Raw genomic sequence first — 57,671 nt, forward strand, 5'->3', positions numbered from 1 at the left:
TTTCTCGAATTCCGTTTGTTCTTCTTTTCTCATGGTTCTGTCTGAATAAAATTAATGATTAAATTTATTTCAGACAGAGTTCAGTTTACACTCTCATGCCTACTTACGAAAATCATTTAATGTTTTCCTAATAGGTTTAATTCTTTCTGTACTAGGCTTTATTATTTGCCATGTTTTTTTTGGTGCTATTTTTCAATAAATGTGAATTAGAGTAATTAATAGGTTTTCTAACTATTAATTAATTTTAGCGTTGATTCTTATTTCAAAACCCCTGAGAAAAGGAAAAAGACCTTACCGATAAGCACCAAATGATCACCTCTTAAAAGGAACGTTTTTTAACACTTAGTAGAAATATGTTCGTCCCAAATACTTACCCCGAAACTTTGCGCGTGGATCCTGTTTCGATTTTATAGCATTCCGGTAGATAAGCGTTAAGTAAAATCGAAATAGGGCGCATTCTGCTTATTCAGAACTAATTCTGTTTCGCTATTTCCAGTTTAGCTCACGCCGAATACTCTCCAATTCCGTTTCATCCATTTCCACTTTAAAATAGGGTTTGCCAAAGGTGGGTTCTACTTTGGCGATACTGTCCAGAACCTTCGAAAAAATGCGTCTGTCCTTGCTCCTGGCCTTAATAAGGTCATGGTATTCATCGAACGAAACTTTTCCCTCTTCCCTATCCCATTCCTCTTTGGTCATCATTAGGTTCTTTTTGTCCATAAGCAAGGGTTGCTCCTTTTTCTTTAACGCGGTTCCTTCGAACAGGCTTTTGAGCATATAATGGGTGGGTCTTAGCTGTTCCCGTTCCATGGTCTGTAACAGTTCTTCCAAATAATCGAACCGCCCCATCATGTAGTTTTGAAACCGGATAAAGCTGATCATCACCTGGCTCTTTGGTGATATCCGCGCATTTTCAAAGAAATCGATCATCGTATCAATGGTTTCCGAATGTGATCTGGAAACAATCTTGGAGTATGCCCGAAATCGATCGGCGGTGATACGATTGATGCTTATGGCCGAGAAAGTATTATTTCGTTTGGTTTTTGTTTCCATTACAGTAACTTTTTATAACGTTTATAGGCCTTTCAGGAATTTTTTCATAGAATTTGCGACAATGGAAAATCCTCAATAATTCACAATTATTTTCAACCTTTTGAATTTCAATGCTTTAAATTATTTATGCAGGTTCTTTAAAAACCGGTTACTGTAAATTATCTCAACGTTTTCGGGGACTGCAAGTCCGTTTGACGCAAATTTAGCCGATGATATGAAACAAAACTATTGTCAATATATTGATAATCAATGCTTTATATATCGGAACGTGGCTTTAGCCCGTTACCCTCTTGCTATCCCTTTTCTTCGTTTTACTTCGTGCAGGAATACCTCGTACCGTTTTATATGAAAAGGCTGAAATTCAAAGCTAATCCCGTACACCCATTCCGCATCATTTTCTTCTACTTGGCCCATCCAATTTTAATAGGTTGAACATTTTAATGAACCTATCGGCCAGTTGCTTGCCATACCGTTGTTCGATTTGACTTAGGTTAAAATTCGTTGTAATGTGCGTCTTGGTGCCAAGACTTTCAAAATTGCGATAACGGTTCAGTAGAATACGAACGAATACTTCCTCCTTCCCATATTGAAAAATATTGTTTCCTTCCATTTCTGCTCCTAAATCATCAAATAGAAAAACCCCTCTGGAATAATATTTAATGACTTCCTCTTTGTTCTTTTCCAGATTGAACTTGGCCACCACTTCTTGGGTAGAAATAGAAGGGAACCATAATTCACGCACCTGATAGTGTTTGGCCATATTTTGGATGATTTGAAAACTGGAGGTCTTCCCGGTCCCGTACGAACCGAACACCAATAGCCCTTTTCTCAAGGAGATGTTTTCCAAAAGTTCAAAGGCCTTGTCCCGGTTCCAATATTTGCAGAAGTGTTGCAAGAAACTTTTGTTTGAACCATCCACCTCAAAGTCTAGATTGGTATTGGCATAAAATTCTTGGGCAATTTTGAAAAAAACTTTATTGAAAACATCAGGCTCGCATAGCGGACCCTTTATTTCTTTTTCCTTTTTCAACAGCCCTGATATTTTCTTTTTCATAGGTTCTATTCTAATATTGAACTTCTATTTTCAATATTTTCTTTTAAAGAAGTAATTGATTTTATTTCTTGTTTTGTTACTTGTTTTATATGATGGTCATTTTTGACGTTGCTGACACGATAGAACTGTCCATGCTGCCTGGACACTTTTGTCGTATCTGCTTTGCACGTTCGAAAGCTGAACTCCAATGTGCTTTTAAGGAACCGCCTTCTTCCGTCAAAAGAGACCTCGGCTATCCAGCCGACTGTCTTTAGTTCGCTAATGTATCGGGAGACCTGTCGTTCGGAGATTTTCAGAAATGAGGAAATGTACTTGTTGGACATGAAGCATTCTTTTCCGTCTTCCGTAAAGCTGTGGATTTCCAGAAATAGGATCTTGGCATACCAATTCACCTCGGTATTCAAATAGATCCGTTTAGGAATCCATATACCCTGAAAATTTCTATCGCTGGCTTTCATAGTGCTTTCTTATGGGTTACCCTGATGGTGTCTTTTCAAATGGGCATTCGCTTTTTCTTCGAGTTCCGCTTCGCCATAGGAAGGATTTTGAAGCAGCCATTCCTCTATTTTCTCCCGTTCAAAGAACAGGGAACCATTGGTCGGCTTTGAAAAGGGGATCAACCTCGCCGATGTGAGCTTATAGATTTTAGAAAGGCTCCAACCGGTATACATCTGTAAGTTGGTGACATTAAATACCCTTTTCTTGACCAGGGCGGCTTCATCGAGATGGTCAATCTTTTCAAGGAGCAATTGTACCAGGGAAGAATTTTGTTTGTCCATAAGGCTTTCAAATTAAGTTTTCATACTTTTTCCATGATCAGTACATGGAACTATTTGAAAGCAATTTGGGTACGTTAACGCAGCAAATCAAGTAAGGGAAAGGCTTCCGCTGTTTTTCTTTACTTTCCTTTTCATATTATGATCGACCAATAAATACAAGGTGGTTTTCTATATCGATTTTCAGGTCCATACGCCTTTTGGGATTGCAGTTTTTCCAACCCGAATGTGCCTTTTGAAGTTGTTTTACCGACCATTCGTTGTCCTTCGATTTAAAATTTTGGGTGATATATGTGCATAGACGTAAAAGATTTTCCCCATAGTACCCTTCTAAGTTCTCGTCGGAGATATGGTTCAGAAACTCGAAAAAAAGGCGAAAGTTGGGTAGTTTCCTATCGGTCAAAGGAAGCCAAGTCAATTTCTCGGAGATTTGTTTTCCTGACAGGAGACTGAAGAAGTCCTCCCGGTTCGTTTTTAAGTAGTCCTGAAAAAGGTCTGAATTGTCATAATCTATCTTATGGACAAGCTGATCGAATCGTAAAGGTGCCCTATACCTCCTATCATCCTCCCTCGCGCCTGTTCTTTCTTTTTGAACCGAATAGGGGCTTTTATAGTTCAGGAGCTGCGAAACGTAGATTTTCGACAATACCAAAAACACTATGGTAAAAACCAGTAACAAGAAAAAACCAAAATAATTGAGGTAGGGTATTCCCTGAGCGGACAGGAACGGCCACAATAACCAAAGTACCAATAGATATAATACCAACCCTAAGACCAGTACGATCCACCAGTGCGGAACTTTCTTCGTTTTCCATGCCCTACCTTTTCGATGCATATCGAAAACCGCTTTGTCGATGCGCCGGAAAAGCGAAATAATCGTATTTTTAGTAGAAGATTTCATAACCGCATGAGAGCCGTTTATGAAGATAAGAAGATATATGCAAAAAATATTTGTTTCACCCTTTTTTCACCCCTGCCAAAAAAGAAAGGCCCCGCATTTCTGCGAAGCCTTTGCCTGTGCTAGCTCCTCCTCTTGGGCTCGAACCAAGGACCCTCTGATTAACAGTCAGATGCTCTAACCAACTGAGCTAAGGAGGAATTTATGTAATCTCTAAGGCTAATGCCGCTTATTTCCGCCAAAAGCGGCGTAAGCGGGTGCAAATATAAGCACTTTTTGAAATATCGCAAACAAAATAAAACGGGATTTTTCGGTCTCTAGAGAAATCTTTTGATAATATTCCAAATATCGTTTCCAAAGATAACTGCCATTAAGCCCATTACGATAATGAATCCTGCGATTTGACCACGTTCAAGAACTTTTTCACTCGGTGGTCTACCTGAAATCATTTCATAAAGCAAGAACATAACATGACCCCCATCAAGTGCTGGAATTGGCAATAGGTTCGCAAACGCCAGCCAGACCGAGAACATCGCCAAAAAACTCCAAAAGAAACTCCAATTCCATTTGGCCGGCATCATTTCTACGATACCTATAGGGCCTTTGACCGCTTTATAGCCCTTGGTCTTTGTGTTAAAGATAATTTTAAATTGCTTCACCTGATTGGTAAGCACATCTATCGTTTCGTTGAATCCGGCGGGTATTGCGGCGGGCAAACTATATTCATCGGTTACGGACAGGTCATCCCTACTCATAAAAACGCCTATAACGCCTTCTTCCGGCACCGTAAGATTTAACTTTTGCAATTTCCCATCCCGCATAAGGCCCAGTTGAATAGGGGTATTGGCGGACGAAGTTATTTTACTGATGAACTCATTGTTAAAGGTATTTGACTCACCATCGACCGAAACAATTTCGTCACCTGCAAGAACACCTGCCTTCTCGGCGGGGGAATCCGGTAAAACACTATCTATAACCGTTTTTTGACGGTACCCCAGAAAACTTTTTCCTTGACTGGACAGCACATCGGCAAGAGCCTCTTCTTTTATGGGAAACGTAATTTCCTGTCCATTCCGGTTTACGGTCAATTGATCTCCCAATAAGATATCGATTTGGGCATCCGTAAACTTTTTAGATTTCTTCCCGTCTATGGCCACTATTTGATCTCCGGTTTTTAATCCTATTTTTTCACCAATGGAGTCTACGACAATACCGTACTTCAAATTATTGGCAGGTATGTAGGTATCTCCGTTAACGGCTAGCAATCCCGTATAAATAATCCAAGCCAGTAAAAAATTGACCGTCACGCCACCGAGCATCACGATTAAACGTTGCCAGGCCGGTTTACTTCGAAACTCCCAGGGTTCCGGATCTTTTTTCATTTGCTCGGTATCCATACTTTCGTCGATCATACCGGCAATTTTCACATAACCGCCAAGGGGTAGCCAACCGATGCCCCATTCCGTTTCACCTATTTTCTTTTTGAATAATGAAAACTTCCAATCAAAGAACAAATAAAACTTTTCCACCTTGATCTTAAAATATCTCGCCGGTAGATAATGCCCGAACTCATGCAGAACAACGAGTATCGAAATAATGAGAACAAATGTGAGTATCTTGATTACTAAATCCATTTTAATTTTTAAAATTTGAACGCACAAAAGTACGCTTTTAGCACCGCTTAGAAAAAGAAACTATATTACGGCCATCCGTTTTTAAGAAACATTTGGCAGCAACGGTTTTGATCACTCTTGAACGCCTCCCCTTACTAACGTATCTTTGTCAAAAAGCGTATGCGTTCATTTTTCGCCAAATACCGGCTTTTCGGAATTGTGTTCTTCTGTCTTTGTGCAGTAATCATATATCTTTTCTACGAGGCCTTACAGCCACAGAAATTGTTGACCATCTACCAGCCTGCCATGGTGAATCCCGAATTGGTGGATAGTGCCATGCAGTACAAGCGTAAATACCATACCGTGGCCGACTTTTCGTTGATCAATCAGAATGGCGAGACCATTACACAAGAAACATACAAGGATAAAATCTACATCGCCGACTTTTTCTTCACTACTTGCCCTACTATCTGCCCGATCATGACCAGCCATATGTCCGATATTCAAGACCGGATCAAGAACGATGACGATGTTATGCTACTGTCCCATTCCGTCACGCCGCAAATCGATTCCGTTGCCCAACTTAAAAAGTATGCGCTTGAAAAGGGGGTGGATGATTCGAAATGGAATCTGGTCACCGGTGATAAAAAACAGATTTACGAACTGGCGAGAAAATCATATTTAGCCGTTAAGGAGGATGGTGATGGTGGCCCCTACGACATGATTCATACCGAAAACTTTATTTTGGTAGATAAGCAACGGCGCATCCGAGGATTTTATGACGGTACTAAAAAGGAGGATGTCGAGAAGTTGATGGGCGATTTGGAGATTTTGGAAAACTCGTATCGCAAAGGGAAGGAGTAGATGCTAGCTGTAGGCAGTATTTTTCCAGTTTCAAATTTGAAAATAAAACCAAGCCGCGCTGAACCTTGACTCACCGACCGACTTCGGGCAACTTGGTAAAAAGGTCAAAATACCGATTCGGTGTTTGTTGTTAAAAAAGTATGCGTTCAACGGAAAAAACCAACGAACAAGTTAAAGACCTCAGAGCGATGGAAGTGTTCTATTTTTCATGGCTACCTGCAACTGCTAGCCGCAACTTTTCAATATATCGCCGAATTTTTCTTTTTCCCGCGAAACATCCCATTAATTCAACATTTTTCCCTTAAATTTGTCTTACTTATAATCAATCTAAATAAAGATTGTGAAACGAGAATAATGACGGTAGCACAGTTGAAAAGAGGGCAAAAGGGCATAATCAGGGAGTTTACCGATGACATCCTTCCCATAAAATTATTGGAACTGGGCTGCTTGCCCGGCAACGCTATCGAACTCGTACAGATTGCCCCCTTCAACGATCCTATCTATATCAACGTCAATGGTTGCCATATCGCCATACGTCGCGAAACGGCACTGCTCATCGAACTTGACATTGTTGAAGACACCCGCGCACTATGAGCAAGCAGATCAACGTAGCCCTCATTGGCAACCCCAACACCGGCAAGACCTCCGTTTTCAACCAACTGACGGGCCTGAAGCAGAAGGTCGGCAATTACCCCGGCATTACCGTTGAAAAAAAAGAAGGGATTTGTAAATTGCCCAGAGGCGTAAAGGCTCATATCCTTGATCTTCCCGGTACGTATAGCCTGAATACGACCTCGTTGGACGAAAGTGTTGCCGTCGAACTCCTTCTGAACAAAAACGATAAAGACCATCCCGATGTGGCTGTCGTGATTTCGGATGTCGAGAACCTGAAGCGCAACCTTTTGCTGTTCACTCAGGTAAAAGATCTGAATATACCCGCAATTCTGGTCATAAATATGGCGGATCGGATGTCGCGTAGGGGTATTTCTTTGGATGTCGAACTGCTAGAGCAAAAACTCAATACCAAAATCGCCATCGTCAGCACTCGCAAAGGCACTGGCATCGATACGTTAAAAACCTTAATTGCTGAATATAAGACGCTTTCCGCTGCGAAAAATGTGGATGTTACCGTAATAGCACCCGAATATTTTAGAAATTTAAAAAAAACATTTCCCAAACAAGACCTCTACAAATTATGGCTGGTCATCACCCAAGACGTCAACTTTATGCCCATCGAAAAAAAGTTGATAGAGGACAGCTCGTCTTTGGGAACCAAATCAAAATCGGAGCTTAAACGCCTACAACAGAAAGAAACAATTCTTCGCTACCAGTTTATCAATGGTATTCTCAAAGAAACCTACAAAGTAGACCCGGCAGCAGCAAAAGGCTTTAGGGCTTCGGTAGACAAAATACTGATGCATAAGGTCTTCGGTTATTTAATTTTTTTGCTCATCTTGTTGACCATATTCCAGGCCATCTATTCTTGGAGCGAATATCCGATGGACATGATCGACGAGTTTTTTGCGTCGGCCAGCCAATGGGTAAAAAATACATTGCCCGGAGGCGTATTTACCGATCTTCTGGCAGAGGGAATCTTGGCTGGCATCGGCGGCATTGTCATCTTTATCCCCCAAATCGCCTTTCTTTTCCTGTTTATTTCCCTTTTAGAGGAAACCGGATACATGAGCCGGGTCGTCTTTTTAATGGATCGGTTGATGCGCCCTTTCGGACTTAGCGGCAAAAGCGTGGTACCTTTGATGTCGGGTACCGCCTGTGCCATACCCGCCGTCATGGCCACCCGGACTATAGAAAACTGGAAGGAGCGTCTCATTACCATTTTGGTCATCCCTTTTACCACGTGTTCCGCCCGCTTGCCCATATACCTCATCATCATTGCGCTCGTAATTCCCGAAGGCACTTTGCTAGGACTTAGCTTTAAGGCACTGACCCTGATGTTACTTTATCTGATCGGTTTCGCCGCCTCGGTGCTATCCGCCATGTTGTTAAACAAGATCCTAAAGATGAAAGGGCGTTCCTTTTTCGTTGTGGAAATGCCGAACTATAAGCTCCCACTCTTCAAAAATGTCGCCTACACGGTTTGGGAAAAGACCAAAAGCTTTGTTTTCGGAGCAGGGAAAATTATCTTGGCCATATCCATCGTACTCTGGTTTATGGGATCCAATGGCTATTCCGACAATTTCAAAAATGCGGATAGCATTGTTGCCGAGCGTGTTCAAGAGGATGGATTTTCAGCCTTTAATCAATCGAATATCGCCGATGAACTATCGGCCTATCAAGAGATCTTGAAAGATAGTTTAGGCACTGGTTCTCACGAAGCCGCTCCTATCATTATAGAAGATGCCTTACAGCAAAAGGAGGATGCATTAAAACAAAAGGCCCTCAATCAGGAAATATCCAGCTATAAACTTGAAAATTCGTATATCGGCAAAATGGGCAAGGCCATCGAACCCATCGTAAAACCCTTGGGATACGATTGGAAAATTGGCATCGCCGTCTTGACCTCCTTTGCCGCACGAGAAGTTTTTGTCGGCACCTTGGCCACAATCTACAGCGTAGGCAGCGACGAAGAGGAGACCATCCAAAACCGGATGGCCGCGGAAACGAACCCCAAAACGGGGGAGCCCCTGTTCAACTTGGCCTCCGGGATTTCGCTATTACTTTTCTATGCCTTCGCTATGCAGTGCATGAGTACCCTTGCCATCGTAAAGCGCGAAACCAACAGCTGGAAATGGCCCCTGATGCAATTGGTTTTTATGAGTGCTTTTGCGTATATTGTTGCTTTGGTGGCGTATCAGGTTTTGAAATAAAACTGGGCCGTGGCGCTCGTGGTAGTCATTACCTCCCCCGATAAAAACCGGGATTACCGTTGAGTCGATATGACCCAGAATCAAAATACGGGGTACTAAATACAAAGTAGGAGGTTTAAACAAATATTGGAAAATCAGACTTTTAGACACTTTGCCTTTAATAGTAACAAATCTAAACCTGTGACGTAAAATAAAAAAAAATGGATTTTCTTCAAAACATACTGGTTTATATGGTTCTTGCTGCGGCAGTCGGCTATTTGGTCAAGAAGTTTCTGTTGCCAAAATCTCTATTTGCTTCGGGGAAAAGAGGTAGTAAGGCTTGTGGCGAGGATGGCTGTGGATGTCATTAATTAGTTGCTACTAGCATGCTCGGTTACCTGAAAAATTGCCTTGCGCAAATCTGATTTGTTCGATTTGTAATTTTAAAGACTATGTCCCCAATAGGAAGCTTCTTCCCAAATTTTCAGCTTGGTCTAAATTATTCTCTTCGATTCCGTTAATAAAAAAATAATTCCATACTAAAAAAATCAAAAACAGGAGGCGTTGTTCAATTGCTATTGCTTTTTTTGAGGAATCAACCCCAATAGTTTATGCCACGCACCATCAATCCCATTGTTTTTCTGCTTTTCATTAGCATTGCGGTGCAATCCCAAAACCTAAGTTCGACCATCATCGATTCCGTGACCAAAAAACCCGTTCCCTATGCTACCGTGCAACTGAACAACAGGGGCATGATTACCAACGAAGAGGGGCGGTTCAAATTTTCCTTTGACTCAACTATTAGGAAAATCGATACCCTTTATATTTCCAGCATCGGCTATGAATCCATCGGAAAACCGATTGGTGAGTTTACCGATAGCATTATCGTTTTACGGCCCAAGGCCATAGAACTGAGAGAGGTCATTGTTTCCAATAAAGCATACACGCCAAGGGAAATCATCGAATTGGTCGAGGATAATATCGCTAAAAACTACTATACGGATTTCACTAAAAAAAGGATTTTTCTACGGGAAACCTATCAAAACGAGGTTTTAAAGACGGACTACGAACTGAAGGAATCGAGCATTGCGGCCTTCAACGATAACTTTTTGGATAGCGTAATCAGATCCTTACCAAAGCAAAATACGTATTATACCGAAATGCTGGGCGACCTTTACGGCAACGACGATGCCGACAATCAAAAACTGGATCTGATCAAGGCCTCGGAAATGTACGATAAGGACAAAAATCTCGACGTGGAAAAATTGGAGGAAAAGTTCAATCAAATCGTAAAAGAGAATATTAAATCCGATTCCTATTTCAAAATAAAATCCGGATGGTTTTTTGGTACTAAAATAGATGCCGACGAGATGGGAGACCTTTTCAAAGACGATATAGATTCTACCGATGTGGCCGCCCTCAACAAAAGATCAGAAGAAGAAAAGAAGCAAAAGGAAAACCGCCGAAAGTCCTTTTCGGGCTATAAGAGAAAAACGCTGGGCAACCTGATTGAAAACCTTCCGATTTTCGATGATACCGATTACAACGTCATTTTTAAGCCCGGAAGGTATGATCTCACCCTCGAGAGTTTCACCTATCTCGGTGATCAAGCGGTATATGTGATTGATTTTATCCCCGATGGTTCTCCCGAATACAAGGGAAAACTCTATATCAATGCCGACGATTTCGCCCTAATACGAATGGATTTCGAAAACACCGAACCTTTACGGGATTTCAAATTGCTCGGGGTTTCCATCAATGAATATCTAGCTAAAGGCAGCATTCTATTCGCCAAGGGCAGCGACCAAAAGTACCATTTGCGGTACTACGACATTATCAAAGGGGTTCGGGCAGGCGTCAAAAGGCCTTTAAAAATCATTGAAAAGAACAAAAACGTAAAAGGCCGGAGAAAGCAGAACGAACTGTCACTAAAAGTAGACGCCGCATTTGGCAATGTAAACCATTACGAACTGGTCGTCTTTAACGAAGAACTTATTAATGAGGAACAGTTCGAATATTTTAAGGAAAATAACGACATACTGCCGACCTACATGCCTAACTACGATCCAGAATTTTGGAAAGGATATAACATTATCGAGCCCAATCAGGCAATCAAAGCGTTTACTTCAGAGGCGGAGTTGGTAAATTGAACGGCATATAGGTCAGGTCAATGTTTTGTGGGATGCGTTATCACGAATGAGAACTTGCCCTAAAAATAAGCAGCATCAGAAATATCGTCCAATAAATTGGTACAGTAAAAGACCCCATCCCATTACCAAAAGCAAACCACCCAACGGTGTGACAGGTCCCAAAAAATTCCACTTCCTTCCTTTGGAAGCGCTTATTGTAAGGCCATATATACTGAACGAAAAAAGGAAGGTGCCGATTAGAAAACAGTACACCATATATTTCTGTTGGGAAGTATCCAAATTGAAGTTGAAGCCGACCATTATAAGAAGAATCGCATGGTACATCTGATATTTGACCCCGGTTTCGAAGCTTTTCAATTGTTCTTCCGAGAAAGATTTTTTAAGGGCATGTGCGCCGAAGGCGCCGAAAATTACGGCTAATATGCCGAATAGTGCGCCGACAGACTGGGCGATTAGAACCATAGTGTTGTGTTTAAATCAAAGATAAGGTTTCCGCTTAATTTTTGGGAATTTAGAAAAAGTCAGGTCTCATATTTGCGGAGATCTTAATAACAAGTCATAGACGGTTGGCACGTTAATCTATTTAATGGGTACCGTTATCGCCTGGTCCGAAGTCAGTTCGAAAGCACATTCTTCAAAACTTGGCGGCCCAAAAGTTTTCATCTTTCCTTTTGAAAATCCCAAGGGTTCTTTTGGAATTCCAAGCATGTTCGTATCAAGCTCATCATTGTCGTTCTCATCGTGAAAGACAGCAAGAGCATATGTACCTTCCGGCAGGTCTTTAATTACGACCTCCGTAGTTCCCTTTTTGCTGGGTGCACTATCGGCCTTGAAAACCTTATCGAATTTTAGGAAATTGTTCGCATTCTCATATACGGCTACGCTAATTTTTCCGTCAGTCGATTTAACGTTCTCTACAGTAACCGTAAGTTTGAATTGTGCCATTGTGAATAAGGGGATTAAAAGAAAAAGGGGGAATAGTCTCATAGCCATGGTGTTTCTTGAAACTCACAGAATACCCAAGAATTCAAAAAAACATACCACAATCAATTGGAGGTCTTAGGAATTTTATCTGTCAAGAACTGGTACGTGTTTTGAGTTTCGATCGAATCCTTAAAATTAAAGTATAATTTTAGGGAATCTTGATACGTTACGGCAATTTTTTGATTCGAAAAATTATCGACGAACACGTAAACCTTCTTATCGGTTAACGAATCTTTGAATTCCCTGTAGATTCCCTTCCCCTTTTCTTGGGCCGAAAAGCCGTTAAGGCGTTCCATCGGTGGAATCTTTTCTACGAACTTGACGCTATCCAATTCGGAATACTTCAGCTTTTTATAGTAAAATCCGGAGAGGATTTTCATTTCAATGGTGTCGGTAGAAGTCCAGTTTTTGTAATGCATTACAAACACCAATGAACAAAGGATGACAGTCACCACCGCCAAGATATTCCATAGCCAATGCTGCTTTTTCAATTTAAACTTTTTATCATTCCCACTTCCACTGCGCTGAACACAGGCTTTGGTGGAAATTTGTTCATTATCTGTTAGTACCTGAAAGAAGCGTAAGGTTCTTTCAGGTCTTACTAATGAAACTGGTCAGATGCGATAATATTGTTTCACTTTAGATATTTTTATGCCTTACCCTTTTAAAAGATGCAATTCTTATAACGCTAGTTAACCAGATATCATTTTTGTTAATTGTAAAAATCAGCGTCATCCGCATGGCATTGACAAATTATTTCGAGATCGCCTTCAAGTACGAAAAGAGCCACGACATCTACCGCGGCTCTTTTCAAAAATGTATCAATGACTATAATCAGACCTAATCGAACCGGTCGAGGTTCATCACCTTGTTCCAGGCCGAGACAAAATCCTTAACGAATTTTTCTTTGGCGTCATTGGTAGCGTAGGCCTCGGCGACCGCCCTCAGTTCGGAGTTAGAACCGAAAATTAGGTCGACCCGGGTACCTGCCCATTTGACCTCGTTCGTTTTGCGGTCACGGCCGGCAAATACCTGTTCCGAATCGGAGGTTTTTTCCCATTTCGTACCTAAATCAAGCACATTAATTAAATAATCGTTGGTCAATGCCCCTTTGTTTTGGGTAAAGACACCATGTTGCGATTGTTTATGATTGGCGTCAAGCGCGCGCAGACCACCTACCAAGACCGTCATTTCAGGTATGGTCAAAGTCAGCAACTGCGCCCGGTCAATCAGCATCTCTTCTGCAGAAATGTCGTGTTTGGTCTTGTCAAAATTACGGAAGCCGTCCGCTTTGGGTTCCAATACCTCGAAAGCTTCTACGTCGGTCTGCTCTTGCGACGCATCCGTACGACCTGGCCTGAAAGGAACCGTAATGTCATGATCCGCGTTCTCGGCTCCTTTTTCAACGCCTGAACATCCTCCTAAAACAATAAGATCGGCGAGTGAAATTTTCTTGTCCCCAGACTGATTGCTGTTAAATTCATTTTGGATTCGTCCAAGAGTATCCAAAACATTGGCCAACCGCTCCGGCTCGTTCGCCTCCCAATCCTTTTGGGGGGCAAGACGGATACGGGCACCATTGGCACCGCCGCGTTTATCGGAATCACGATAAGTAGATGCAGAGGCCCAAGCGGTGAATACCAAATCGGCTACTGAAAGGCCGGAAGCCAGTATATTGGCTTTCAGTGATCGGATATCTTCATCATTAATCAGTTCGTGGTCAACGTGAGGCACTGGATCTTGCCAAATCAATTCTTCCTGAGGAACTTCAGGCCCCAAATAACGGCTAACGGGTCCCATATCACGGTGGGTAAGCTTATACCAAGCCTTTGAGTAGGCTTCCGCGAACTCTTCGGGATTTTCATAAAAATGCCTTGATATTTTTTCATATTCAGGGTCCATTTTCAATGAAAGATCCGTAGTGAGCATAAAGGGGGCATGTTTTTTGTTCGCGTCGTGGGCATCAGGTACCGTGCCGGCACCTGCATCATCTTTAGGCTTCCATTGATGTGCCCCGGCTGGACTTGTGGTCAGTTCCCATTCGAAACCGAAAAGGTTTTCCCAAAAATTGTGGCTCCATTTGGTGGGCGTCTGCGACCAGGCACCTTCAAGGCCGCTAGTGATAGTGTCACCAGCATTACCCGTTCCAAAAGAATTCTTCCATCCAAGCCCCATCTCCTCGATTTCGGCACCGGCAGGTTCGGCACCCACATATTCTCCGGGATCCGCTGCGCCATGGGTTTTTCCAAATGTGTGTCCTCCGGCAATCAAGGCGACCGTCTCATAATCGTTCATGGCCATCCTCCCAAAAGTTTCACGGGTATCGCGGGCCGCAGCCACAGGATCGGGTATTCCGTTCGGCCCCTCCGGATTTACATAAATCAATCCCATATGCGAGGCAGCTAAAGGCTGTTCGAGTTGCCGGTCGCCCGAAAAGCGTTTGTCGTTTTCCATCCATTCGGTTTCCGAACCCCAGTAGATATCATCTTCGGACTGCCAGACATCGATTCGGCCACCGGCAAAACCATACATTTTCAGACCCATAGATTCATGGGCGCAATTACCGGCAAGTACAATCAGGTCGCTCCATGAAATCTTTTTCCCATATTTCTGTTTTATGGGCCATAGCAACAAACGCGCCTTGTCGAGACTGGCATTATCGGGCCAGCTATTTAGGGGTGCAAAGCGCTGGGAACCGGAACTAGCACCACCACGCCCATCGGAAATACGATAGGTACCTGCACTGTGCCATGCCATACGAATGAAAAACGGACCGTAATGCCCGTAATCGGCGGGCCACCAATCTTGGGAATCGGTCATCAATTCATACAAATCTTGCTTTACGGCCTCCAAATCAAGTGATTTGAATTCCTCGGCATAGTTGAAGTCTTTGTCCATCGGATTGGACTGCGGCGCGTGCTGACGAAGAATATTCAGTTTCAACTGGTTCGGCCACCAATCACGGTTGCTCGGGCCTCCGCCGGCCACATGGTGATTCTCCCCCCCGAGGAAAGGGCATTTGGCAGTAGATTCGTTTACGTCCCAAACCTTACCGTTTTCCGATGTGTTTTTGTTATCAGTACTCATAATATCTTGATTTTAGCGTTTCCTATAGGCAATAACCCATTGTATTTACTCGTTTAAAAGTAATCAAAACAAGGTGAACCACATAGACTGTCCATATTAAAATGTTATTAAATGATAGGAATTTTCTATTCACATTTCCTTTATTTCAATCGTTAAAAAAATCAATAAAAGTTCCGAAAGTTTTTTTAAGTAATTTCCTGCTCTATGCACTTAAACGTATTTGTAATCCCCCAAACCGAAATCTATCTTGGAAATAGCATCGATTAACTTTTTGATCAAGGATTCCCCAACAGCGGTCGCCATCCTAGATTTGGATATGTGCTTTATCAGTTATTCCGAAATCTGGCAGCGCGAATTCGCACCTAATTTCGATTCGATTGTCGGCAAATCCTATTACGATATCCTATCAGATACCCCCGAAGCCCTTCGAAAAATTTATAACGATTGCTTGAACGGAGCATCCAATAGCAATATCGGAAGGAAATTCATAGCTGCTAACGGGGCCATTACATGGCTCAATTGGAGAATAGACAGCTGGAAAGACGACAATGGCCAAATAAACGGATTGATCGTCACGTTAGCGGACATCACCGAGACCAAGCGCAGGGAAGAACTATTAATCAAGGCCCAAAAAGTCTCGTGTACCGGGGCCTATGAGGTAGATCTTTTTTCAGACAGGGTCTATTGGACTGAAATCACCAGGGAAATTCACGAAGTATCCAAAAATTACATACCGAGCCTTGAAGGAATTATCAATTTCTACAAAAAGGGAGAACATCGTGACAAGATAACCCGTCTGGTAAGTGATGCCATAAGCGAAGGCACTCCATGGGATACCGAACTTATTATTATTACGGCAAAAGGAAACGAGGTTTGGATAAGGGCCAAGGGCGAGGTCGAAATCGTGGACAACAAACCGGTGCGCATCTATGGTACTATTCAAGATATCGACGAAAAAAAGAGAATTGCACTAAACTATAAAGCGGTCACCGATAAATTAACGGCCGCTACAGTGGGCGCCAACTTTGGAATTTTCAATTTCGACATTGTCAATAACGTATTGAATTGGGACGAAAGCATGTATCGCATCTACGGTGTCGATAAAAATGATTTTACGGGCGAATATGAAGCTTGGCGATCCGGTCTGCATCCCGATGATATAGAACGTTGTGATATCGAAGTGGAAATGGCCATTTCCGGGGAGAAAAACTTTGATAGTGAATTTAGGATTGTCTGGCCCAATGGAGAAATACGGCATATACGCGGAATCATCGTCATGGTGCGCGATGCCGATGATAAAGCCATTGCAATGACAGGCACCAACTGGGACGTTACCGAACTGAAGGTCGCCCAATTCAAGCTAAGAAAAAGTGAGGAGTTCTTCCAAACGGCCTTCGAAAGCTCCAATATCGGGATGGCCATGGTAGGCCTTGACGGCAAATGGATAAAAGTTAACCAAAGTATCTGCAACAGCCTGGGCTACTCGCAGAATGATCTATTGCAGATGACTTTTCAGGATATTACCCACCCTGAAGATCTTCAAAAGGATTTGAAGTTATTGAACGAATTGTTTGAAGGTAAAAGTGAAGGCTATCAAATCGAAAAACGGTATTACCACAAAAATGGAAATATTGTCTATGTGATTCTGGCGGTTACTGCGGTACGAGAAATCGATGGCCAACTATCCCATTTCATCTCCCAGATAATGGATATCTCTCCACGGATAAACGCTGAAAAGAGGCTGAACCGTTTGGTAGACGTTACCACGGAGCAAAACAAAAGTTTACTGAATTTCGCCCATATTGTCTCGCACAACCTACGATCACATTCCAGTAACCTATCGATGTTATCTGGTTTCTTGAGTACGGAGGAAAATGAAATGGAGCGAAAGAACTTGTTGAACATGCTGTGTGACGCTTCCGAAAGCCTTAACGAAACTGTTTTACATTTGAACGAAGTTGTGCAGGTAAAGGTTGATGCGCTCGACAAGATGAAAGGGGTGAACCTTAACAAGATCATTAGGGACGTCAAAAAAAATGTAGCCCTTTTGCTACAGGATAAAAATGCAGTATGTCATATAAATATTGACAGAAATTTAAAAATCAGGGGGATACCCGCTTATCTGGATAGTATTTTTCTGAATCTATTTACCAATAGTATCAAGTATAGCTCGCCTGAAAGAACCCCTGTCATAAACATCGTTTCAGAACGCATCGAAAACAAGATCTTGCTTTCATTTTCTGACAACGGCCTGGGCATCGACCTAAATCGGCATGGCGATAAACTTTTTGGCATGTACAAGACATTCCACAGGAACAATGATGCCAAAGGAATAGGATTGTTTATTACCAAAAACCAGATCGAGGCCATGAACGGCAGCATCGAAGTGGAGAGTACCGTAAATGTAGGCACCACGTTCAAACTTTGTTTCGAGATTGGATTTCTTTGAAATATGGATCTAAAATTGCTAAAAAAATGAGATGAAGAAAATTAAAACAGCCTGTATCATTGACGATGACCCAATTTTCATCTACGGTACAAAGCGCCTTATGGCAGAGGTCGACTTTTGCGAAACCGTTCTGGTATTCCAGAATGGACAAGACGCCATTGACGGCCTAAATAAAATTACGGCTAATGGCGAAATACTTCCATGTGTTATTCTTTTAGACCTGAACATGCCGATAATGAACGGATGGGAATTTTTGGAGGAGTTCGTGAAAATCCCCAACCACAATCGGGAAAAGGTTATAATTCATATCATCAGCTCTTCGGTCGACCCCCGAGATCTGGGCCGGATAAAAAACTATGAAGTGGTCAACAACTATATCCTTAAACCCATTTCCAAGGAAGATTTGGAAAGTGCCCTTGAAAATAGTTTCTAAAATCATTGCTTATTATCTAACCTTTTATGGAAAATCATAACCGAACCTGTATTATCGATGACGATGCCATTGCTATTTTTGGCCTTAAAAGAGCCCTGAAAAGTATTGGTTTTACGCCCGACCTATCGGTTTTCGAAAACGGACTAGAAGCCCTTGAAAAATTCGAGAAGCTCTTGGAGAATGGTTCTGAACTACCATCCTTAATTTTCATAGACCTGAACATGCCCGTAATGGACGGATGGGATTTTATGGAGGAATTCACCAAGCTGATACCCTCCCAAAAGGATATGCCTGAGATTTACATCATGACCTCTTCCATGGATTTTAAGGATGTAGAAAAAGCCAAAACCTATGGTCTTGAAGACAATTATTTAATCAAACCGATATCTAAGGAAGTTTTGGAGGGGATTGTCGGTTCACTATTGCCGTACGGCTCTTGCCTTGAGATTAAGGGGGAAGCCAATAATCTATAATCACCGAATTAAAAGAACTGTGTCTCTTGAAAAGTATGACCTACCCCTGTAATGACACATTCTTTAATCCCGCTTGCCCGGTGTAAAATCTTGTGGTGCAATCTGGGGCGCCTTGATAGTTCCTGAATCCCCCGAATCGTTGTTAATGGTCCATTCGATAAAAGTAAAGTTCGGATTTCCTTCGGTGATGCCTGTGTTTCGTATGGCCCTTCCATCTTCGAATTCGTGATTGGTGCCGGTGCCATCTTCACCAATAACCCCAAATACATCAACTACTGTTCCGAACGGGTCGACAAGTTCGAGATTGTCATCACCGTTGGAGTCCGCGGGACTATTTTTGCCGACGGCCAAGTCGGGTGCAAAGCCATAGACTGTTTCAAACTCGGTGGCATTGGGCGAAATAACGAGCGTACTTTCGGCGCCGATCGTAAAATCGGAGAGGTCTGTCGCCGAGCTGATTTCGGTGTTGGCATTCGTGTAGCGATGCAACGTCCATCCTTTCAGATTCAAGGGTTCTTTGGCCGAATTGTACAACTCGACGAAACGCGCCGCTAAGTTGTTGTCGGGATCCGCCAATTCGGATATGAAAATTTGGTTCGATGAAAATTCATCGATCAAATCGGCGCAGGGTTCGTTGCTGAAATCCATATCCTCCAAACTACGAATAGCCAGCCGGTAGTTGTCATTTTCACGTAATAATACCCCAGTAATACTCCCATTGCCCTCGGGAAGAATTTCAGCTTGAAAGTCTGAAAATCCGCTGTTAAGCAAGACGATCTCGTTATCGTTACAGTCGGTCAACATACGCTCGGTCTCTCTCCCCTCCGTGGCAAAAGATTTGCCCAGTTCGGCTTCCGATAATTCAAAACCATCAAGGCGTACCAGGGTATTCGTGCGATTTTTTGGGATATCCGGAAGGGATATAAGGCTAGGCTCAATAGCCTCTTTTTCATCACAGTCCACGAAAATATGAGCATCGACAACTATAGAAGGCAATCTGCCAACCGATACATTTCCAAAGGAAGTGAAAACACCACCGATCTTGAATACATCTTTGCTTTTTCCCAGGTACAGGCCCTTCAACTTAATAAAGATTTTGCTACCCACCGGATAGAACAGGTGCGAATCGCGCAGGTCGATCTCTATCTCAAACCCTTCGGAAGGATTGCTGGGACTATCCTGAAAATAAAGTACACTGAAAAAATTACCAGCTTCATCGGATGAGCTTACATAACCTTCAATAATCAGATCTTGTTGAATTTGGAAGGTTTGGTCTGTGTAAAGTTTTTTGACTTCGGCATAGGTGGTGTTGGCCTCCAAATCTGTAGAGCAGTCGGTGGGCAGTGCGTCGAAGTTTCGGGATTTGGTGCAAGCCAAAATCGATATTAATCCCATAAGGATAAAAATCGATGCCCTAACTAATGCCGTGAAATTCGTTTTTCTATTCATTTTTTTAGTTTGTTCCGCAAGGTCGCAGAGAGCCTTTCAAAAACTATAGGCAAAATTCAAAAAATACGTCCGCCCATAGCCATACCAATATTTTGGTGCGAAAGAGGGCGTTCCGCTGAGATTATCCTGTTTTAGCTGTCCGTAATTACCGTTTCTGCTTTGCTCGTAGCCACCGGTTCGGAACACGTTATCGAACAGGTTGTTGACACTGGCGAAAATACTGATGTACTTGCCGTTTTTGAGCCACGATTTTCCTCCTACCAGATTTAGCAAGTAAAAATTATCCAAGGGCTGCTGTCCCAATAGCCGGTTTACATTTTCTTCCGTTGCCTCGGGAAAATTTTGCCCGGTCTCAGGGTCGAGATAGAAACTTCGCGTTCTTGTGATGGCCGAAATACCGGCGTAGTTATCGGCCAAATAATTGGCGGTCATACTTACCCACCAATATTTCGGGTCCCGATATTCGATACCAACGGCATAGGCCTGTTGCGGGCCCTGCGACAATCTTAAATCTTTGATATTGGCGATACCGAGATCGCTATTACCCTCCAAATTGATCAGATCTTCTTCGCGACCGGCGGTATCGAAGTTGATGGTGAGGTTGGGATTACTGGCGTATAGAAATTTGCCCACTGCGGCTACCCCGGTCAGCTTTACCGAGGATGAAACTTGATATTCTAGCCCCAGCTCGGTGCCCATATGCAGTTTATCGAGATCAGTAAGGACTTCCTGTACAAAATCGGAACCTACACCGGTATCGACAAAGAAAAAATTGATATCGGTAGTGTTTTGAAAACGGGTATAAAAGCCGGTCAGTCTTCCGGTCAAATTGGGTAGTCGAAGGTAATAGCTCAGATCAACGGTCGATACAATCTCGCTTTTAATATCGGGAACGACCCGATTGTTTTCCCTTGAATTGATAAATACGTTCTGCAAAACTGGCGCACGCGTCAAATAGCCGCCTTGAAGGCTCACCCCATGCCGGCCGGTCAGGTTATAGGTGAATCCGGATTTGATTCCATAATCCGAGAATTTGACATTCTCGCTTTCCCCTAGAGAGCTATCGGGAAACCTTTCGTTTTGAAACAGTCCTTCGCGTTGATAGTTGGTCGTGGAATAATTTCCTGCAAAAAAGGCGTTCCACTTGGTATGGGTATACCTGAATTGGGCGAAGCCGTCGGTCTGTGCGGCCTGTATCCTATAGTTATAATTAAAAATAGCATCCTCATATTTCTGGACTTCGCCAATGAGATCGTTCAGTGTGTCGGAGAACGGGTCGATATCCTCATAAAAATCCGCCCCTAGTAGATCATTGATTTCCGCATAATTAGTAGAGGTCAATTTTTTGTAGGTCAATCCAAAATCAGCCTGTAAGCGGTCGTTGATAATCCAGTTAGCAATCGTATTTCCGGTAAATTGCGTATCATCGGCAATATCATCGTATAAAACATAGGCCGCCTTTTCACGGGCATTCGCAGTGTAGACCTTTTGCCAGTCGAGTTGCGGGTTTCCTAAAAAGCCCTCTTTGGTGGTGTTGGCACTTATAAAATTAGCCCCGATCGGGCTGTTGATGTAAAAACTGGGAAGGTATCGATAGTACGTAGGGTCGGGATTCGGTGCGTTATAATAGCCCAATCGGCTACGCGCATTCGTGCCGAATTGATAGGAAACACCGGTATTCAAGTTGAGATTGTCGGATTCGTAAAAGTGATTTAGCATGAGTATAGGCTCGGCAATCTTGCGCTCCCTTGAATTGCGGATTTTCCCATCCTGTTCGCCCCAGTAGGGATTATAGCGTTTGCCGGCCAGTTCAAAGACTTCCTCTGTAATTGCCGAAGAACGACCACGGCGGTTCGACGCCAGCATTCCTGTAAAATTTAAACTATTACTTTCATTGAACTGGTATTCCAAAGCCCCAAAAACCGAGTAGGCATCGTATAGCGTGCCGTCGATATACCCCTGTTTCGCCCATCTTCGGGAAGCCGAAACGCTGTAGGCGAGTCCGTTCTTCTGTACTTTGGAAGTATAGGTCGCCATCAAACGTCCGGCGTAGGTGCGGTTCGAAGCGGAGGCCGATAAACGTGTGCCGGGCCTCATACCCGAAGGTCTTGTATCAATATTGGTATTCCCCAGAATTCCTCCGAACGTATGATCGGAAGGGGCCAGGCCGTTGCTGAACTGTTGGTTTCGCGTTACGTCGTTCAAGCCGCCCCAGTTGTTCCATTGCGGTCTGCCGTCGTAAAATTTGTTCATGGAGATACCGTTGACAAGTACCTCTCCGTTTTGTGAATCATAGCCACGTACGCGAAAGAAAGCCTGTCCGAAATCAAAGGCCGCACGATTCAGGAATACGTCGCGGGTAGCTTGCAACAGGGCGGAAGAATTCGAATTGATTTCATCGTCCAGAAGTTCGGATTCGGTAAGGCTGATAAGATTGTCGGTTTGTTCTACGGATATATCCTTATCCAGATATAAGGTGCCCAAATCGAGATTTTGATTTTCGATAACTACAGGAATCCGTTTGGTCACAAAATCGGAAGCGGTAAAGTTCAAGATGTAATCTCCCTTGGAAGAAATGGCAACTTCGAATTGACCATTGCCATCCGTTGTGCTTGAACCTGAATGCGCTTCGATGGCGACCAGTACCCCGGAAATAGGCTCTTTGGTTCGCATATCTAAAACCGTTCCGGAAACTGAAAATTTTTCCTGCGCACATACGGCAGAAGGAAAGACAAAAATCAATACAAAATAAGTCAAAAATCGCATCGGATCTAGTTTTGCGTATAGCGGATTTTGACAAGTTATCGAGTAACATATCCTTTGAACAAAAAAATCCTTTGAAGCGGTTCTTTATTCGTTAATTGGAATTTTAACATCTATGATACGATGAAGATCAATCTAATAATACCCTTTATAATTCTTTCTTTTTTCGCTACGGCCCAAGAAGAAAAACAGTACAAAATAAGGACCGTCGCGTTCTATAACCTCGAAAACCTCTTCGACACCGAGAACGACACCCTCACTTTTGACGATGACCGCACGCCCGAAGGAAAAGACAACTGGACCCTTGAGCGCTACAACAAGAAGCTGGACAACCTTTCAAAAGTTTTATCCGAAATCGGTTCGGATATCACGAAAACCTCTCCAGATATTATTGGTATTAGCGAAGTCGAAAATTTAAAGGTCATCGAAGACTTGGTCAATCATCCCAACCTGTTATCCAAAAATTATGGAATCGTCCATTTCGATTCGCCCGATAGGCGCGGTATCGATGTGGCTCTGCTCTATAAAAGGGCGGTCTTCATGCCCACTTCTTTTGATAGCAGGAGATTATTGCTGAACAACGACGAAGGAGAACGGAAATACACCCGTGACCAGTTGGTCGTCGGCGGACTTTTAGACGATGAGCAGTACTACTTTATGGTCAACCACTGGCCTTCGCGAAGTGGAGGCGAAGCACGGAGCAGACCCAATCGCATGGCCGCCGCCAAACTGAGCCGACGGATTATTGATTCCGTTCAAAAATTGGATGCCACGGCCAAAATTGTCGGGATGGGCGATTTTAACGATGACCCGATCAACGACAGTTTTAAAAAAATATTGAGGACCAATGCCGACCCCGATGATAGGCCAGCTTATGAAAATCAATTGGAAGAGGTTGCCCTGGTGAACCCCATGGAAGAATTGTTCCGCAAAGGTATAGGCTCCCTCGCCTATCGGGATAAGTGGAATCTTTTTGATCAGATCTACTTCACCGAAAACTTGGAACATGCCGAAAATAAGACCTATCGCTTTTGGAAGGCCGGAGTTTTCAATGCGCCCTATCTTATCTCAAAAAAGGGGCCGTATAAAGGATATCCGTTTCGTACCTATGCAGGCGGGAGTTATGCCGGTGGGTATTCGGATCACTTTCCGGTTTATGTTTATTTGATCAGGGAAGCCTCTTACGTCGAGGTTAAAAAGTAGCAGTCATTGCGAGCCGTGTCTGTCTACGGCAGACTACGGCGCAGCAATCTGTTGAGTTTCCTAGAAGGTTCAACAGATTGCCGCGTCGTTTCGTCTACGGCTTCACTCCTCGCAATTACGTCTCAATTCAACTCCTTAAGTTTAATATTCCGCCACTTCACTTTTATTCCACCACCGGCATGAATCTGAAGGGCAATCGAGCCTTCCCCCTCTCCAATCTTTTCATCGGCGAGAGTTACCATTTCGGTACCATTAAGCCATGTCGTTACGGTATCGCCATCGACCCGAATCTTCATTTTGTTCCATTTACCCATTTTTAAGGCCTTGTCTTTTGCAGGGTCGGGCTTGATGAGCCATTCGCGGCCGTACGATTCATAAATGCCACCGGTATCATGTCCCGGAGGAGCTACTTCGATTTGCCAACCGCTGATTTTTGTGCCATCGATGTTAGAGCGGATAAAGACTCCGCTATTGCCATCGGCTTCTTGTTTGAACTCCAAGGTAAGCTCGAAATTCTTATAGTGCTCGTCGGTTCCCAGGTAGCCGTATTGGGCGTCGGGGCCGCTTTCGCAGATTAAAAGTCCGTCTTCGACGTACCATTTTTCGGTGCCGTAGACCGTCCACCCGTCAAGATTTTTGCCGTTGAAGAGGTCTTTTTTTTGGGCGAAGCTAAAAGTTGTTACAAGGACAGCAGCTAGAACTAGTAGTTTTTTCATTTTTTGGATTTTAGTTTAAGTGTTCTTTAAATTTCAGGCACTCCCCCGCCTGAGGCACCTGTACATTTTTCGTGTTCCTTTGATCGCTATTCGGATCCTAGGCAGGGGAGAACTTTTGGATTTGATATTTTGATGGTTTTCAACATATTCCGGCCTTCAATTCGATTTGGTTCAGTGACCCCGTCGGAATGACAAATAATTATGAATTTAGTTTATCCACTGCCCCCATGGAATACGGCTCAAAATCAATACTAAGCCAAGGCCGTAAAAAATGGTGATGCTTTTAAACTTTTTCCTCCCCTCCATAAACTTCTTATGCCGTGACCAACCTATGGTGATAAGTATAATAGCGATGATGTTGATAAACGGATGCTCTACAGCCAATAACCTGGCCGGGGCATTTAACCCGCCCATACCAAAACTCTGTATCGCCTGCAATCCGCTAGGCGACATGAAATAAAGCAACAGCCCTACCAAAAGCTGAATATGTGACAATATCAGGGCAAAAAGACTGATGCGCAGGTCTTTTTCCATGGTGAACATCTTGTTGTTGATCCACCCCATAATGGCGTTGGCTACGGCCAGAAAAAGTATGGCCAATACCACGTAAGCCAAGTAAGAATGAAGTGATTGTATCCATTGGTAGCCTAATCCGCTTTCGGTCATTTGAATTACGTTTAAAAATTTTTTAAATGTACTGAATTTTCGGGGACAAAAAAACCCTGACTGTTCCGTCAGGGTTGGTTTATTAAAATTCGTATCGGATTTAGAAATTAAATCTCACGCTGGCATTCCAAGTCCTACCAAAACCGAAGTATACACGGTTGCTTACGTTAATACCGTCGTAGGTCTCATCGCCGGCCTCCACAAAATCATTCGTGTCGGATTCAGCGATATAGGTTGTATCGAAAAGGTTGTTAACATTGATCCGAAAGCTTAGCAAATTCTCGCCTAAAGGAAGCCCGTAAGATACGCCTGCATCGGCCAGACCGAAAGAAGGCAGCTTCAGGGCACCGTTCTCGTTAACATCGGTCGCATCGAAATCGGCATAGAGATTATCGGCAAAGCGATAGCCAGCATCGAAACTGAGGTTTTCTATAATGCCGATATCAGTACCGATGTAGGCCGTAAATTGCGCGGCATCGCCGACCTTGACACCGTCCAAGGGCAGGATTTCTTGCTGTGGCTGACCATCTATAATTATCGGTTCTTGGTTGTTATCAAAAAACGTGGCACTCACATCACCTTGATATTTCCAATTACCGATGGACATCATCCCCGTAAAGGCGATTCTATCGCTGACCTGTAGTCTAGCATCGAATTCCGCGCCTGTATGCACCTGCGTAATTCCCAGCAAATTAGCAGTGCCGCGTATCTCTTGCGGGGTGCCTGCGTTAAAAGTTGCTCCCGTATTAGCGAACCTATCTTTCCAGCTGGTTCTGTACAGGTTTACATTGGCCCTGAAGTTAGAACTTCTATAGCCGTAACCCAATTCGGCTCCAACGATTTTCTCGTTCGTCAAGTTCGGATTCAAATTATTGCCAAAGTTAATATATACCGCATCGAACAGAGGTTGTTTGGAATAATAGCCCGCATTCGCAAAAATATTGTGGTTGGCATTAATATTCCAGTTGACACCCCCTTTTACATTACCACCCAAGATATTTTCAAAATCTGTTTTTTCGGGGGGCGTTTCCTCAAAAAATTCTTCCCTAGCGAAACCCTGATTTGATAAAGCGCCCTGAACGAAAGCGGTAATATCTTCGGTAAAGTTGTATTCCACCTGCGCAAAAACACCTAGCCAATTGACGAGTCCGGTATTGTAATAATCGATCTTTTCTTCGTCATCGATATTACCGAATACCCACCAAGGCTGGTTCCCCGGGTAAGTTTCCAAAAACAAATTGGAAGCGCCTTCTCCCAACGGATTATTTTGGTCATCGGTTTGTTGATATACATCGCCTCCCAATCTATCATTTACTCTTCTGTAGTGATATCCTTTATATGTTCTTAAATCAAGCCCAAAATCAATTGTCAATTTTTCGCTGATACGATTATTAAAGTTCGCCAGCAAGCCATACCAGTTGTGAGAATTTAAAGATGACCTTCTAGTAATTCCATTCGTGTTGTTCGCGTTAGGATTCCTATCACTATTGTTAACATATTGACCATCTATTTGCTCTCTTGGATTGCCATCATTGAAATCAGCTACCGCCGTTCCGCTATTGTAGGTAGCAATATCGTCTACGCGTACTAAACCGTCGGCGGTTCGCGGCAAGGCAAATTGCCGTCTCCCTCCAATCTCACCGATCTCACCCAATGAGCCACCCCGTCCGAAAGATGCATAAGTTGATGTTTCTAAAGTAGTTTTATCGCTAATATCCCAGGACCAGTTTAAACTGATTACCGGTTTATGATAAAAATTGCCTGAAAATGTATACTCCTCCCCATTAAGATATCCCCAACTCTCATTGTATCTTCTATTCGGTTCACCATCGCCATTACCATATCTAATTTGATCACTTATCGAAGTAGCGCGACCTCTTTGATTATGCCATTGCGGAGCACCGGTAACCGTAAATTCCAAACTATGTTTTCCGGTAGAATAGCCTAAAGCCACAAAGAAATTATAGCCTTCGAATTCAGTACCATCGGCGTACATGCTGCCTCCGGTTCTACTAAATAATAGAGATGTTGAAAAACCATTGTCCAATCGACCTGTTGAATAGGAAGCTAACGTCTTTACATAACCGTCATTACCTACAGTGCCCCCAATGGTACCCCCTTCTGCGTTCGCAGCACTTTGTGTGACCACGTTGATGGTTCCCCCCACGGAAGAAACGGCAAGTTTCGAAGATCCGAGGCCCCGTTGTACCTGAATGGCAGAAGTGACATCCGCAAGACCGGCCCAGTTGCTCCAGTATACCTGTCCGTTTTCCATATCGTTAACGGGTATTCCGTTAATCATTACGGCGGAGTTGTCTGTGTCGAAACCCCGAATATTGATTCGGGAATCACCGAAGCCGCCCCCGGATTTCGTGGCGTAAATGGAGGGCGTGGTATTCAAAATTTCAGGAAATTCCTGTGACCCCAATTTTTCCTGTATTTCTGCCGCCTTTATCGTAGAAACGGCAACAGGTGTTTTTCGGTCTTTGGCAATATCCTGCACTCCGGTAACGATCACTTCATCTAAACTTTCCGCATCTTCGAGCAAGGTAATCCGCCCAATATTCCCCGGTCCGTTAAAATTCACTTCCTTTCGTATGTATCCTATATACGATACCACTAATGTTCCGGATGCTTCGGAAACCTCAATGGAAAAATTACCGTCAAAATCGGTCGAAACTCCATTTGTTGTTCCTTTCACAACAATATTAGCGCCGGCCAAAGGTTGATCCATTTGTTGATCGATAACCGTACCCGTAATCGTTCCCTGCGAAAAAGCAACGGCCGCAATCAAAAATACAGCCATTGCGAAGTAGAATTTTTTCATTTTCTTGAGTGTTTGTTAATTTTCTTTTACGCTGCAAAAGTGCCGTATTTTTAGCAATCGCACATTAAGCGAACGTTAAATAAGTTCTGCAAAATTAACAGGAAATTGGGGTTACTCACGCCTATAAGACAAGAATTTATCGGCAGGTTATGAAGAAGTATGAAATTATAGTTTCAATTCTTAAAAGACTGTAAGAAATTTAATTGAGAGGAGCTTAAATTAAGTATTTCGGAGACGCTTACCCATACATAAGCGGGTTTATTTGTCGAGCGAAGCCAAATCTTCCGGCAGCATCTCTTTTTCGATCGGCATTTCTGGATACTCCATACAATCCAATTGATCTTTGATCGGAGTGATATATGTAAAATAATCGGGCTGTAAGGTCTCGGCCAAAGGTTCGGCTTTTGGAAGGTCTTCTTTCAAAGGATCTACCTGACGTCCGTTTCTCCAAAATCGGTAACAAACGTGGGGGCCGCTGGTATTACCGGTCATACCGACCCATCCGATAACGTCACCCTGTCGAACGTATTCGCCTCTTTTTACCTTCTGCTTTTTCATATGCAGGTACTGGGTGGAATATGTGGCGTTATGGCGGATTTTTACATATCTGCCATTGCCTCCCTTTCGGGTCGATTCGGTTACGGTACCATCGGCAGTGGCCATTATAGGGGTGCCTACCGGTGCCGCATAATCCGTTCCTTTGTGCGGTCGTATCCGATTGCCATAATAACGAATCCTTCGTTTTAGATTATATCTCGAGGACAACCTTCCGAATTCAACGGGCATTCTTAAGAAAGTTCTTCTCAGGTTGTTGGCATTTTCGTCAAAATAATCGACTATGCTTTTGAGGGAATCGTTTTCATAGGCGAACGCATATATCGGTTTTCCGTTATGTTCGAAATAGGCGGCTTCGATAGGTTCGGATCCCGCATAGATGGAATCGTTAATAAATTTCTCTTTGTACAGCACCTTAAATCTATCTCCTTTTTGAAGCCTTGAAAAATCTATGGTCCAAGCGTAGACATTGGCCATATTATGGGTAACCATATAATCTATTCCCTGCTGCAATAATGCATCCGATAAACTTGTTTCTATAATACCGGAAAGTTCTTTCTCTACAAATTTTACTTTTTTCCGTTCTTTGTATGCCCTTACACTGTCCCGCAAATCTACCACCGTATAGTTTATCGCGTCGTTCTCGTAAATAAAGATCTGTGCGGTCTCGGCGGTATCCTTTGATTTTAGGATGAGATAGGGATTGCCCACTCGAATTTTCCTTACATCGAATGTATCGCGGTATTCCTGTGAAATTTTGTAGATTTTCGGATAGTCCACTTTGTGCTGTAACATCAGCTCCCCGAAGCTATCGCCTCTTCTGACCGTGTCTTGCTGTACCGTAAATTCATCAAGGTCGAACCCGAATTGTTTGACTACAGGCTTTTTAATGGGCACAATGGAAGCAATTTCCTTTTTTGATTCCCGTAAGCCCGACTCGGCATCCCTATTCTCCTTGCAGGAAAAAGATAGCGCCAGTATTAAAATGATGCCCCAGTATTTTTGCATTGTAACTCCTTTATTTTTTATTTGGATTAAAGATATGGTCTACCCATTGTTTTCCCCAATCATTTAACTCTTGTTTAGAATATAGTGCCGGAAAAAATATGATTTTCTGAAAATCGGGCGGTAGGAATTCTTTCCAATTCGTACCCCCTGTAGCCTCAATTTCGCCCTTGTCGTTGGCCAGATGTCGATGGGCGGCCCCCATATGCATCAAAGGCCAGTTGATGTTCGCATTGGTATCCAATATCTTTAACGCTTCAATAAGTGCTTTATTATCTTTTTTCTCCGGGGAAAGGCCCAAATATTTGTGATAGACCGTATTGTTGTGCACCTGTTTGGATATACGTATCAATCTTGGGGTATACCGATACTCGAATTGTTTCAACGTAAGGGTTTTTTCTCCGGTAGCCAAATCGGTCGCTCCTTTTTTCCAATATATCGCTTCGTAAAGCTCTTCAATGCTGCTTTTTGGGGAAAATTGGTCTCGTTTACTGTGGTGCACCAAATTCTCCATTGGGGTAGCGTAGATTTCGATCATGCGAAACTGTGCGGACTGAAAGCCGCTGGCCGGCAGCAGTGCCATTCGGTATTGCAAAAACTGTTCGCGCTCCATTCCCTTGATCATAATACCAAAGGACGAAATCATGGCCTCGTAATAGCTATTGATACGTTTTGCCTTTTGGATGAAAAAATCGAGGTTTTGTGAACGGTCGTCGACGAGTTGTTTCTGTTCGTGAAGAATGAGCTTAAAATACAGCTCGGTAATCTGGTGGTACATGATGAAAATTTCTTCATCTGGAAAGTAGGTACGCGGCTGCTGTAGGCTCAAGAGGGTATCGAGATTTATATAATCCCAATACGTAAGATAGCGTTGGTACAGCAATCCATCGAGATAAGAGCTAAGATCTTGTCCAGAGTCTTTGTATTTATCCTCAAGTCTAAGAATCTGCCCGTCGATCCGCTGTTTATCCTTCATTGTATGGCTTCAAAGCACAAATTTACTGGAAACGAAACTTTTTGCCAAGGTCAGTCTGAGAAATAGGATGATTTTGTTCACAACCCTAATTTAATTTGTAAAGGTGGATTCCGTAGTGTCTATAATAGGATTACTTCAATCCATTATAATCTTGAACTGGTTTTTTAGTCCATTGTAAGCTTCAAGATCTACTTTTATCGAACCTACCGCCAAATCAGCCTGTATTCTTACAGGGATGCGATTATCATCGGTAGAAACCCACAACGCAAGGCTTTCTTGCTCTTTAAATATCCTGCCGGACTGTACCAAGGGCCTAAATTTATAACACTCGACCTTACCAAACTTTGTCTTTAGTACTTCTGTGCCGATATACTTAAGCTTAAAGTCGAAAATGCCGTCATCATCAAATAACATCTTCAGATTGACCGCTTCGCCCTCTACCAAATCTTTAGGGTCATAGTTGTTTCTCAAATAATAAAAAGCGGACAGAAGGTCTTGAATGCTGTCTTGTAGATTAAAACTATAGGTTTTCTTATTTTTTTTATCGTTCAGTACCGCAGTATCCTTTTGATGGTCAAAATTTATCTCGTAATCTTTGGTGTATCCGCCCTCATCAATTTTACGCACGAACCTGTAGGGTTTCATATCTTCCATCCCAAAATAACTTTCATACGTATCGTCTACCTTAAAGAATAGGCTCGCAAAACCTGTGGTCGCGCCTTTTCCGACCACATGATATACGGGCACACCCTTAATAGTATTGGATTTCACATGTAATGTGGCGTAGCTTGCATTTAACAGCCCGTAATGCATACGAAATTTAAGCCACTCGCCCGGTTGAAAAGTAGATTCCCTTTTCGGGTGTTTCTTGTTTTTAGCATGGGGAGTACTTACCTCGGAATTCAGCGCCACGTCACTCGAACCGCTTTGTTGGGCATTGGTCAGCAATCCGAACGATAGAAACATTAGTATCAGAACATTCTTCATAGCTTTCAAATTAAAATAAAATTACAAAATGCCTTACTTAATATACGTTGGCTAACTATAACTTAAACAAAATTTATTCCAAAGTATTGTCCGCTATTCAAGATTAACTTCAATTCGAGAGATCCAGCCCTCCGGTGGGAGTAGGCGAGACGCTGCTCGACCAAAAAAAAAGCCCTGACAAAATTGCCAGGGCTTTTCCTAAATAACCAACCAAACTTTAAATTATGAAAAACCAATACTTAAAGTTGTAAGGGAACCACCCCTTACACTGACAAATATACGCCACATTTTCAGATGGAAAATCGTTTTAACTTACTTTAACTCGCGCCTTAACAAATCTTTAGGCATAGCAGCTCGATTTAACAGGTTCATTATATAATTGGAACTTAAAATATTTAAACATTTCCTATCTTTCATTTTACAATGATGACTTTAGGAAAAGAAACACAGCAACCAAAAAAGTGTTTTTATAGATGCCACATTTGGGCTGTTGCATTAAAATATTGAGATAGGCCCATTTGCAAAATTTGTGGACCGCATTAATTTTTAAAATGCCGATATACAGATAATTTTAAAAATTGAAACTTTTAGGGTTGTCTAAAAACGTTCAAGCCATTTCAAATCGTCAAATGATAAAATCTTCTGTACACACAATAGTCATCATTGAAGTGGGAGATTGAAAGCTTTTTAACGCAACAGCAGTAATGCTACATTTAGTGTACGTTTAGAAACAATATAAACTGAAAATCAAAAGTTTAAGGTTCTGGCTATAGATTAAATAAGTTGTATATCGGGATACGGAACCTGTTCAATTTGACGCCAAGGTTCTTAAATTACTGCTTTTGAGAACGGATAGTTTCTAAACAAGCTATTAAGTTTGGACCCTAATATCATTATAAGCCGTTTCAATCAGTGCTGCTCCATACTGCCGCTCCAATCGCCGGATACCGAAATGTGCCTGTGCCATATTCTGAAAATGGCGAATAAACGCCAAGTTAATCGCTCCGCCTCCTACCGCACCGACCACGGGTACCGCCTGTGCTACGAATTTTTCGGAAACCTGAATACTAAACCGGGAAGCCACAACGGCAAGCACCCGGAGCATCGGCTGGGAAGCCCCGACTAGAAGGCCTTCCACCAATTTGCTCGTTGAACCCTTTACGGCGGCGTTCAGGGCAAGACGGCTAGCAAAATATCCCGTATCCAAACTGTCGTCGTGTTTGGTCTTCCCGCCTAGGGCGAATACCTGAAGACAGGCGAGTTGGGTGTCGAGGGTATTTAAATCTTCACCCTCGCTACGGGCGATATCCATAATCGAGCGCATCATCAATTTGGTGGTCAGGCCGAGATCTATGGCAAAGGCGCCAGCGCCGAAAGCACCACCGAGAATTCCCGATGAAGTGACCATCGCCTTGTATGCATTGTTCAAAGGGGCTATTTCAACCTTATCCGATTTCATTGAAATCAGATTGGTTTCCACTACTTTTTGCAATACTTTGAAACTGATCTGTTGCAGCCATTTTTGTTGTTTTTCCGGCAATAGTTTTACCCGGCCATCGATAAAACTTCCCATTTTGTTCAGGCCTTCCATGGCCCAACCGATGTCTTCCATTTTTTGTTTGGCGGTACGGAGGATATCAAGATCTTTCGTATTGAGGGTTTTTGTTGACGTCATATTATTTTTTTCAGTCTATAAAAAGAGCAACTGGCAAAACTTAGAAGGCCGTATTAGCATTTTCTAATCCCTAAAATAAGCAATTCCAAACAGTGTCGTATTATCATGTCGAAGTTTCCATCCGAAAATCTTTTTTGTTACATTTAACCATATACCGGTTATACTGGAAAAAACGAACCGATTTCCCATAACCTTGAATATTTTCACATACAATTATGCACAAAATAAATCTATACCTATTTTTTATCCTATCTATAGTCCAACTTTCCGCACAAACAAATAAAGACAGTACATTACGCGTCGGGTTTGCCGGATCCGAGCCTTTTGTAATGGTTAGTGATGAGGCTCAGGGTATCGCTCCCGATATTTGGAAGGAAATTGCCTTTAACGCTGAGCTGGACTATGAATTTAGCCCCTTCGCGTCAATCAACGATGGCATCGCAGCGATACAATCCGGCGAGCTAGACGCCTTAATAGGCCCGATAACCATAAATTCACAACGGGCGCAGAACATATCGTTTTCGCAACCGTTTTTCGATACCGAAATGGGCATACTGGCCCCGGTCATGGAACAGACATTATGGGACCGTATCAAACCCTTGTTCAGTACAAATTTTTTGATTGCCGTTATAAGTTTTTTACTGCTGTTGACCTTTGTGGGCCTTATTTTTTGGTTAGTCGAAGGACGAAAATATCCCGAGGAATATGGAAACAAACCTTCTAAAGGTATAGGTTCCGGCATTTGGCTGGCCTTGGTGACCATGACCACGGTCGGGTATGGTGACATGGCTCCCAAGACCCCCGCCGGAAGGGTGGTCATAGGCTCATGGATGATTATTTCCCTGATTATGGCGACCTCCTTTATCGCCGGTATTGCCACTACCCTATCCCTAACGGGGCGAAGTGAAAAAACGATTACCGAACTGGGCCAGCTCGAAGGCAAGAAGGTAGCGGTTCCCAACTATAAAAAAATGCTGGATAACTTCAAGGCGGTGGGCGGTACGCCGATAACCGTCAACAATGTCGAAGAGGGATATAAGCTATTGACCGATGACGGTGTAGACGCGCTGGTTTACGACATTGTACCCTTGGAATACATCGCGAACAAGGCACCGCAAGCAGATTTCAAGTTGAGCAAAAGAAATATCAATCCGCAACATTATGGCTTTGTTTTCCCTTTGAAAAGTGAATTGCGCCATACCGTAAACCTGGAGATATTGAAGCTGAAGGAATCAGGCGATATAGATCAGATAATTACCGGTTACGTTCAATAAAAACGCAACTCACTTTTCATTAAATTTACTATCCTCCGAATAGAGCAGAAGATTATGAATACGAACCTGATACTCATTTCAATACTGCTGTTTGTGTATTTGCTCTAAGTTAATCCATATTGGCTAACTTTGACACCTGTAATCTGCCCCGTAGCAATGTCTATGGCAAAACCTGAAATTTCTTTGTACGACTATATCAAAGCCCTGCACCTGATTTTCGTCATCACCTGGTTCGCCGGCCTGTTCTACATTCCCCGTCTTTTTATTTACCACATAGAGGCCTCCAAAAAACCATCGCCGGAAAAAGAAATACTGACCAACCAGTTGCAAATGATGACCAAAAGGCTGTGGTACATTATCACTTGGCCTTCCGCTGTTTTGGCCATCCTCTTCGCTGTTTGGCTGTTGGTGCTTATGCCGGGTTGGCTTCAGCAACCATGGATGCATATTAAACTCGGATTCGTCTTGCTACTTATAGCTTATCATCTTAAAAACCATCAGATTTTCAAACAATTACAGCGAAACGAAGTCAAATATACCTCGAACTTTATGCGTATCTGGAACGAGGGAGCCACGCTTATCCTATTTGCAATCGTATTTTTAGTCATCCTTAAAACTTCATTCAATTGGATTTTTGGGGTCATCGGAATCCTAGTCTTGGGAATTCTTTTGATGTTGGGGATTAAGCTTTACAAACGGATCAGGAACAGAAATCCGGAAGCTTGACAAGAACAAGTTCAAGCGCAAGAATCAAATTCAAGTTCAAAGAATACACTTAGATACTCCTACTAAAACTGAGGTTTTGTATCTCTAGATATGGATAGCTTTCCGATTATCAAATGTGATACGCCAATAGAAACAATTTCAAAATCCTACCATGTTTTTAGAAAAGATGAATGATTTTGAGTGTGGCTTTAAACAGATAAATAGATTCCATTATTTCTTTTTGAACCTGCGTTAGACGCTTGAACTTGAACCTGAACTTTTTTTGGTTCAATATTTGTTACTTTAGTAGTAAATTCCAACCCCTTGTTCAAAAAACTTTCCCTAAGATCGCGCATATTCGTGTCCATGATCTTGTTGGTGGTCATCTCATCGGTACTGATTGCGGGCGTAGCCATATTTCAGTCCCGCGAACAGGTACAGGACTATCACCATGAACGATTGGAACGCAAGGAAGAACAGGTGCGGCAAAGCGTCGAATATGCCTTACAAAGCACTACATACCCGGTTACCACCGAAAATTTGGGATTGATTTTCTCACAGCAGATCTATCAGATCGCGAACGTTCAAGACCAACGGCTAAACATTTATGATCTTGAGGGACAGCTAATCAAAAGCTCACGGGCCAAGTTTGAAACCGATTCGATTTCCAACTGTTTGGATTACTATATCCTCAAAAGATTGGAATCCAGTCCCAACAAACGCTATGTGGAAGAAAAAGCCTTGGCCGGCGATAACTATCGCGCATCCTACACCTACATCAAAGACCGGCGATTTAAACCTATCGGTATTTTGAACCTACCGTATTACGAAGACGATTCGTTCAATAACATGGAACTTCGGGAACTGCTTATGCGTCTGGCCGCCGTGTACTTTTTGATGTTATTGATCGCCATCGGATTGGCCTATTTTATATCGACCTACATCACGCGTTCGCTACAGACAATATCTGACAGGCTCGATCAGACCGATCTGACCAAAACCAATCAAAAAATAATGATTGTAAATCCCAGTGAGGAAATAAAAAAACTGGTCGACTCGTACAATGCCATGATCGACGAACTTGAACACAGTGCGGTCAAACTCGCCCGTAGCGAACGCGAACAGGCCTGGCGAGAAATGGCGAAACAGGTGGCCCATGAAATCAAGAATCCACTGACTCCCATGCGGTTGAGCGTACAGAGTTTCGAACATAAATTCGATCCAAAAGATCCGGACATCCAAAAAAAAGTGGCCGAATATTCCAAGACCCTGATCCAACAAATCGATACCATGAGCAGTATCGCTTCCGCCTTTTCCAATTTTGCCGAAATGCCTGCCCAACAGAACGAAACTCTCGACGTGGTAGATGTTGTTAAGCTATCATTGGACATCTTCAATGAAGATTATATCCATTTTATTTCCGAGGAAAAAGAACTTATCGCCAAGGTCGATCGCACCCAACTTATCCGCGTGGTGACGAATTTGGTGAAAAATGCTATTCAAGCCGTACCTGAAGTGGAATCGCCGCGTATTTTGGTCTCTGTTGCCGCCGATGGCGATTTTGTCAAAATCTGCGTGGCGGACAACGGTATCGGTATTGAGGACAGTTATCGTGAAAAGATTTTCGAACCCAAGTTTACAACTAAATCGAGTGGTATGGGCCTTGGTCTGGGCATGGTGAAAACCATTGTGGAAACCTACAAGGGGAGTATCGATTTTACCTCGAAACCTGGGAAAGGCACGGTGTTTTCAGTGCGGTTTCTGCGGGAAAACGTAAATTGAGTTCTTGTCGAAAAATCTATAAGGTTGCGTTCGCTGAACGGGAATAGTTATTGAATTATCAATTCGATAGGTTAATCATTATCTTTGAAAATAGTCTGATTTCAAAAAAGAATACTATCAGCCCCTAAAATTGCCAATATGAGTTACAACAACATCCTAGTAGAAGAAACTAGACCCATCGGCACCATCACCATCAACCGCCCCGACAAGCTCAACGCATTGAACCGCGAAACAATCCAAGAATTACACAAAGCGTTTAAAGCCTTGGAATCTCAAAAAGAAATTAAGGTCATCGTCTTGACCGGCAGTGGTGAAAAAGCCTTTGTTGCCGGGGCCGATATCTCGGAATTTGCGGATTTTTCAGAGGAAGAAGGCGGGAAACTTGCTGCAAAAGGACAGAAACTATTGTTCGATTTTGTTGAGAACCTATCCAAACCGGTAATTGCCGCCGTCAACGGCTTTGCTTTGGGCGGTGGATTGGAACTGGCTATGGCCTGCCATTTTCGGGTAGCCAGCGATAATGCGCGAATGGGGCTTCCTGAAGTTTCGTTGGGCGTAATCCCTGGATACGGAGGTACCCAGCGTTTACCGCAGCTTATCGGAAAGGGCCGGGCGATGGAACTGATCATGACCGCTGGGATGATTGATGCGGCCAGTGCCTTGGATTACGGCTTGGTGAACCATGTTGTTTCCCCAGAAAATCTGCTATCCTTCTGCAAAGACCTGGCAAATAAGATATCGAAAAACTCCCCTGTGGCCATCAGCCATGCAATAAAAGCGATAAATGCGGGTTTTAAGAATACGGATGGATATGCCGAGGAGATCAAAGCTTTTGGACAATGTTTTGGTACCGCCGATTTTAAGGAAGGTACTACAGCATTCCTGAACAAGCGCAAAGCCGATTTTCCGGGGAAATAGCGAACGAAAAATTCGTCCAATAGATAAGTCCGCCCGCTGACAGATTCTGAATCCCAAATCAGGTTCTTGAAAATAGGCCTTACAAAAATCCTACTTATGAAAACTTCAAAGAGCCTTGCCGCCCTTCTCCTATTGACCGCGCTGAAACTTTGCTCGGCTCAGGATATCCCCGTGGAATATAGCCTAAGTGAAAATTATTCCGATAGGTATAAATATTCCACCCTGCTGACCAGCGATAGCTCCGCTGCAGGTGAGACGGTGTTCGTACGCACCTATTACGGAGGATATCCCCTGAGTCCAAAAGGGCATTTTATAGAAATCTACGATGCCGACCTCAACTTGGTTGGGGACTATAATTACAAATATGCCGGAGATCACATGGTCGATGGTTTTGTAAAAAATGGACAACTTTATCTGCTCGAACTTGCCTATAATGTCGGGCAAGAGGCCTATCAATATGTGGTACACCAAAGTCCGCTTGCCGACTTTAATTTTACGGAACGATTGCTCCTTTCGGTTCCTTCGAAAGAAGTAAGCAATCCCCTTGCCGTCAGCAAATACAATCAAAAATTTGGAAACGGATTTTCAACGGCGGTCCATTTCAACGATGAGCGTTCTGCCTTCGCCATTACGGTACATCACCGCGAAGGTAGGGACGAAAAATATCATTTGTATCTCTATGGAACGGACTTAAAACAGCAGCTGGATTACGATTTTACAGGACAAATTGACGATAAAAACTATGCTTTCGAGAATATCGAAGTATCAAAAGACTTAAAGACTCTTTATCTTACGGGAAAGGCTTTTTTTACAAAACGCCGTTTCGACGCCACAGAAAGACGATTTCAATACGAGCTGGTCAAAATCAATGGTGCAGGACATCAGATTCAGGAATTCAACGACACCGGCAGATTTCCAGAATCGCTGAAGCCGATACTGATCGGCACGGACCTTAAGGTCGTCGGTTTCTACGCCGACCGAAAGGACAACCGCTACAACGGACTGGTCTATTTCGATTTGGATGCTAATTCGCTGAACATCAAGAACAAAAAATACAATCCGTTTTCAGATCAGTTTATGATGGATAAATTCGGCCGTGAGGTAGATGCAGAACTCAAAAACCTCATTTTCAAAAATGTCCATATTACGCCCGAGAACAGCATTCTATTCAGTGCCGAAGAGTACTTTGTGACCAAGGGAGAAGATATTTCCGGAGGGGGTACCCAGATTACCGACCGCTATCACTACAACGACATCGTGGTCGCAAAACTGGATGCGTCCGGTGAAATGGAATGGGCCCGGAATATCAATAAGGCCGAAGTGACCCAAGGTGATGCTTCGTATGCTTCCTACGCCGCCTATGGCGATGGAAACGACATGTACTTCTTCATCAATTCAGGCGAAAATCCCCAGAAAATGAGCAAAGAACGGCTAATGTTCAAACAGGGCTACAGCCGTAATCCGAATATGTTCGTTATCAAAGTTGACGATAACGGAACGCTATCCCATAAAAAATTGGTGGACGATAGGGATGTGCGCCTACCTATCATGGTCTCCCGGCCGCTAATCGATAAAACTACCGATACCCTCTTGTTTTATGCAAAACGGGGGAGTCGAAAACAATTGGTACGGGTTTCTGTGAGGTGATCGCCTTTTTAAATTGGCAACCAAACATCTGAATATCAAAGATTTTTTTGGAAATTCGTACCCCCAGAGTAATCCCTCCGCCTGCGGCGCCTCACAAACCTTGCCGTCGTACTTTCTCCGTTTTGCCTTGTTCGTCTTGCCTTCTTCATAGAACGCTACGGAAAAAATCGGGCGAACTATAAAATTAACGTATTTAAATCTAAAACATAGGGTTATTTCCATAGATTTGGAATAAATCCATGTATTGAATTCTAACAATTTCATCAAAGGTCGGGGTGCCCAACAAAACACCCCCAATAGATTTCTCGAAAATAGTCACGAGACACGGGATGATTTTCTGGAATTCTGCCGTCTCGAAGGCGAGGATGCGGACAAGAACAAAACCCAGTACATTCCCATTTTCCCGAAGACCATTGTCAATAAGGTTAACAGTCCCGATGTAGGGATGTTGTATTCCATGAACCCGTATCAAGGCTGTGAACATGGCTGTATTTACTGCTACGCGCGCAATACGCATGAATTCTGGGGGTATAGTCCCGGTTTGGATTTCGAGCGCAAAATTTTAATCAAAAAAGCAGCGCCCGAATTGTTGGAGGCCAAACTGAAGAGCAAACGCTGGGAGGCCAAAACTATCGTACTATCCGGCAATACGGATTGCTACCAACCGGCGGAGAAAAAGTTCGGTATTACCCGCGCTTGTCTTGAGATTTTCCAGAAATACCGACATCCCGTGGGGATAATTACAAAAAACTCGCTAATTCTTCGTGATTTAGATATTCTGAAGGAACTGGCCAAAGACCGACTGGTCGGTGTCAACGTCTCGGTCACCTCCCTGTCCGAAGAAACACGCCGTATTTTGGAACCTCGAACGGCAAGCATCAAAAAACGGCTGGAGACCATCCGGATTCTATCCGAAAACAATATTCCTGTAAACGCAATGCTGGCCCCGATCATTCCGGGCATCAACAGCCACGAAATCATGAACTTGGCGAAGGCGGTTTCCGATAACGGGGCGCGGTCTTTTGCCTTTACAATCGTACGGCTAAACGGAGCGATCGGCGGTATTTTTACCGATTGGATAAAGAAAGCCCTTCCTGACCGAGCCGATAAAGTACTGCATCAAATCGAGGAATGTCATGGCGGTAACCTTAACGATAGCAGGTTCGGTATCCGTAGCCGTGGGGAAGGTAAGATTGCCACGCAAATACACGATTTGGTACGGCTGGCGCGGCATACCTATTTTAAGGATAAAAGCTTTCCTAAGTTAAACCATGAATCGCACTTGCCCTATAAGAGCGGACAGACGCGATTATTTTAGATACTGTTTTGAATTATATGATTAGAATTTTTAAAGGTCCCTAAATGGAATCACTTCCTTCGTTCGTTAGTGCCAACGGGTTCCATTCCCTATAAAATTGTTTTAGATACTCCATCATGTACCCATGACGATCTTCGGCCAGTTGCTTTCCGGTTTCCGTGTTCATTTTGTCCTTTAACAAAAGTAGTTTTTCGTAAAAATGGTTGACGGTCGGGGCTGTACTCGTCTTGTATTCTTCCTTGGTCATTTTCAGGTTCGGGGCGATTTCAGGATTGTAGATTTCCCTTTGTTTGAAGCCTCCATAATTGAACGCGCGTGCAATACCTATGGCGCCCATGGCGTCTAGCCGATCGGCATCTTGAACGACTGCTAGCTCCTTTGAAAAAAACTTGCGCCCCCGCTTCTTTTGCAAGCTGTTCTTGAACGACATGTTTTTTATGATCTTGACCACATGGCCGATGGTCTTTTTTTTAACATTGAGCTCCGCTAAAAAGTTTTCTGCCATTTCTGGACCCATGGTTTCGTCGCCATCATTGAACTTGGCATCTGCAATATCATGTAGAAGTGCGGCAAGGCTGACGACCAAAATATCCACTTTTTCATCCTTGGCAATAAATAAGGTGTTCTTAAAAACGCGCTGTATATGAAACCAATCGTGCCCTCCTTCGGCACCCAACAAGGTTTCCTTGACAAAGGCGATAGTCTGTTCGACAATTTCGGTATCGGTCATCTTAGTCATCGTTCGCATCGTTTATTTGTGTATTTGTTTCAAAGGATGTTATTCCTGAAACTACTGCTTTTTCTGTGGATGCTATAACGGTATCCAAATTTTCAGTGATTTCCATGGGCGGGTGCACCCGAAAGCTGATATGATTGCCAATACCGTTGGGAAATTTGCCATAGCGCAACATTTTCCAGGAGTTATCGATACTTACCGGCACCACCAAAGCGGATGGCGCGTTCTTCATCAGCAGTTTCAGGCCGGTGGACTTAAAGGGTTTCGGATGACCGGTTCGGCTTCGGGTGCCTTCTGGAAATATCACGGCACTTCGATTATATTTCTCGATATAACGCCCTAGTTTGGCAATTTCGACCAATGCCTGCCTACTATCTTTACGGTCTATCAAAACGGAACCGCCGTGCCTCAGGTTATAGGATACACTGGGTATGCCTTTTCCCAATTCGGTTTTACTGACGAATTTCGGATGATATCTCCGCATAAACCAAAGTATTGGCGGTATATCATGCATGCTCTGGTGGTTAGGCACGATAATCAATGGCCGGTCCCTCGGAATGTTATTAGGTTTTTCAAAAGTGTAGGTAGTCCCCAACAAAATCGTAGAACGCATAAGAAACCAATTCATAAGGGCCACACTTTTGCGATGCGCCTCATAGCCAAAAAGGGTGAAACAGACCCATTGTATTGGATGAAACACCAATAACGTAAGGCTGAACGCCATAAGGTAAAGCACGCTCAACGGATATGCCAATAACTTCTGCATGCTGCAAAAATAAGATACTGGGAATATTTTCGGAAAGAAAAATGGGATAGACGTTGGATGATGGGTAACAACTGACGTAATAGAAGGAAACCAAAAATAAAAAAAAGACCATCTTTTTTATAAAGTGGCCTTTTTTTCAATTTGTAATTCCTTCTGATTCAGAGGACTAATCACGACGACCTAACAAAACTGGTCATAAGCCCCAATCAAATTTTCGGCAATCAGCTCAGCAGGTCTGCCTTCAATATGATGACGCTCTATCATATGTACCAACTCGCCATCTTTGAACAAGGCAATGCTAGGGGAGGATGGAGGAAAAGGCACCATCAAATCTCTTGCCGCATTAACGGCCTCAACATCGACACCTGCAAAAACCGTAACGGCATGGTCGGGTCTTTTGGCGTTATGTAAGCTCAATTTCGCAGCAGGTCTTGCATTTGCTGCTGCACAGCCACAGACCGAATTGACAACGACCAAGGTTGTACCTGGTTTATTGATTGCATTTTCGACCGCTCCGGCCGTATGTAATTCTTCGAACCCGGCCGAGGCCAAGTCGTCTCTCATTGGTTTTACTAATTCTGCGGGATACATAGTTTTGTGTTTTTTATTTGGAGAACAAAGATACTGAATTAGTCGTGTTTTATAGGATTACTTAACGTTTCGTTCGGAAATTGATGGGCATTAGGCGCGCTCCAACCGAAATGGTTCACGGTTGAATTCTGCCTTGCGGCAGTTTTAAGCCCGTTGGCCGGCACGGCAGGTTTCAGGTCGTATTCTACTTTTTTGAGCCTTTAACTGTTACGCTGAGTACGGTCGAAGCTTTGTACAGAACTGCGAAACAGTTTTAGTCCTTGAATTTTATACGACCAACCACCACTGCTTACTGCCACTTTTGATATCTTTGCCAAAATTTTTATACGATATGATCAAATGGTTCGCGGCCATCGCAGGATATTATCTATTTCGGTTCCCCGGGGCGATTCTCGGGTTTTTAGTGGGCAGTTTTATCGATAACCTCAGTAAAAAAGGAGGCGGGGCACAGTCGGTTTTTAGCGACATGACAAGGCAGAGCGTCTCCCCTGCCGATTTCGAATTGAATCTTCTTTCACTTTGTTCTATTGTCATCAAGGCTGACGGACAGGTCAGCCAGCGCGAGATGGACTACGTGCGCCAATACTTCCTCAGTACCTATGGCAAGGAAAAGGCCAATGCAATTTTTAGGACGTTTAATGAAGTGGTCAAGAAACGGGAAATATCCGCCCAACGCATATGTGCTTTTCTAAACCAACGCACGCGTTATGAAGTTCGTCTTCAGCTTTTGCACTTTCTCTTCGGCATTGCACAGGCCGACGGTTCTGTAAGTGCTTTAGAAGTGGAGAAAATACGTGAAATTGCAGGGTATCTAAGGGTCGGTGCACGCGATTTCGAGAGCATCAAGGCCATGTTCATCAAATCGGCCAACAACGCTTATAAAATTCTCGATATCCAAAAATCGGCCACTGATGACGAAGTGAAAAAAGCCTATCGTACCATGGCGAAAAAATATCATCCCGACCGGGTAAACACTCAGAATGAGGCCATCAAACAAGGTGCAGAAGAGAAATTCAAGGAAGTACAACGGGCCTACGAAGAGATTCAGGCCGAACGGGGAATCGGATAGTTCGGCATTTGCAATAGGCAGCTTCCCCTGAATACTAACCATTATGCAAGACTTCTGGTTTTACATAAAACTTGGCCTTGACCACGTGCTCGATATTAACGCCTATGACCACATTCTGTTCTTGGCGGCATTGGCCTTACCATTTACATTCGAAAGTTGGAAAAAAGTCGTTGTTCTTGCCACTGTATTTACGACAACCCATTGCGCTTCGCTGGCGTTGAGCTCCTACGATTTAGTGGTCATAGATGCCGAGTTTATTGAATTTTTGATTCCCGTTACGATTGTGATGACCGCCATTTTCAACCTTTTGTATGTCAAGTCGGGCGCAAAGGGTGACCATATTGGGCTGCATGTGCTCGCCACCGCTTTTTTCGGATTGATCCACGGGTTCGGGTTCAGTAACTACTTTAAGATGCTGATGGCGGAGGAAGACAATACGCTTTCCCCCTTATTGGGATTCGCACTGGGCATTGAAATTTCACAGGTAATCATCGTACTCTCGGTATTGGTCGTCTCCCTTCTTGTTTCATCCCTTACAAAAGTGAAACATCCCTTTTATGTCACCCTTGTATCTGTTTTGATTATCCTTTTGACCATTCCCATGCTCATCGACACTTTTCCCTTTACCTGACCGCACAACGATTTTCACGTAAAATTAACCCTGGATTATTGTGAGGAAGTCACAAAGCGGCTACCTTAGTAATCTTTCCGAAAGCGGAATGAAAGAAAGTAAACAAAAAAAATACGATAAAGCTTACTTACGCATGGCCCAGGAATGGGGCAAGCTATCCTACTGCGAACGCAGGCAGGTGGGTGCCATTATAGTAAAGGACAGAATGATTATTTCCGATGGTTACAATGGCACGCCTACGGGATTCGAAAATATCTGTGAGGACGATGAAGGATATACCAAATGGTATGTTCTACATGCAGAGGCTAATGCCATCAGCAAAGTCGCCGCTTCCACCCAATCGTGCGAAGGTGCTACCCTGTACATAACCCTATCCCCTTGTAGGGAATGTAGCAAACTGATCCATCAGTCTGGCATAAAACGTGTAGTGTACCAAGTGGCCTATAAAGATGGTTCGGGACTAAAGTTCTTGGACCGGGCAGGGGTCGAGCTCGTTCACCTGCCTGAAATCAAGACTTTAGCTTAGTATTAAATAACCCCGAAAACCTATGAAAAGAATACACAGCTATATTTGGCCGACCATCATAGCCGCTGCACTGGCCCTTGGCATTTTCGTAGGTGGCAAACTACATTTTAACGATTCCCCCGAAAAACTCTTCAGCACCAATTCCAAAAAAGATAAACTCAACCGGCTCATCGATTATATCGACTATGAATATGTCGACGACATCGATACCGATAGCATTGTAGACGTCACGGTAAATCAAATATTGGAAAAATTAGATCCGCATTCCGTTTATATCCCAAAAGATGAAATGGGAAGGGTCTCGGAGAACATGAAAGGGGATTTCGTAGGTATCGGCATCAATTTTTATCCCTATAAAGATACCATTGCTGTTATCAGAACTATACCCAAAGGCCCCAGCTCCCTCAACGGAATTAAGGCGGGTGATCGCATTTTGATAGCCGATGACGATACGCTGTACGGCAAGAATTTCGCCAGCAATGCCATCGTTAGCAAACTAAAAGGCAGGAAAGGGAGCTCGGTAAAGTTGAAGATTTATCGAAAAAGCACTGATAAAACCTTTACCGTAAACGTTAACCGTGGTGTAATACCTATCAAAAGTGTAGAAGCCTATTTTATGATGACAGACGATATGGGCTATATCAAACTAAACCGTTTTGCGGAGTCTACCTACAAAGAATTCAAGTCCGCATTAAACAGCTTGCGGAAACAGGGCGCCAAGAAACTCACCTTGGACCTTAGGGATAATCCTGGGGGCTATTTGGGGATTGCCGAACAATTGGCCGATGAGTTCTTACAGGATGACAAATTGATTCTCTTCACCAAGAACAAAAAGGGAAAAATCGATAAGGTCCGTGCTACCAAAAAGGGAAGCTTTGAAAATAAGCCCGTCTATGTCTTGATCAACGAACGTTCTGCCTCGGCCAGTGAGATTATTGCAGGCGCCCTACAAGACAATGATATCGGCACCATAGTTGGCCGCCGCTCCTTCGGGAAGGGACTCGTACAGCGTGAAATGGAACTCGGCGATGGGTCAGCAGTGCGGTTGACCGTCTCAAGATATTATACCCCTACCGGACGCAGCATCCAAAAATCATATAAAAACGGGATCAAGGATTATTATCAAACCTTTACAGACCGGTATCATAGCGGGGAAATGATTTCGGTAGACAGTATAAAAGTGGCGGATTCCTTAAAATTCACTACGCCTAAAGGCAAGGTGGTCTACGGTGGCGGCGGTATCATTCCCGATGTTTTCGTACCGATCGGCACGAATGAGGAGGAAGCTGTGGAAAGTATGGACAGTTATGGCTGGCTTTCCTATTTTATTTTTGAACATTTGGATGGAAACAGAAAACAATACGCCGGTTATTCGGAGCAAGAGTTTATTGAAGATTTCTCGGTGGACGATATTCTCTTTGAAGATTTCGTGGATTACTCCCTTCAAAGAAGCCTGAAAATGAATTTTTACGATTATGAAAGGCCTATCAAAATATATTTGAAAGCTGCCTTGGCCGAACAGTTATTTGGTCCCAACGTCCATGCCAAGATAAAAAGTTCGGAAGACGCCATGCTCAAAAAAGTTTTGGAACTAGACAACCCTGTTTTCAAACAAGGCGATGCCGAAGCTATCCAGGCAATTAATTAGTGTTGTGTTAAGCATTTTTGCAGAGGGCGCTAAGCGCACGTCAACATGGGGCGCATTACTTGCCCTCAATTTTTTGTTCGATTTTTTTGCTAGTCCTAAAAATGAGTAAAAGCGCTATTGCGCATAGCGGTGCCAAAATTCCAATTAAAGCCACAGTGCTATCCCCTTCAAAAGGATTTTCAAAATCAATCATCGTAACATTGTAGGCCATAAGTGCCAATGCCAGAACTATTAGGATTAGGTGTAGTTTCTTGTTCATGTTTCTATTTTAAGGGTGGCGAAGCAATGTGTCAGTTCCGTACGGTTTATTGTTTCCCTTTAAAATCTATTAAAGCCAAAGGTGGCGATGGGTTTTCTACTACTTAGGCGGTTCAGTACAATCTCATCCAATACATACATACCCATTATAACCATTCCCCTGTGGGACTTTTTGTCTAAAACAGTTGATTAATGTTGGTCGCGAACAACTTTACTGCAATCGCCAATAAAATCACTCCAAAAACCTTTCGGATTACACTGAGGCCGTTTTTGCCCAGAACCTTTTCAATTCGTTTTGACGATTTCAAGACCAGATATACAAAGATAGTATTTGCGATGATGGCTACGATGATATTCTCCACATGATATTCCGCACGTAGTGATAATATAGCCGTCAACGTACCCGCACCGGCTATTAATGGGAAAGCAATAGGCACTATCGAGGCACTTTCAGCTTCTTCTTCACGGTAAAGGCTTATCCCTAAAATCATTTCAATGGCCAAAAAGAAGATGATAAATGCCCCAGCCACAGCGAACGAATACACATCGATACCGATAAGTTTTAAAATTTCCTCCCCGACGAACAAGAAGGCCACCATGATTACCGCGGAAACAATAGAAGCCTTTTCCGATTGGATATGGCCCACCTTTTTACGCAATCCGATAATTATGGGTATGCTGCCCAAAATATCGATAACTGCAAAAAGTACCATGGTCGCCGTGGCGATTTCCCGAAAATTAAAATGGAATTCCATATAAGTGTTGTGTTACCCCCGTTTTAGTCGACCCGAGTCTTGTTCTTTTTCACCAAAAAGCGTTCTAAGCTTTATGACAAGAAAATTTTCGGCAAAACTACAGTTTATGAAGAGGATTCCCGTAGAGAAATGCAAATAAATTACGGTTCGTAATCCCTTGTGGAAAAGCTATCTTTGCGCACCAAAAGTTCCAAAAATGTTCCAACTAGGAAAAACCATAGTATCCGAAGATATTATTGAGAAAGATTTCATCTGTAACCTATCGGCATGTAAAGGCGCATGTTGTATCGACGGTAATGCAGGGGCGCCGATAGAAGATGACGAGACCGAAATTCTGGTGGATATTTACAGCAAGGTAAAACCCTTTTTACGGCAAGAAGGTATAGACGTAATCGAAGAACACGGGGCTTTCGTAAAAGGTGAGGATGGGGAATGGGAAACCCCCTTGGTCAATAATAGTGAATGCGCCTATGTGACCTTTACCAAAAACGGAACGGCAAAGTGCGGTATCGAAGAGGCTTATGAAAAGGGTGTCATAAAGTGGAAAAAACCGGTGTCCTGCCACCTCTATCCCGTTCGGGTGCGGGAATACACCGAACTCACGGCCGTAAATTACCACAAATGGCAAATCTGCGACCCCGCCTGCGCTTTGGGCGAAGAACTGCAAGTGCCCATTTACAAATTCGTAAAGGAAGCCTTAATCCGTAAGTTCGGGGCGGAATGGTATTCGGAACTAGAACAAGTTGCGGATGAGCACAAGTGAAATCCCAAATTCTAACTTCCAAAAATTTTAGCTTAGATTCTTTCCTGCCCCTAGGCTTTGAGTCAAAAGCGAGGACATTCGTTTAGAAACAATGCAACTAAGGTATACCCAATAATTGTAGGACTTTGCCTAGATCACCTGGATTCACCCAATCGTTGCATAGCTGGCAAACCAAATACCAATGCCTTTTTGGGATTTGTGCTGGAGTTTATAATTTTTTCATGCAGTAGGAAGATGTAGCACAACCTTGGTGCCGCTAGCCTTTCCGCTTTGGTCAAACAGGTCGACAATCTCCAAATAAAATGAATTTTGATACTCTTTGGCAAAGTTGGCCAAGCGCTCTTTGGTAATCTCGATACCTACCGATTTTCGTTTCAATATTTTATTCGCCTTTAACTTTTCAGAGGCTTCCCGGCCTATACCGTTATCGGTGATGGCAATATGAATATACCCTTTTTTGTCACTTGAGATATGCACGTTGATGTTTTTTTCGCCTTGCTTGCTTGACAATCCGTGCCAAAGGGCATTTTCGAGAAAAGGCTGTAAAATTAACGAGGGAATACGTACTGTGTGGGTATCGATATCGTTATCAACGGTGATGTCAAAATTTATTTCGTTCGAAAAACGGATGTTCTCGATGGTCATATAAAGTTCGACGGTCTCCAGTTCTTCGGCCAACGGAATTTCCCTAACAGAGGATGATTCCAGAATTTTTCGCACCAACTTTGAAAATTTGTTCAGGTAGTGGACGGCATTTTTCTGTTCGTTGTTGATGATGTACAGTTTAATGGAATTCAGCGAATTGAACAAAAAATGCGGATTCATCTGGCTACGGAGCATGCTCTGTTCCAAGGTCAACAATTTCTTTTCGTTCTTGAGCTGGTATTGCCTATAAAGAATATAAAAAATACCCGCCAACAATGCTAGGGCAATGCCGCTTATGAGCAAGGTAGTTTTGGTCGTGGCCAGTTGCATTTGGATATTTTCGTTCTTTTGGGACAATTCTTTCAGATTGTTGCTGTCCTTCACCGCATTATAACGAAAAATCATATCGTTAACATAGCGAACCGTACCCTCGTTCAAGATTTCTTCATCGATCTGGTCCGCTGTTAACTTATGGTCCAGTGCCTTTTTGTAATTGCCCGTATGCCCGAAAAGCTCCGATAAAAGATGATTGGCCTGTGCGGATGCCTCCTGCAATTCTAATGAATCAGCAAGTTTCAGGCCTTCGAGTATATTCTCTTCCGCCCTGCCATATTGCCCAGATCGCATTTGCGCCCAACCCAAATCGATGTAAACAGGAGAAGTCAAGTATCCGTCGCCCAATCTTTGCGCCATGGGCAAGGCGGACTTGAGCAAGTTCAGGGCCTCGTCAATTTGATTTTGTTTCAGGTACACCTGTGAGATGCTTGTCTTACAGATGACACGGCCCATATCGTTGTTGATCTGTTCGTTATAGGCCAGCGAGGTACGGTAATTCTCAAGGGCCAGATCGAGCTTGCCTTGCGCTTCAAGACATTGACCGATATTTTGATGGTTGACCGCAAGCCCGAGGGTATTGTCCAATTCGGCTTCAAGTTTCAGGGACTTTTCAAAATAGTCAATGGCCTGGTCGTATTGCTTGAGCATTAGATAGAGGTTACCTATGCCGTTGAACGAAACGTTAATGCTTCTTTTTAGATTTTCGGATGGGTTTTTGATATCTTGGGCCAGTTCTAGAGCCTTTTGATGGTAATCCATGGCTGTGCGTAGGGAAGATATTCGGCGGTAAGCCACCCCGAGATTGTTCAGGCTATATACCCTAAAATCCAAATTATCGGCTTTTTCTGCAATGGCAAGCGCCTCTTTGTGCAAGGCAATGGCCCGATCGTATCGCGAGATATTGCGATAGGTTCTGCCGAGTTCGTTAAGGGCATATGACTGTCCCGCCGCATAGCGGTTGACTGCCGAGGTGTTGGCCACATGACGCATGAGCAGGGTGTCCCCCCTATTTTGGCCCAATATACTGTGAATATCGGCAAAGGCGTCCGGTTTGGCCTGTACTAGACTATCGACACTATTCAAAAAGGTATCGGGTATCGATTGAGCATATCCTCCAAAAAATACAAGGAATAAAAATACAGGAACACAAAGTTGCGCGGGATTTAAAACCCACAGACGGGGGAAAGCTGCGTTAAAAGGAATTTGGGATTGCATGAAATCAAATGCTACAACATATCTAAAAATCCGGATTTTTTCTGTCGGGATACTGGAATTTTATGGTTTGACTTCAAAACAACATAACCATCGGTCTTCAGAAACTCCTTTATCTTGCTTAAATTGATGATATATGAATTGTGAATCCTAAAAAAGGAATCGTCCGGTAGCAGTTCGTTAACCTCCTTCAACTTTTTGGTAAGCACCATCTTGTGGCCGTCGACCAGATATATGGTACTGTAATTACCGTCTGATTCGGCGTAGAGAATATCATCGCTATCCAAAAAAACCAACTTTCCGTCCGTATTGAAAGTTATTTTTTTATGAATGGCGTTCGCATTGAAGTTCAACAGTATTTTCTCTAACCGCTCTGCCGTAAAGTTCTTTGCGTTGTATTTTTTGATTTTTGCTATGGTGTCTTTGAGATCGTCGGAATCAATAGGTTTCAGCAAGTAATCAATGGCCTCGTTTTTTAGGGCCTTGATAGCGTATTGGTTATAGGCAGTCGTAATGACCACTGGAAAATTTTTGTTCGTCAGTTTTTGGATAAACTGAAACCCGTCCATCGTCGGCATTTCGATATCCAAAAAAAGGCAGTCCGGCGTATATTTTTCCAAATAAGCCAGGGCCTCAAAAGGATCTGTGAATGAGGCCTCGACATGAATTTCATCGCTAAAATTGGTCAGTTCCCAAGTAAGGCTCTGCAATGCCTTTTTTTCATCATCTACGATTACGGCTTCTAACATCTGATATTTTTTAAAGTTAAGGCACTGTTTTGCTCGAGCCCTGAAGCCAATTCCAAAACTACCAGTCAAGATGACTCCGTAGAGCAAACTCTAATTTACTCAAATATAACCGTATACTCGTGACTGAAATCGTTAATTGTGCGGATGGGTATGTATGATGTACGATCGGCATAAAAAAGTACTTCAATGGGCAAAGAGGGTTTTTCATTTCGTGAAGGTTGTTCAGTACCCATTTCCCCGACGGTAACCTACATATTAACAGATTACACAACAACTTCATGCACTTTCACAACAAAAATTTACCGTTCATCGAATACTGGCTTAGATTCGTCCTGTATTTGAAATTTAAAGTTTGACTTATTACTGACTGTGTAACCAAACTTAACCAACCCTACTTAAAAAGAAAAGCCCTCCTGACCGGAGGGCTTTTCAATTATATGTACTCTATTTCTAGTCTGGGCCTTACCTAAAAGGCATAGTTGAGTCCGAACAACCAATAGGTTTGTAGATCGTTGTCGGTATTCTCGAATGTTGGGATCGGTGTAGGGACTGGAGTCTGGGCAAGGGCATTGGCAAGGGATTCTTGGTGGTTGCCCCTCAGGCCAAATTCGAAACCGAGTCCGATACCTTTCCATAGCGTGTAGCCCAAGGAATTTATCCACGTAAAATTGGAGTAATTAGCACTTTTATAACTCTGAAAGGTCGAGAAATTGGATTTAAGATTTAGTTTTCCAAATTTACGAGTATAATCGGCGACAATTTTCGCGCCGGCAGAGGACTCGTAAATATTGTCAGTACTTGTGAATACGAAATTGTAGTTCAAGGGATGGACAACTACGGTCAGATTCTCAATAGGTGTCCACGTAGCACCCACACCTAAATCGAGATAACCCGGGTCATTAAAGTTATTGATGAGAGAGGTACGATACTCGCCCAAAGCGGAGACAGCGAATTTTTTGCTCAATTTATATCCATAAAGCGAGGTCACTGTAAAAACATCGGTCGTGCCTTCGAAGTCTTCACTATCGGTATTGATGTCCTTATTATCCAACTTCACCCATTGTAGGTTTGCATTTCCCGAATTCTTCCAAAAGAATTTGTCACGGTCTAGGTTGGCAAAGGCATTTACGGTAACTCCAATATTACCCGATGAATTATTGGGTACGCCTTGTGAATACCAGTTGTTGAAATTGGAAAGGTTGGCGCCTATAGTACCAAATGCACCTATTTTCCAACCCGGAAACGAATTAATTTGGCTTTGGATGCCATCGACCCTGCCCTGAATTGCACTTATAGAGTCATTTTTTGCAGCTTTTTCAGCTTTTAATTCCTCCAATGTCTGCGCAGAGCCTACAATAAAGGCAAGACAGGTCAGAGATGTCAACACAATTTTCTTCATCATCATGAATATTTATTATTTGAAATTTAAGACGGCAAAAGTAAGAATTGCTAACAACAAACCAACAAACTTTTCAACAAATTTAAGGGCTTTACTTAGGGTATAGTTGCAGTTATGAAAAGTTACTTTTTCTTAAATAGAGGTACGGAAGAGCAGGCCTCACCGTACATGAGGGACTTAACAACGGGTTGGAGCTTTTGGGTTATCAACAAATAAGCATTGGGTGGCACAGGTTTGTTGGAGCAGCCTTTAACAATGACGAGACGGCCTTCGAACTCGGAAACATCCAACTTTTCGATAACCGATTGAAAGAGTGAAGTTTCGAGTTGTTCAAGGTTACCTTGTACAGTTTTCGAAGCGTAAGGCTCTAGCTTTGTAGCAATAAGCATATAGGCCCATCCCGGTACGATAGCTTCCGACGAACAGTGCAAGGCCACAAAAGCGTCTTGGTACTGTGCCCAATCGTGTTGCATCAATGCTGCCCTGAATTCTTTTTCCTTAAGGATAATTCCTTCATATAGCCAATCCTTTATATCCAAAAGAATTCTTTTGCCTTCGGGATAATAATCCTCAAGGTTAAACGTGAAGATTTTGCTTTGGGAGACTCTGTTTAGAATAGTTTCTTCGTTCATAACATCCCGAGTTCCAACTTGGCTTCTTCGCTCATCAGATCTTGGCTCCATGGAGGATCAAAGGTTATTTCGACTTCGGCATCCTTAACCATATCTAACGATTTTACCCGCTCCTCAACTTCCGCGGGTAAAGATTCGGCTACCGGGCAGTTGGGAGATGTCAGGGTCATAAGAATTTTCACCTCATTATCCTCATTTACGAACACGTCGTAAATCAATCCCAACTCATAAATATCCACAGGAATCTCTGGATCGTATATGGTTTTAAGAACGGTGACGATTTTCTCGCCCAACTCATTGGTGTCTATTGTTATTTCTTCGCTCATATTACAAGTTTATGGGTTTATGAGTTTATGAGTTCATGAGCGGTATATAAACTCATAAACTAGGCCGATGGCCAACATAAACTGATAAACTAGTTCAATTGTGTTTGGTACGCCACCGCGTAAAGTTTCAATTGTTTGATCATACTGACCAGGCCATTGGCCCGATTGGGGGACAAATGCTCCTTTAGACCAATTTCATCAATGAATTCGGTATCTGCCTCGATAATATTCTGCGGTTTTTGGTCACTGAAAGCCCGAATCAATATCGCTATAATACCTTTCGTTATAATTGCATCGCTATCTGCGGTAAACACCAGTTTATCATTCTCAAGTTCGGCGTGAACCCAGACCTTGCTTTGGCAGCCTTTTATAATATTGTCATCGGTCTTGTACTTCTCATCGATTAATGGAAGCGACTTGCCTAGTTCGATCATATACTCGTACCGCTGCATCCAATCATCGAACATGGAGAATTCCTCGACGATTTCTTGCTGAATTTCTTTAATTTCCATTCCAACTATTTAAGAACCCGTTTAAACTTTTTCCTTTCCTTTCAAATATTCCATTTTAGGTTGCAAACAAAAGATTTGAACAAGTCCTATACAAAAATACGATAAGTAAGGTTCCCCATCAAAGGTTTATGATAGTTATGGGATTGTGCAAATTCAACTTTGAAAAAGTTCATCAAGATATTTAGGACATTTGCAGCTTCAAATTCGTGAGCGGCTATTTTTTGAAGGCCATTCGCTTTATCAAGGTTTAAAGAAGCATGTTAACCGCCCGTTTTACCCCTGCTACCAAGGCATCGACTTCTTTCTTGGTATTGTAGAAGCAAAAACTGGCCCTTACCGTACCGGGAATTCCATAGAAATCCATAATAGGTTGGGCACAGTGATGCCCGGTTCTTACGGCAATGCCCAATTTGTCTAAAATCGTCCCGATATCGTAAGGGTGTATTCCTTCAATATTAAAGGAAATGACAGAAGTTTTGTTCTTGGCGGTGCCATAGATTTTGAGTCCATCGATATCCAACAATTTTTGAGTAGCATATTCCAACAGCTCATGTTCATAGGCAGCTATTGCCTCGAAACCTATTGAATTCATATAATCCAAAGCAGCGCCAAAAGCGATTCCCCCACAAATATTGGGTGTACCGGCCTCGAATTTATGGGGCAGCTCGGCATAGGTAGTTTTTTCGAAAGTTACCTCCGCAATCATTTCGCCACCACCTTGATACGGCGGTAATTTGTTGAGCCATTCTTCTTTTCCATACAGCATTCCAACACCGGTAGGACCGCACATTTTATGAGCGGATACCGTGTAGAAATCTATATCGAGCTTTTGCACATCAACTTTGATGTGCGGTGCGGCCTGTGCACCATCAATCAAGACGGCCGCTCCTACGCCGTGGGCCTTTTGTATGATTTCTTCAATGGGATTAATGGTGCCCAAGGCATTGGAAATATGGTTACAAAAGACCAGACGGGTCTTGTCGGACAGTAGGTCATCGTATTTGTCCATCAGCAATTCGCCTTCCAAGTTCATGGGAATTACTTTTAGGATGGCCCCGGTACGCTCGGCCAACATTTGCCATGGCACAATGTTTGAATGGTGCTCCATGGCGGATACCAATAGCTCGTCTCCCTTCTCTAACAAGGTTGAAAAACCGTTCGCGACAAGGTTGATACTATGAGTCGTGCCCGACGTGAAGATGATCTCGTGGGATTCAGCGGCATTGAAATGGTTTTGAATCTTATGCCGTGCCGCCTCATATTTGTCGGTAGCTTCCTGTGAGAGGGTATGTACGCCTCTGTGAATATTCGCGTTGTAGTTGGAATAATAGTCGACAATTGCGTCCATGACCTGTTTCGGCGTCTGGGAGGTTGCGGCGTTATCGAGATAGACTAAGAGCTTCCCATTGACCTCTCGTTTGAGAATGGGAAAGTCCTTTCGGATTTTCTGTACGTCGAGCATAGTAGTTTCCATAGACTGCAAAGATACCGAGTAAGCTTTTAAATGTCGAAGGCCAGTGCGCTTTTATATTTTTCCTTGATGTAGATTCCAAACTGGAAAAATAAAATCGTAATCGATCCAATTCAAATTTCCATCAACAACCTTGAAACTTAAAAATTGTGATCCGTCCAGATACTTCTTTATTGAGGCATGCATTGATTTCATCAAAAAGCGCTTACAATCGATTCACTTTTCCGTACCGCCAGTACAAGATATTCGCACGCTGAAGTCACCAATATAATTGGGACTTCCTACGGAAAGTCTATCGTTTTCTGTTGGTATAATAGCATCTAAAAAGCCGTTTTATTAAAGGTCAAACCCCAAATTAACCCCCAACTTTTTGGCAATCAACTTGTTTATACGCGTCTTTAATTCCGGAATCCGAACACTGGCGAGTACATTGTTGGCAAAGGCATACATCAACAAAGCACGGGCCTCTTTTTCAGGAATACCCCTTGTTTGTAGATAGAAAAGGGCTTCGTTGTCTAATTGACCTATTGTGCAGCCGTGGGAACATTTCACGTCATCGGCGAAAATTTCCAGCTGGGGCTTAGAGTTGATGGTGGCCTTATCGCTGATCAGAATATTGTTGTTTTGCTGAAAGGCATCGGTCTTTTGGGCAATTTTGTCGACGATAATCTTTCCGTTGAAAACTCCGGTGGAATTTTCGCCATAAATCCCCTTGTAGTCCTGATGGCTCTCGCAGTTGGGCTGCTTGTGATGTACTAGGGTATGGTGATCGACATGTTGTTTCTCGCCCAAAATGGTCACCCCTTTCAAAGTGGAATCGATAAATTCCCCATTTTGGTAGAAGTTCAGATTGTTTCGGGTCAATTTTCCGCCAAAACAAAAACTGTGGATTTTTACCACACTTTTATCCTTTTGGTCGATATAGGTGTTGTCAATTAACGAGGCCGTGGAATTATCGTTCTGAATTTTATAATAATCGACAATAGCGCTCTTGGCGGCAAATATTTCCGTAACTGAATTGGTCAATACTTCATTAGAGGTCAAACTCTGATGCCTTTCGATGACCTGAAGTTCAGCATTTTCTTCGACCACGATCAGATTTCGGGGCTGTAGCATTAAAGAGGCCTCGTTACCCGTGGCAAAATGAAGGATTTCGACCGGTTTTTTGGGCATTTTGTTCTTGGGGATGTAGATATAGGCCCCTTCCCTGCTGAATGCCGTGTTCAAACTCGTCAATGACTCGTCTTTTGAGGCAATCTTATTGAAATACACATCGATCACCTGTTTGTACATCGGTTTTGTCAAGGCGGCGCTCATTAAGCAGATGTCAACCCCATCGTGAGTGGTTTCGGATAGGTAGGAACTGTAGATGCCATCCACAAAAACAATTTTATAGGTATCGATTTCGTGTATAAAATATTTCTTGACGTCTTTGTATTCCAAGGTGTTCTCTTCCCTTGGAAAAATGCTGAAATCGGTCTTTTGAAGACTGTTGAGGGAAGTGTATTTCCAATTTTCCTCTTTTTTGGAAGGAAAGCC

General features: G+C 43.1%; 51 protein-coding genes and 1 tRNA gene (1 of these 52 running past the window's edge). 19 read left to right on the top strand and 33 right to left on the bottom strand.

Annotated elements, in window-relative coordinates; all coding sequences use genetic code 11:
- Positions 1–486: 486 nt before the first annotated feature.
- From BLT07_RS17100 to rseP, 7 genes are all read right to left on the bottom strand, one after another.
- Complete coding sequence (locus BLT07_RS17100; RefSeq protein ID WP_091872335.1) at positions 487–1,053, bottom strand: BfmA/BtgA family mobilization protein; 567 nt, start codon at positions 1,051–1,053, stop codon at positions 487–489.
- Between the two features lie 391 nt (positions 1,054–1,444).
- Positions 1,445–2,107, bottom strand: a complete 663-nt coding sequence (locus tag BLT07_RS17105; RefSeq protein WP_091872339.1) for a P-loop NTPase family protein — start codon at positions 2,105–2,107, stop codon at positions 1,445–1,447.
- Positions 2,108–2,112: 5 nt separating this feature from the next.
- Positions 2,113–2,565 carry a helix-turn-helix domain-containing protein gene (locus BLT07_RS17110; RefSeq protein ID WP_091872342.1) on the bottom strand — a complete coding sequence of 151 codons (453 nt, stop codon included), beginning with the start codon at positions 2,563–2,565 and terminating at the stop codon, positions 2,113–2,115.
- Between the two features lie 9 nt (positions 2,566–2,574).
- On the bottom strand, positions 2,575–2,886 hold the full coding sequence (locus BLT07_RS17115; RefSeq protein ID WP_091872347.1) for a hypothetical protein: 312 nt from the start codon (positions 2,884–2,886) through the stop codon (positions 2,575–2,577).
- A gap of 136 nt (positions 2,887–3,022) precedes the next feature.
- Positions 3,023–3,784 (bottom strand): hypothetical protein, encoded by a 762-nt coding sequence (locus BLT07_RS17120; RefSeq protein ID WP_091872352.1) that lies wholly within the window; start codon positions 3,782–3,784, stop codon positions 3,023–3,025.
- A gap of 123 nt (positions 3,785–3,907) precedes the next feature.
- Positions 3,908–3,981: transfer RNA gene (locus BLT07_RS17125), tRNA-Asn, on the bottom strand.
- A gap of 117 nt (positions 3,982–4,098) precedes the next feature.
- Positions 4,099–5,415, bottom strand: a complete 1,317-nt coding sequence (rseP, locus tag BLT07_RS17130; RefSeq protein WP_091872355.1) for an RIP metalloprotease RseP — start codon at positions 5,413–5,415, stop codon at positions 4,099–4,101.
- Between the two features lie 159 nt (positions 5,416–5,574).
- Here rseP and BLT07_RS17135 point away from each other — a divergent pair, with 159 nt between their 5' ends.
- From BLT07_RS17135 to BLT07_RS17150, 4 genes are all read left to right on the top strand, one after another.
- Entirely contained in the window at positions 5,575–6,258 is a 684-nt protein-coding gene (locus BLT07_RS17135; protein ID WP_091872359.1) for an SCO family protein, read from the top strand.
- A gap of 354 nt (positions 6,259–6,612) precedes the next feature.
- Positions 6,613–6,852, top strand: a complete 240-nt coding sequence (locus BLT07_RS17140) for a FeoA family protein (RefSeq protein WP_091872364.1) — start codon at positions 6,613–6,615, stop codon at positions 6,850–6,852.
- Positions 6,849–9,086, top strand: coding sequence for a ferrous iron transport protein B (feoB, locus tag BLT07_RS17145; RefSeq protein WP_091872368.1), 2,238 nt, complete (start codon positions 6,849–6,851; stop codon positions 9,084–9,086). Before BLT07_RS17140 ends, feoB begins: the two co-directional genes overlap by 4 nt.
- 590 nt (positions 9,087–9,676) lie before the next feature.
- Positions 9,677–11,215, top strand: a complete 1,539-nt coding sequence (locus tag BLT07_RS17150; protein ID WP_091872372.1) for a carboxypeptidase-like regulatory domain-containing protein — start codon at positions 9,677–9,679, stop codon at positions 11,213–11,215.
- Positions 11,216–11,290: 75 nt separating this feature from the next.
- Here BLT07_RS17150 and BLT07_RS17155 read toward each other — a convergent pair whose 3' ends face one another.
- The 4 genes from BLT07_RS17155 to katG form a co-directional block, all read right to left on the bottom strand.
- Complete coding sequence (locus BLT07_RS17155) at positions 11,291–11,677, bottom strand: DUF423 domain-containing protein (protein ID WP_091872375.1); 387 nt, start codon at positions 11,675–11,677, stop codon at positions 11,291–11,293.
- Positions 11,678–11,794: 117 nt separating this feature from the next.
- Complete coding sequence (locus BLT07_RS17160; RefSeq protein ID WP_245726581.1) at positions 11,795–12,160, bottom strand: DUF2141 domain-containing protein; 366 nt, start codon at positions 12,158–12,160, stop codon at positions 11,795–11,797.
- Positions 12,161–12,261: 101 nt separating this feature from the next.
- Positions 12,262–12,690 (bottom strand): hypothetical protein, encoded by a 429-nt coding sequence (locus tag BLT07_RS17165; protein ID WP_245726582.1) that lies wholly within the window; start codon positions 12,688–12,690, stop codon positions 12,262–12,264.
- A 349-nt stretch (positions 12,691–13,039) separates the two neighbouring features.
- On the bottom strand, positions 13,040–15,286 hold the full coding sequence (katG, locus tag BLT07_RS17170) for a catalase/peroxidase HPI (protein WP_091872383.1): 2,247 nt from the start codon (positions 15,284–15,286) through the stop codon (positions 13,040–13,042).
- 247 nt (positions 15,287–15,533) lie between these two features.
- On the opposite strand from katG, the gene BLT07_RS17175 reads away from it, so the two are divergent.
- From BLT07_RS17175 to BLT07_RS17185, 3 genes are read left to right on the top strand one after another with little or no spacing between them, the layout of a single operon-like run.
- Positions 15,534–17,735 carry a PAS domain-containing sensor histidine kinase gene (locus BLT07_RS17175; RefSeq protein WP_091872388.1) on the top strand — a complete coding sequence of 734 codons (2,202 nt, stop codon included), beginning with the start codon at positions 15,534–15,536 and terminating at the stop codon, positions 17,733–17,735.
- A gap of 31 nt (positions 17,736–17,766) precedes the next feature.
- Positions 17,767–18,168, top strand: a complete 402-nt coding sequence (locus BLT07_RS17180) for a response regulator (protein ID WP_091872391.1) — start codon at positions 17,767–17,769, stop codon at positions 18,166–18,168.
- A 26-nt stretch (positions 18,169–18,194) separates the two neighbouring features.
- A complete protein-coding gene (locus BLT07_RS17185; RefSeq protein ID WP_091872396.1) occupies positions 18,195–18,641 on the top strand; it encodes a response regulator in 447 nt (148 codons plus the stop codon).
- 63 nt (positions 18,642–18,704) lie between these two features.
- Here BLT07_RS17185 and BLT07_RS17190 read toward each other — a convergent pair whose 3' ends face one another.
- Positions 18,705–20,090 carry a DUF5689 domain-containing protein gene (locus BLT07_RS17190; RefSeq protein WP_091872400.1) on the bottom strand — a complete coding sequence of 462 codons (1,386 nt, stop codon included), beginning with the start codon at positions 20,088–20,090 and terminating at the stop codon, positions 18,705–18,707.
- A 36-nt stretch (positions 20,091–20,126) separates the two neighbouring features.
- Complete coding sequence (locus BLT07_RS17195; RefSeq protein ID WP_091872404.1) at positions 20,127–22,856, bottom strand: TonB-dependent receptor; 2,730 nt, start codon at positions 22,854–22,856, stop codon at positions 20,127–20,129.
- 120 nt (positions 22,857–22,976) lie between these two features.
- On the opposite strand from BLT07_RS17195, the gene BLT07_RS17200 reads away from it, so the two are divergent.
- A complete protein-coding gene (locus tag BLT07_RS17200) occupies positions 22,977–24,056 on the top strand; it encodes an endonuclease/exonuclease/phosphatase family protein (protein WP_091872409.1) in 1,080 nt (359 codons plus the stop codon).
- Between the two features lie 122 nt (positions 24,057–24,178).
- Here BLT07_RS17200 and BLT07_RS17205 read toward each other — a convergent pair whose 3' ends face one another.
- The 7 genes from BLT07_RS17205 to BLT07_RS17235 form a co-directional block, all read right to left on the bottom strand.
- Positions 24,179–24,772 carry a 3-keto-disaccharide hydrolase gene (locus BLT07_RS17205; RefSeq protein ID WP_091872412.1) on the bottom strand — a complete coding sequence of 198 codons (594 nt, stop codon included), beginning with the start codon at positions 24,770–24,772 and terminating at the stop codon, positions 24,179–24,181.
- Positions 24,773–24,979: 207 nt separating this feature from the next.
- A complete protein-coding gene (locus BLT07_RS17210; protein WP_091872416.1) occupies positions 24,980–25,438 on the bottom strand; it encodes a hypothetical protein in 459 nt (152 codons plus the stop codon).
- A 100-nt stretch (positions 25,439–25,538) separates the two neighbouring features.
- Entirely contained in the window at positions 25,539–28,265 is a 2,727-nt protein-coding gene (locus tag BLT07_RS17215; protein WP_091872421.1) for a TonB-dependent receptor, read from the bottom strand.
- 258 nt (positions 28,266–28,523) lie between these two features.
- The gene (locus BLT07_RS17220) at positions 28,524–29,828 is read right to left on the bottom strand and encodes a peptidoglycan DD-metalloendopeptidase family protein (RefSeq protein WP_091872426.1); all 1,305 of its coding nucleotides are present in this window, start codon (positions 29,826–29,828) and stop codon (positions 28,524–28,526) included.
- Positions 29,829–29,838: 10 nt separating this feature from the next.
- Complete coding sequence (locus tag BLT07_RS17225) at positions 29,839–30,801, bottom strand: tryptophan 2,3-dioxygenase family protein (RefSeq protein ID WP_091872431.1); 963 nt, start codon at positions 30,799–30,801, stop codon at positions 29,839–29,841.
- 135 nt (positions 30,802–30,936) lie between these two features.
- Positions 30,937–31,788, bottom strand: a complete 852-nt coding sequence (locus BLT07_RS17230; RefSeq protein ID WP_091872435.1) for a DUF3108 domain-containing protein — start codon at positions 31,786–31,788, stop codon at positions 30,937–30,939.
- Between the two features lie 871 nt (positions 31,789–32,659).
- Positions 32,660–33,463, bottom strand: coding sequence for an EcsC family protein (locus BLT07_RS17235; protein ID WP_091872439.1), 804 nt, complete (start codon positions 33,461–33,463; stop codon positions 32,660–32,662).
- 215 nt (positions 33,464–33,678) lie between these two features.
- Here BLT07_RS17235 and BLT07_RS17240 point away from each other — a divergent pair, with 215 nt between their 5' ends.
- The 6 genes from BLT07_RS17240 (at position 33,679) to BLT07_RS17265 (ending at position 41,107) form a co-directional block, all read left to right on the top strand.
- The gene (locus BLT07_RS17240) at positions 33,679–34,737 is read left to right on the top strand and encodes a transporter substrate-binding domain-containing protein (RefSeq protein ID WP_091872442.1); all 1,059 of its coding nucleotides are present in this window, start codon (positions 33,679–33,681) and stop codon (positions 34,735–34,737) included.
- 162 nt (positions 34,738–34,899) lie between these two features.
- On the top strand, positions 34,900–35,463 hold the full coding sequence (locus BLT07_RS17245) for a CopD family protein (RefSeq protein WP_091872446.1): 564 nt from the start codon (positions 34,900–34,902) through the stop codon (positions 35,461–35,463).
- 345 nt (positions 35,464–35,808) lie between these two features.
- Positions 35,809–37,224 carry a sensor histidine kinase gene (locus tag BLT07_RS17250; protein WP_091872450.1) on the top strand — a complete coding sequence of 472 codons (1,416 nt, stop codon included), beginning with the start codon at positions 35,809–35,811 and terminating at the stop codon, positions 37,222–37,224.
- Between the two features lie 138 nt (positions 37,225–37,362).
- Entirely contained in the window at positions 37,363–38,142 is a 780-nt protein-coding gene (locus BLT07_RS17255; protein WP_091872453.1) for an enoyl-CoA hydratase/isomerase family protein, read from the top strand.
- A 96-nt stretch (positions 38,143–38,238) separates the two neighbouring features.
- Complete coding sequence (locus BLT07_RS17260; protein WP_091872457.1) at positions 38,239–39,789, top strand: hypothetical protein; 1,551 nt, start codon at positions 38,239–38,241, stop codon at positions 39,787–39,789.
- A 244-nt stretch (positions 39,790–40,033) separates the two neighbouring features.
- The gene (locus tag BLT07_RS17265) at positions 40,034–41,107 is read left to right on the top strand and encodes a PA0069 family radical SAM protein (protein ID WP_091872460.1); all 1,074 of its coding nucleotides are present in this window, start codon (positions 40,034–40,036) and stop codon (positions 41,105–41,107) included.
- A gap of 40 nt (positions 41,108–41,147) precedes the next feature.
- On the opposite strand, the gene BLT07_RS17270 is transcribed toward BLT07_RS17265, so the two are convergent.
- The 3 genes from BLT07_RS17270 to BLT07_RS17280 all read right to left on the bottom strand — a co-directional run bounded on the left by BLT07_RS17270 (position 41,148) and on the right by BLT07_RS17280 (position 43,200).
- Entirely contained in the window at positions 41,148–41,837 is a 690-nt protein-coding gene (locus tag BLT07_RS17270) for an HD domain-containing protein (RefSeq protein ID WP_091873016.1), read from the bottom strand.
- A 1-nt stretch (position 41,838) separates the two neighbouring features.
- The gene (locus BLT07_RS17275) at positions 41,839–42,609 is read right to left on the bottom strand and encodes a lysophospholipid acyltransferase family protein (protein ID WP_091872465.1); all 771 of its coding nucleotides are present in this window, start codon (positions 42,607–42,609) and stop codon (positions 41,839–41,841) included.
- Between the two features lie 180 nt (positions 42,610–42,789).
- Positions 42,790–43,200: a BrxA/BrxB family bacilliredoxin gene (locus BLT07_RS17280; RefSeq protein ID WP_091872470.1), complete on the bottom strand. Its 411-nt coding sequence runs from the start codon at positions 43,198–43,200 to the stop codon at positions 42,790–42,792.
- A 331-nt stretch (positions 43,201–43,531) separates the two neighbouring features.
- Between BLT07_RS17280 and BLT07_RS17285 the strand changes: the two genes are divergently transcribed.
- The 4 genes from BLT07_RS17285 to BLT07_RS17300 all read left to right on the top strand — a co-directional run bounded on the left by BLT07_RS17285 (position 43,532) and on the right by BLT07_RS17300 (position 47,074).
- Positions 43,532–44,269 carry a TerB family tellurite resistance protein gene (locus BLT07_RS17285; protein WP_091872474.1) on the top strand — a complete coding sequence of 246 codons (738 nt, stop codon included), beginning with the start codon at positions 43,532–43,534 and terminating at the stop codon, positions 44,267–44,269.
- A 43-nt stretch (positions 44,270–44,312) separates the two neighbouring features.
- The gene (locus BLT07_RS17290; RefSeq protein WP_091872477.1) at positions 44,313–44,900 is read left to right on the top strand and encodes a HupE/UreJ family protein; all 588 of its coding nucleotides are present in this window, start codon (positions 44,313–44,315) and stop codon (positions 44,898–44,900) included.
- A gap of 88 nt (positions 44,901–44,988) precedes the next feature.
- The gene (locus BLT07_RS17295; protein ID WP_091872480.1) at positions 44,989–45,426 is read left to right on the top strand and encodes a deoxycytidylate deaminase; all 438 of its coding nucleotides are present in this window, start codon (positions 44,989–44,991) and stop codon (positions 45,424–45,426) included.
- A 22-nt stretch (positions 45,427–45,448) separates the two neighbouring features.
- Positions 45,449–47,074 (top strand): S41 family peptidase, encoded by a 1,626-nt coding sequence (locus BLT07_RS17300; RefSeq protein ID WP_091872483.1) that lies wholly within the window; start codon positions 45,449–45,451, stop codon positions 47,072–47,074.
- 55 nt (positions 47,075–47,129) lie between these two features.
- Here BLT07_RS17300 and BLT07_RS17305 read toward each other — a convergent pair whose 3' ends face one another.
- A complete protein-coding gene (locus tag BLT07_RS17305) occupies positions 47,130–47,333 on the bottom strand; it encodes a hypothetical protein (RefSeq protein ID WP_091872487.1) in 204 nt (67 codons plus the stop codon).
- Positions 47,334–47,508: 175 nt separating this feature from the next.
- A complete protein-coding gene (locus tag BLT07_RS17310) occupies positions 47,509–48,087 on the bottom strand; it encodes a MarC family protein (protein WP_091872492.1) in 579 nt (192 codons plus the stop codon).
- Between the two features lie 196 nt (positions 48,088–48,283).
- Here BLT07_RS17310 and BLT07_RS17315 point away from each other — a divergent pair, with 196 nt between their 5' ends.
- Positions 48,284–48,850 carry a DUF3109 family protein gene (locus BLT07_RS17315; protein ID WP_091872497.1) on the top strand — a complete coding sequence of 189 codons (567 nt, stop codon included), beginning with the start codon at positions 48,284–48,286 and terminating at the stop codon, positions 48,848–48,850.
- Positions 48,851–49,069: 219 nt separating this feature from the next.
- Here BLT07_RS17315 and BLT07_RS17320 read toward each other — a convergent pair whose 3' ends face one another.
- The 8 genes from BLT07_RS17320 to sufD form a co-directional block, all read right to left on the bottom strand.
- The gene (locus BLT07_RS17320) at positions 49,070–50,914 is read right to left on the bottom strand and encodes a tetratricopeptide repeat-containing sensor histidine kinase (RefSeq protein WP_245726583.1); all 1,845 of its coding nucleotides are present in this window, start codon (positions 50,912–50,914) and stop codon (positions 49,070–49,072) included.
- Positions 50,915–51,057: 143 nt separating this feature from the next.
- Positions 51,058–51,792, bottom strand: a complete 735-nt coding sequence (locus BLT07_RS17325; RefSeq protein WP_091872505.1) for a LytR/AlgR family response regulator transcription factor — start codon at positions 51,790–51,792, stop codon at positions 51,058–51,060.
- A gap of 466 nt (positions 51,793–52,258) precedes the next feature.
- Entirely contained in the window at positions 52,259–53,191 is a 933-nt protein-coding gene (locus tag BLT07_RS17330; RefSeq protein WP_091873018.1) for a DUF3078 domain-containing protein, read from the bottom strand.
- A gap of 122 nt (positions 53,192–53,313) precedes the next feature.
- Positions 53,314–53,823 carry a DUF2480 family protein gene (locus BLT07_RS17335; RefSeq protein ID WP_091872509.1) on the bottom strand — a complete coding sequence of 170 codons (510 nt, stop codon included), beginning with the start codon at positions 53,821–53,823 and terminating at the stop codon, positions 53,314–53,316.
- On the bottom strand, positions 53,820–54,149 hold the full coding sequence (locus tag BLT07_RS17340) for an SUF system Fe-S cluster assembly protein (RefSeq protein ID WP_091872512.1): 330 nt from the start codon (positions 54,147–54,149) through the stop codon (positions 53,820–53,822). The genes BLT07_RS17335 and BLT07_RS17340 overlap by 4 nt, the downstream gene beginning before the upstream one ends.
- Positions 54,150–54,238: 89 nt before the next feature.
- Positions 54,239–54,661 carry a SufE family protein gene (locus tag BLT07_RS17345; protein WP_091872515.1) on the bottom strand — a complete coding sequence of 141 codons (423 nt, stop codon included), beginning with the start codon at positions 54,659–54,661 and terminating at the stop codon, positions 54,239–54,241.
- Between the two features lie 247 nt (positions 54,662–54,908).
- On the bottom strand, positions 54,909–56,135 hold the full coding sequence (locus BLT07_RS17350) for an aminotransferase class V-fold PLP-dependent enzyme (protein WP_245726584.1): 1,227 nt from the start codon (positions 56,133–56,135) through the stop codon (positions 54,909–54,911).
- 333 nt (positions 56,136–56,468) lie between these two features.
- Positions 56,469–57,671, bottom strand: the 3' portion of a protein-coding gene (sufD, locus tag BLT07_RS17355) for a Fe-S cluster assembly protein SufD (RefSeq protein ID WP_091872519.1). The gene runs 114 nt beyond the window's last position; 1,203 of the gene's 1,317 nt are visible here — the last part of the coding sequence; its start codon lies beyond the right edge, outside the window — the gene reads right to left on this strand; its stop codon occupies positions 56,469–56,471.

The sequence above is a fragment of the Pricia antarctica genome (assembly GCF_900101815.1).
GTDB classification, from domain to species: Bacteria; Bacteroidota; Bacteroidia; order Flavobacteriales; family Flavobacteriaceae; genus Pricia; species Pricia antarctica.

Bases quoted from the DNA above. Each gene is read 5' to 3' on its own strand.
- katG (WP_091872383.1), bottom strand. From the start codon at position 15,286: ATGAGTACTGATAACAAAAACACATCGGAAAACGGTAAGGTTTGGGAC.
- BLT07_RS17185 (WP_091872396.1), top strand. From the start codon at position 18,195: ATGGAAAATCATAACCGAACCTGTATTATCGATGACGATGCCATTGCT.
- BLT07_RS17280 (WP_091872470.1), bottom strand. From the start codon at position 43,200: ATGTATCCCGCAGAATTAGTAAAACCAATGAGAGACGACTTGGCCTCG.
- BLT07_RS17325 (WP_091872505.1), bottom strand. From the start codon at position 51,792: ATGTTAGAAGCCGTAATCGTAGATGATGAAAAAAAGGCATTGCAGAGC.
- BLT07_RS17340 (WP_091872512.1), bottom strand. From the start codon at position 54,149: ATGAGCGAAGAAATAACAATAGACACCAATGAGTTGGGCGAGAAAATC.
- BLT07_RS17135 (WP_091872359.1), top strand. From the start codon at position 5,575: ATGCGTTCATTTTTCGCCAAATACCGGCTTTTCGGAATTGTGTTCTTC.
- BLT07_RS17195 (WP_091872404.1), bottom strand. From the start codon at position 22,856: ATGCGATTTTTGACTTATTTTGTATTGATTTTTGTCTTTCCTTCTGCC.
- BLT07_RS17310 (WP_091872492.1), bottom strand. From the start codon at position 48,087: ATGGAATTCCATTTTAATTTTCGGGAAATCGCCACGGCGACCATGGTA.
- BLT07_RS17345 (WP_091872515.1), bottom strand. From the start codon at position 54,661: ATGGAAATTAAAGAAATTCAGCAAGAAATCGTCGAGGAATTCTCCATG.
- BLT07_RS17210 (WP_091872416.1), bottom strand. From the start codon at position 25,438: ATGACCGAAAGCGGATTAGGCTACCAATGGATACAATCACTTCATTCT.
- BLT07_RS17160 (WP_245726581.1), bottom strand. From the start codon at position 12,160: ATGGCACAATTCAAACTTACGGTTACTGTAGAGAACGTTAAATCGACT.
- BLT07_RS17225 (WP_091872431.1), bottom strand. From the start codon at position 30,801: ATGAAGGATAAACAGCGGATCGACGGGCAGATTCTTAGACTTGAGGAT.
- BLT07_RS17200 (WP_091872409.1), top strand. From the start codon at position 22,977: ATGAAGATCAATCTAATAATACCCTTTATAATTCTTTCTTTTTTCGCT.
- BLT07_RS17205 (WP_091872412.1), bottom strand. From the start codon at position 24,772: ATGAAAAAACTACTAGTTCTAGCTGCTGTCCTTGTAACAACTTTTAGC.
- BLT07_RS17330 (WP_091873018.1), bottom strand. From the start codon at position 53,191: ATGAAGAAAATTGTGTTGACATCTCTGACCTGTCTTGCCTTTATTGTA.
- BLT07_RS17275 (WP_091872465.1), bottom strand. From the start codon at position 42,609: ATGCAGAAGTTATTGGCATATCCGTTGAGCGTGCTTTACCTTATGGCG.
- BLT07_RS17155 (WP_091872375.1), bottom strand. From the start codon at position 11,677: ATGGTTCTAATCGCCCAGTCTGTCGGCGCACTATTCGGCATATTAGCC.
- BLT07_RS17105 (WP_091872339.1), bottom strand. From the start codon at position 2,107: ATGAAAAAGAAAATATCAGGGCTGTTGAAAAAGGAAAAAGAAATAAAG.
- BLT07_RS17235 (WP_091872439.1), bottom strand. From the start codon at position 33,463: ATGACGTCAACAAAAACCCTCAATACGAAAGATCTTGATATCCTCCGT.
- BLT07_RS17230 (WP_091872435.1), bottom strand. From the start codon at position 31,788: ATGAAGAATGTTCTGATACTAATGTTTCTATCGTTCGGATTGCTGACC.
- BLT07_RS17295 (WP_091872480.1), top strand. From the start codon at position 44,989: ATGAAAGAAAGTAAACAAAAAAAATACGATAAAGCTTACTTACGCATG.
- rseP (WP_091872355.1), bottom strand. From the start codon at position 5,415: ATGGATTTAGTAATCAAGATACTCACATTTGTTCTCATTATTTCGATA.
- BLT07_RS17180 (WP_091872391.1), top strand. From the start codon at position 17,767: ATGAAGAAAATTAAAACAGCCTGTATCATTGACGATGACCCAATTTTC.
- BLT07_RS17255 (WP_091872453.1), top strand. From the start codon at position 37,363: ATGAGTTACAACAACATCCTAGTAGAAGAAACTAGACCCATCGGCACC.
- BLT07_RS17245 (WP_091872446.1), top strand. From the start codon at position 34,900: ATGGCAAAACCTGAAATTTCTTTGTACGACTATATCAAAGCCCTGCAC.
- BLT07_RS17305 (WP_091872487.1), bottom strand. From the start codon at position 47,333: ATGAACAAGAAACTACACCTAATCCTAATAGTTCTGGCATTGGCACTT.
- BLT07_RS17335 (WP_091872509.1), bottom strand. From the start codon at position 53,823: ATGAACGAAGAAACTATTCTAAACAGAGTCTCCCAAAGCAAAATCTTC.
- BLT07_RS17150 (WP_091872372.1), top strand. From the start codon at position 9,677: ATGCCACGCACCATCAATCCCATTGTTTTTCTGCTTTTCATTAGCATT.
- BLT07_RS17190 (WP_091872400.1), bottom strand. From the start codon at position 20,090: ATGAATAGAAAAACGAATTTCACGGCATTAGTTAGGGCATCGATTTTT.
- BLT07_RS17100 (WP_091872335.1), bottom strand. From the start codon at position 1,053: ATGGAAACAAAAACCAAACGAAATAATACTTTCTCGGCCATAAGCATC.
- BLT07_RS17115 (WP_091872347.1), bottom strand. From the start codon at position 2,886: ATGGACAAACAAAATTCTTCCCTGGTACAATTGCTCCTTGAAAAGATT.
- BLT07_RS17240 (WP_091872442.1), top strand. From the start codon at position 33,679: ATGCACAAAATAAATCTATACCTATTTTTTATCCTATCTATAGTCCAA.
- BLT07_RS17260 (WP_091872457.1), top strand. From the start codon at position 38,239: ATGAAAACTTCAAAGAGCCTTGCCGCCCTTCTCCTATTGACCGCGCTG.
- BLT07_RS17290 (WP_091872477.1), top strand. From the start codon at position 44,313: ATGCAAGACTTCTGGTTTTACATAAAACTTGGCCTTGACCACGTGCTC.
- BLT07_RS17285 (WP_091872474.1), top strand. From the start codon at position 43,532: ATGATCAAATGGTTCGCGGCCATCGCAGGATATTATCTATTTCGGTTC.
- BLT07_RS17140 (WP_091872364.1), top strand. From the start codon at position 6,613: ATGACGGTAGCACAGTTGAAAAGAGGGCAAAAGGGCATAATCAGGGAG.
- BLT07_RS17350 (WP_245726584.1), bottom strand. From the start codon at position 56,135: ATGGAAACTACTATGCTCGACGTACAGAAAATCCGAAAGGACTTTCCC.
- BLT07_RS17300 (WP_091872483.1), top strand. From the start codon at position 45,449: ATGAAAAGAATACACAGCTATATTTGGCCGACCATCATAGCCGCTGCA.
- feoB (WP_091872368.1), top strand. From the start codon at position 6,849: ATGAGCAAGCAGATCAACGTAGCCCTCATTGGCAACCCCAACACCGGC.
- BLT07_RS17270 (WP_091873016.1), bottom strand. From the start codon at position 41,837: ATGACCGATACCGAAATTGTCGAACAGACTATCGCCTTTGTCAAGGAA.
- BLT07_RS17120 (WP_091872352.1), bottom strand. From the start codon at position 3,784: ATGAAATCTTCTACTAAAAATACGATTATTTCGCTTTTCCGGCGCATC.
- BLT07_RS17315 (WP_091872497.1), top strand. From the start codon at position 48,284: ATGTTCCAACTAGGAAAAACCATAGTATCCGAAGATATTATTGAGAAA.
- BLT07_RS17250 (WP_091872450.1), top strand. From the start codon at position 35,809: ATGATCTTGTTGGTGGTCATCTCATCGGTACTGATTGCGGGCGTAGCC.
- BLT07_RS17215 (WP_091872421.1), bottom strand. From the start codon at position 28,265: ATGAAAAAATTCTACTTCGCAATGGCTGTATTTTTGATTGCGGCCGTT.
- BLT07_RS17220 (WP_091872426.1), bottom strand. From the start codon at position 29,828: ATGCAAAAATACTGGGGCATCATTTTAATACTGGCGCTATCTTTTTCC.
- BLT07_RS17110 (WP_091872342.1), bottom strand. From the start codon at position 2,565: ATGAAAGCCAGCGATAGAAATTTTCAGGGTATATGGATTCCTAAACGG.